Below are 54,227 nucleotides of genomic sequence, written 5' to 3'. Positions count from 1 at the left end.
CCCAGCACGCGGAGCGGCGCTGGGCCCGGTCATCACCCGGGGCACCCCACCGCGAACCTCGACGAGGGTTGCCGGCCAGCAAGCCGGGGCTTGACGCTGGCGCTCGTGACCTGTTCGGGAGCATAGCCGTAGCGTTCGGCCCGGACCAGTGGGTCGCGGGTGACTACGCTGACCGCATGGCCGACACCCCGCCCGGCGGAGCCCTGCCGCCGCCGCCCGCGCCCGCCGCCCCGTCGCCGGGGGCGCCGACGCCCCGGATGCCGCTGCGCCGGCTCGGCTGGCGGCGCTTCCTCGCGCTGGCCGGTGTGGTGCTGCTGATCGCGGCCGGCGCGCTGTTCATGGTCTTCACGCTGGGCGAGAGCCTCGGCGCCGAGGCGCTGCTGGTGGGCCTGGTCGCGGCGATCCTGCCGGTGCCGGTGCTGGTCTCCTGCTTCCTGTGGCTCGACCGCTACGAGCCGGAGCCGCTGAAATACCTGATCTTCTGCTTCGCGTGGGGCGCCTTCGTCTCCACCGCGATCTCGCTGCTGGTCAACGAGACCGGCGCGCGGCTGTTCGACGACCTGGGGCTGCCCGCCGCGCTGACAGCGGTGCTCGTCGCCCCGTTCATCGAGGAGCTGACCAAGGCGGCGGGCCCGCTCCTGGTGCTGATCTTCCGGCGCCGGGAGTTCTCCGGGATCACCGACGGCCTGGTCTACTGCGGGCTCTCCGCGGTCGGCTTCGCCATGGTCGAGAACATCCTCTACCTGGGCGGGTACGGCTACCGCACCGGCGTGGAGCAGTACGGCCCGGCCACCGGCGCGCAGCAGGTGATCGCGATCTTCATCGTCCGGATCCTGCTGTTCGGCTTCGCCCACCCGCTGTTCACCTCGATGACCGGCGTCGGGCTGGGCGTCGCGGCGCGTACCGCCGACCGGCGGGTACGGGTGCTCGCCCCGCTGGCCGGCCTGCTGCTGGCGATGATCCTGCACGGCACCTGGAACCTGCTGCCCTCGCTGGCCCAGGCCACCGGGCAGACGGTGATCGTGCTCTACGGGTACATCGGCGTGATGGTGCCGATCTTCTTCGCCATGGTGGGGCTGGCGATCTGGCTGCGCGCCTGGGAGGGCCGGCTCACCGAGCGCACGCTGCCGGACTACGTGCGGGCGGGCTGGCTCACCCCGCCCGAGGTGGCCGCGCTGGGCAGCCTGGGCCGCCGGCACGCGGCGCGTACGTGGGCCCGGCGGGTCGCCGGTGACGGCGGGGTGAAGGCGATGCGCGGCTACCAGTTCGCCGCGACCCGGCTCGCGCTGCTGCGCGACGGCATGCGCCGGGGACTGGACCGCAAACCCGCCGAGCGGGAACGGACAGCGCGGGAGGAACGGGAACTGCTGGAGGCGATCTCCGCGTACCGGTCGTTCTTCGTCGGCCGGGACCCGCAGGCGCCGGTCGGGGTCTGGGACGGTCAGCGCTACCACCTGCGGTTCCCGGACGGTTCGCAGCGCCCGGTGGAGGCGCCCGACGACCCGGTGGTGCCGATCCCGGTGGTGCTCGCCGCGCCGCCCGCGTACCCGCCGCCCGGCTACGGCCCGGGCGGCTGGCACGGCCCGGGCGCGCCCTGGCGTCCCGGGCGCTGACGGGTCAGCTCATCAGGCCGGTCAGGAAGTCGCCGAGCCCCTGGGCGATGGCCATGAGCGCGGCCCCGATCCCCCTGAACACCTGCGCGGCCCCGTCCGGACGGAACGCCATGAAGTAGATCAGGAACGCGAGGAATCCCCAGGCGAGGATCTTCTTGATCACTACCGGCATGGTGTCCCTCCCCAGGGCGCTCAGGTGCCTGGGCTTCCCGCCGGGAAGCGCCGCAAACGGCGCCGATGCCGGGTCGGAGGGTGGAGAGCCGGATCAGAGGTAGAGACCGGTGGAGCCGGCGGCGGTGCTCTCCACCCGCTCGGCCGCCACGGCGTGCACGTCCCGCTCGCGCAGGAGCACGTACGCCCGCCCGTGCAACTCGACCTCGGAGCGGTCGTCCGGGTCGAAGAGCACCCGGTCGCCGGCCACGATCGAGCGGACGTTCGGCCCGACGCCGACGGCTGTCGCCCAGGCCAGCCGCTTGCCCACGGCGGCGGTCGCGGGGATCACGATGCCGGCGGTGGAGCGGCGCTCGCCCTCGGCGCCCTCGGTGCGTACCAGCACGCGGTCGTGCAGCAGGCGGATCGGCAGCCCGGCGTCGAGACTCTGGTCGGCGGTCACGCGAAGACGCTACCGCGTGCCCGGCTGTCGATTCCGCCGTGGTTCGCAGGAGCGCCGGGCGGGCAATGTGTGGCCGAGCCGCCCTAGGGTGGGGCGAGCAGACGTATCCTGTGCCCCCTGCGACGTGGTGGGGCCGACTTTGCCGGAGGTGCGCTTGAGCCGCTTCGAGCGGATGCGCGGACGGCTCCGCCGCGCGTACGAGTCGGGCCGGGAGGCCGCCCGGACCCGCCGGGCCGACCCGGAAGCGGCGCCGGGGGAGGCAGGAGTGGCCTCGCCCGCGTCACCGGGACCGTCGGCGTCGCCGGAGGCGACTGTGGTGGGCGTCGAGCCGCCGGCCGCGATGCACTCCTCGACTGTGAGCCGGGACGACACCGAGGTGCCGCACGCGCTGCGGATCACCGCCGCTTGGTGCTGGCGGCTGATCGTGATCGGCATCGTGACCTGGGCGCTCATCAAGATCATCGGCACGATCAGCATCGTGATCATCCCGCTGACTGTCGCGCTGCTGCTCTCCGCGCTGCTCGCCCCGGCGGTCGGCTGGCTGCTCCGGGCCCGCCTGCCCCGCTCCCTGGCCACCGGTGTGGTGCTCGTCGGCGGCCTGGCCGCCGTGGTCGGCACGCTGACGCTGGTGGTCAACGAGTTCATCAAGGGCGTACCGGAGCTGAGCGAGAAGTCCTCGCAGGGCATCCGGCAGATCCAGGACTGGTTCAAGACTGGCCCGCTGCACCTGTCCGACAGCCAGCTCGACCGCTACATCAACGAGGCGCAGAACTGGATCAACGGCAACACCGAGCGGTTCACCAGCGGCGCGCTCAGCACCGCCGCCACGCTGGCCGAGGTGCTCACCGGCACCGTGCTCGTGCTGTTCGCCACGTTCTTCTTCCTGCGCGACGGCAACTCCATCTGGCGGTTCCTGGTCCGGCTGCTGCCGGTCGCGGCCCGCTGGAAGGTCGACGACGCCGGTCGCGCGTCCTGGGCGACGCTCGGCGCGTACGTGCGGGCCACCGTGCTGGTCGCCTTCATCGACGCGGTCGGCATCGGCATCTTCCTGGTGCTGTTCGACATCCCGTTCGCGTTCCCGCTGGCCGCGCTGGTTTTCCTGGGCGCGTTCATCCCGATCGTCGGCGCGTTCCTGTCCGGCGTGGTCGCAGTGCTGGTCGCGCTCGTCGACAGCGGCCCGGTGACCGCGTTGATCATCCTCGGCGTGGTGGTCGGGGTGCAGCAGGTAGAGGGCCACGTGCTCCAGCCGCTGATCATGGGCCGGGCGGTGGCCATCCACCCGCTCGCCGTGATCATCGGCATCGCCGCGGGCGTGGTGCTGGCCGGCATCGCCGGCGCGCTGGTCGCGGTGCCGCTGATCGCCGTGCTCAACACCGCGGTCCGGCGGCTCGCCGCGCGTACCGTGCCGGACACCCCACCGGACGCGGTGGTGGTCGCCTCCCAGGCGCCCTGACCCGCACGATCCCCTGACGCCCGTGTCGCCCCGCCCGGGGAGGCGCGGGCGTCAGCTCTTGGCGAGCCGTTCCAGCGCGCCCCGGGCCACCTCGGGCCGGGTGGTGTACCAGAACGGCGGCAGCGAACGGCGCAGGAACGGGCCGTACCCGCGCGCCGTCTCCAGCCGCGAGTCGAGCACCGCCACCACGCCCCGGTCGCCGGTGGCCCGGATCAGCCGGCCGACGCCCTGGGCCAGCCGGACCGCCGCGATCGGCACGCTCACCGCCGCGAAACCCGAGCCGCCACCGGCGTCCACCGCCGCGGCGCGCGCCGCGGCGAGCGGCTCGTCCGGCCGGGGGAACGGCAACCTGTCGATCACCACGAGCTGGCAGGCGTCGCCCGGCACGTCCACCCCCTGCCAGAGCGACATCACCCCGAACAGGCAGCTCTCCCGCACCTCGCGGAACCGGCGCACCAGCAGCGGCAGCGCCTCCTCGCCCTGCAGCAGCACGGGCAGGTCGGTCCGCGCGCGGACCAGCTCCGCCGCCTGCTGCGCGGCCCGTCGCGACGAGAAGAGCCCGAGGGTACGACCACCGAGCGCCCCGACCAGCGCCAGCAGCTCCTCACCGGCCGGCCCGGGCAGCCCGGAGATGCTGGGGCGGGGCAGGTGCGCGGCCACGTACAGGATGCCCTGCCGGGCGTAGTCGAACGGTGAGCCGACGTCCAGCGAACTCCAGCCCGGCCCCTCGGTGGCCGGCACGGTGCCGATCGACGCCCGGCTGCCCTCGGCGGCGGCCACCGGCGGCGTGACCGGGGTGCGGCCCGCGGCGGCAGCGGTGGCGATCGCGGCGGCGGCCGGGGACGGCGGGGCGGGCGGCGGCGCGTCCAGCCCCAGCGCCCGGGCCACCGTGTCGAAGCGGCCGCCCAGCGCCAGCGTCGCCGAGGTGGCGACGACCGTGCGCTCGTCGTACAGGTGGGTGGCGAGCGTGCCCGCGACCGACAGCGGCGCGACCACGAGTGCTCGGCGGCTGCCGTTGTCCGGCTTCTCGACCCAGGCGACGTCGTGGTCGGCCTCCTCCAGCAGCCGCTGCGCGGTGGTGGACAGTTCGTCCAGCACCGCCTTGGCCTGCTGCTTGCGTACCGGGTCGGGGTCGTCGGACTTCACGTCGCCGATCGCCTCCAGCGCGGCCCGGGTCGCCGAGTCCAGCAGCGTGCACGCCTCGCGCAGCGCGGACGGCAGACCGGCGGTGAGCCGCCCGGCCGGCGCCTCGGCCAGCCCCACGGCGAGCGCGTCACCGGCCTCGGTGAGCCGCTCGGCCAGGTCCGGGCGCAGCAGCGGCCGGGCCCGGCGGGTGGACCTGTCGATCAGCTCCGGCACCAGCTCGGCCTGGGCCGCCGAGGAGACCCGGTCGGCCAGCTCGTGCGCCTCGTCCACCACCAGCAGCTTGTGCGGCGGCACGATGTGCCGACCGGCGAGCATGTCGACGGCGAGCAGGCTGTGGTTCGTCACCACGATGTCCGCCTCGCGGGCGCGCGCCCGGGACGCCTCCGCGAAGCACTCCTGACCGAACGGGCAGCGGCTCGCGCCCACGCACTCGCGCGCCGGCATGGAGACGGTGCGCCACACCTGGTCGTCCACGCCCGGATCCAGCTCGTCCCGGTCGCCGGTGGCGGTCTCCTCGGCCCAGTCACGCAGCCGCTGCACCTGCTTGCCCAGGCGGCCCGCCTCGCCGAGCCACTTGGTGCCGCCGTTGCCGGGGCGCGGCGCGTCGAAGAGCGCGTCGTCCGGCTCGTCCTCGACCGAGCTGTCCAACCTCGCCAGGCACAGATAGTGGTGGCGACCCTTCAGCACGGCGAACGTGGGGCGCCGGCCCAGCACCGGCTCGACCGCGTCGGCCAGCCGGGGCAGGTCGTGCTCGACCAGCTGGGACTGCAACGCCAGCGTGGCGGTGGAGACCACCACCGGCCCGTCCACCGTCAGCGCCGGCGCGAGGTAGGCCAGGGACTTGCCGGTGCCGGTGCCAGCCTGCACCAACAGGTGCTCGCCGGAGGCGATGCTGCGCTCGATCGCCTCGGCCATCTGCTGCTGACCGGGCCGGGCCGCGCCGCCGGGAACCGCGCCCACCGCGGCGGTCAGCAGCTCCCCGGCGCCGGCGCGACCACTGCGGCGCTTCTTCGGGACGGCCGGGCCGGTGGCGGTGCGGGACGGGGTCACCGTGCGACCGTACCCGCCGGCACCGACGGGGGTCCGGTCGCTCCGGCGGCGTGGCGGGACGGCGGGTCGCGTCCGGTTACCTCCCGATCGCGTGGCGTGGCCGGAATCGGTTAGGGTGCCAGGCATGCCGAGCGACGTGGTCCGCGTGATCTACCGCAAGTACGACGGCAGCGCCCACCGCGACTACCCGGCCCGCCGCCTCGCCGAGGACGATCTCGGCGTCTGGCTCGGCGTGCCCGCCGGCACCGAATCCGTCTACCACGGCCGCCCGTCCGTCGAGCAGATCCCGTTCGTCCTGCTGGTGCCCCACCACGGCTGGTGGACCGGCATGTTCAACCCGCCGCCGCGCACCAGCGAGGTCTACTGCGACATCGCCACCCCGGCCCGCTGGGAGGGCGCGGAGACGGTCCACCTGATCGACCTCGACCTTGACGTGGTGCGCCGCCGCGAGACCGCAGTGGTCGAGCTGCGCGACGAGGACGAGTTCGCCGAGCACCGGGCCCGCTGGGGCTACCCGGACGACGTGGTCACCGAGGCCGAGGCGGCCGCCCGCTGGCTGCTCGGCGCGCTCGGCGACGGCACCGAGCCGTTCGCCACGTCGTACCGGAAGTGGCTGGCACTGGTGGTCTGAGCCAACTCACCAGCGCGGCGGCCAGGCGGCGTCCGGCCCCAGCGGCGGCAGCTCGCCGACCTTGTCCGGGTTGAGCTGGTTGAACACCCCGGTGACCCGCCCCTCGTGGACGGCGAACGAGGTGACGATCCGCATGGTCCGCCCGTCCCGGTAGGGGACCTCCGACTGCCAGCCCAGCGTGCCGTCCACCACCACCGGCCGGACCCGCATCGCGCCCCACTTGCGGGCCTGGTTGAACAGGCCGAGGAGCAGGCGACCGGCCGCCTCCGCGCCGACCACCGGCTGGCGGGCCGCCGGGAAGTGGCCGCCGGAGTCGCCGATCGCCACCACGTCGGGTGCGAGCACCCGGACCAACTGCTCCAGCTCGCCGGACTCCACGGCGGCGACGAACGCGGTGAGTACCCGTCGCTGCTCGGCGAGGTCGGCGCTGTGCTGCGGCGCGTCCGGCCGGTGCACCGCCCGCCGGGCCCGCGACGCGAGTTGACGCGCCGCCTCCGGCGTGACCGCCAGTACGTCCGCCACGTCGGAGAACGGCACCGCGAACACGTCGTGCAGCACGAACGCCACCCGCTGCTCCGGCGTCAGCCGTTCCAGCACCACCAGCAGCGCGGTGCCGATCTGGTCGGCGCGTACCGCCCGCTCGGCCGGGTCGGGCGCGAACCCGTCCGCCGCCGGCACGGTGGTCACCACCGGCTCGGGGAGCCACTGACCCGGGTACGCCTCCCGGCGCACCCGGGCGGAGCGGAGCACGTCCAGGCAGATCCGCGAGCAGGTGGTGATGAGCCAACCGCGCAGATCGCGTACGCGGGCGCGCTGCTCGGGGTCGCTCAACGCGCCGGAGAAGCGCAGCCAGGTCTCCTGGACGGCGTCCTCGGCCTCGCTGCGGCTGCCGAGCATCCGCCGCGCGACCGCCAGCAGATGCCCCCGCTCCGCTTCGAACTCCCCCGTAAGTTCATCCACCCACCCATTCTCCCGCCCCACCACCCGCCCCGGCACCCCGCCGCCCACCCTCGCCGATCTTGCGCTTGCCGCCCCGGCAAAAGCCGCTTTCCGGATGCACCAGGGGCCGCAACTGCAAGATCAGCGGGGTGGGGCGGGCGGGAAAGGGCTTCGGGGGTGAGGATCGGGGGATGAGTGAGGTGGTGGGGCCCGAGGGCGGGCCGATGCGGGAACTGCTGCGGGTGGGGCCGGGGGCGGTGGATCTGGCGGCGATCGACCCCCGGTCGACGCCCGGGCTGCCGGCGGTGGCCGGGCGCGGGCCCGCGCGCAAGGAGTGGGCACGGGCCCAGGTCGAGCTGGTCGGCGCGGAACTGGGGCGGCAGCAGGAGATGCTGTATGCCTCGGCGCAGGGCGCCTCAGGTCCGGGCAGCGCCACGAGCGCGCCGGCCCAGGCGGGCGCGGGGCTCGGTGAGGGCCGGCCGCGCCGGCTGCTGCTGGTGCTCCAGGCGATGGACTGCGGCGGCAAGGACGGCACGGTGAAGCGGGTGGCGGGCGCAATGAACCCGCTCGGGCTGCACATCCGCTCGTTCGGGCCGCCCACCGAGGAGGAGTTGCGGCACGACTTCCTGTGGCGGGTACGCCGGGCGCTGCCGCCGCCCGGGTACGTGGGCGTGTTCAATCGCTCGCACTACGAGGACGTGCTGATCGCCCGGGTCGAAGGGCTTGTCGACGAGGCGACCTGGCAATCCCGGTACGCGATCATCAACGACTTCGAGCGGGAACTGGCCGAGCAGGCGGTGACCGTGATCAAAGTCATGCTGCACATCTCGTACGCCGAGCAGGGCGAGCGGCTGATGCAGCGGCTGACCGACCCGACGAAGTTCTGGAAGTACAACCCCAGTGACCTGGACACCCGGGCACGATGGGACGACTACCAGGCGGCGTACGCCGAGGTGATCGAGCGGTGCGGCGCCGACGACGCGCCCTGGTTCGTGGTCCCGGCGGACCGCAAGTGGTACCGGGACTGGGCGGTAGCCCACCTGCTGCGCGAGACGTTCGACGAGTTGCATCTGGGGTATCCGCCTGCCGATTTCGACGTTGATCGGGAGCGTGACCGGTTACGGAGCCAACTCGGCGGGTGATCAGGTGAACGGAAGGTGAACGAGCGGTGAATCGGGCTTGACCAGGGGTGGGCCGATCGAAAGCCGCCTGGACGCGATCCCTAGCATGCGCAATGCAGACGCCCGGGCGGCGACGGCCACCCTTCCACCGACACGACGAGGTCCGTGCTGTGAAGTTTTCCTTCCGTCCCACCGAGGGCGCCTTCTACGAGCTCTTCACCAGGGCCGCGCAGAACCTGGTCAAGGGGACCGACCTGCTCAACGAGCTGGGTCTGCCCGGCGCCGACGTGCAGTCGATCAGCGAGCGGCTGACCGACATCGAGCACGACAGCGACCAGATCACGCACGAGCTCTACAAGAAGATCAACTCCACGTTCATCACGCCGTTCGACCGGGAGGACATCTACCGGCTGGGCTCGCTGCTCGACGACGTGATGGACCACCTGGAGGCGGTCGGCAACCTGCTCTACCTGTACGGCCTGACCAAGCTCCCGTCCCTTCCGCGTGAGCTGCACGAGCTGGTCAACGTGCTCGACCTGCAGGCCAAGCTCACCGCCGAGGCGATGCCCCGGCTGAAGTCGATGAAGGATCTTGAGGACTACTGGATCGAGTGCAACCGGCTCGAGAACGACGGCGACCAGGCGTACCGGATGCTGCTGGTACGCCTCTTCTCCGGTGAGTACGACGCGCTCACGGTGCTGAAGATGAAGGAGGTGGCCGACGAGCTGGAGGCCGCCTGCGACGCCTTCGAGCACGTCGCCAACACCGTCGAGACCATCGCGGTCAAGGAGTCCTGATCCAGTGAGTCCCGAACTCATCGCCGTGCTGGCGGTGATCGCGGTCGCCATGGCGTTCGACTACACGAACGGCTTCCACGACGCGGCGAACGCGATCGCCACCAGCATCTCGACCCGGGCGCTGACCCCCCGGATCGCCCTGGCGCTGGCCGCCGTCGGCAACTTCGTCGGCGCGCACTTCGGCGCCGGCGTCGCCAAGACGGTCGGCGACGGCCTGGTCACGTTGCCGACCGGGGTGGAGAGCCTCGGCGTGGTCTTCGCCGGCGTGCTGGGCGCGATCATCTGGAACCTGATCACCTGGTACTTCGGCCTGCCGTCCTCCTCCTCGCACGCCCTCTTCGGCGGCCTGGTCGGCGCGACCCTGTTCGCCGCCGACGGCATCGTCCAGTGGGGCACCATCATCGAGAAGGTCCTCATCCCGATGGTGCTCTCGCCGGTGGTCGGCCTGGTGCTCGGCTTCCTGGTGATGCTGGCGATCATGTGGCTGTTCCGGAAGGGGCAGCCGGGCAAGCTCAGCCGCGGCTTCCGCTGGGCGCAGACCGCGTCTGCCGCCGCCATGTCGGTCGGCCACGGCATGCAGGACGCCGCCAAGACCATGGGCATCATCGTGCTGGCGCTCTACACCGGTGGCTTCCAGGAGAGCAAGACCCACATCCCGGGCTGGGTCTTCTGGACCTCCGCGGCGATGCTGGCCGCCGGCACGTACGCGGGTGGTTGGCGGATCATCCGGACGCTCGGCCGGAAGATCATCGACCTCGGCCCGGCAGAGGGCTTCGCGGCCGAGACCGTCGCCAGCGCGGTGCTCTACTTCAACGCGCTGGTGCTCAAGGCGCCGATCTCCACCACGCACACGATCACCTCGGCGATCATGGGTGTGGGCGCGACGAAACGGCTCTCCGCGGTGCGCTGGAACGTGGCCGGCAACATCGTGATCGCCTGGATCATCACGTTCCCGGCCGCCGCCGCGATCGCCTGCCTCGCGTACCTGCTGGTCCGCCCCCTGTTCTGAGCTCCCGCGCAACGACGTCGAGGGGTTCCCCGCCGTGGCGGGGAACCCCTCACGCGTAGGAGACGCCGATCCGGGCCTTGATGTCGTCGATCAGGCCCATCACCTCGAGCGTGGCGGCGTGCGGCACCAGCGGGCTCTCGGTCAGCCCGGCCGCCAGGCAGCGCTGCACCTCGATCGCCTCGTACTGGTAGCCGCCGCCGGTCAGGTCCGCCGGGATCGTCTCCGGCTCGGCGCCGGCCCGGTGCAGCACGGCGTGCGCGGGCCGGAAGAACAGCTCGGGCAGGTCGATCCGGCCGGTCGTGCCGGTGATCGACGCGGTGATCGCTGTCGCGCCGACCATGCCGCAGCTGAGCGTGGCCACCGCGCCGGAGTCCCAGCCGAGCACCATGCCGGTGTTCTCGTCCACCGCCTCCGGGGTCAGCTTCGCCCACGCCTGCACGTGCTGCGGCACGCCGAGCACCAGGTGGGCCAGGCTCAGCGGGTAGACCCCGAGGTCGAGCAGCGCGCCGCCGCCGAGTGTGCGGGCCCGCATCCGGTGCTCCGGCGGGAACGGGCCGGCCACGCCGAAGTCCGCCCGTACGTGCGTCACCTCGCCGATCGCGCCGTCCCGGATCAGCTCCAGCACGCGCAGGATCAGCGGGTTGGTCCGCATCCACATGGCCTCCATGAGGAACAGGCCCCGGGCACGGGCCGTCTCCACCAGCTCGGTGGTGGTCGGCAGGTCCAGCGTGCAGGGCTTCTCCACCAGCACGGCCTTGCCGCCGGCCAGGCACGCCAGCGCCGCCTCGTGGTGCGCCGCGTGCGGGGTGGCCACATAGATCGCGTCCACGTCCGGGTCCGCGGCCAGTTCCGCCCACGAGGCGTACGCCCGCGGCACGTCGTGCCGGCGCGCGAACAGTTCGGCGCTCTCCCGGGTACGCGAGCCGACCGCGACCAGTTCGGCGTCCGGCACCAGCCGCAGGTCCTCGGCGAAGCGGGCGGCGATGTTTCCGGTGGCCAGGATTCCCCAACGCGTCATGCCCGGCACGCTATCCCTTCCCGCTGCGGGACCGGCAGGGTGATCCACCGGTCGGGACGGCTCAGCGGGGGGTGTCGGCGACGGCCAGGGCGGCCAGTTCGATCGTCGCCCGCCGCGTCGCCAGCGTCGGCCGGTCGGGTTCCAGGTGCGCGTACGCGGCCCATGCCCCGGTCGAGCCGTCGAGCTGTTCCCGCAGGATGTCGGCGTGCCCGGCGTGCCGGTTGGTCTCGGCCAGCACGTGGACCATGACGTTGAACAGCTTGACGTGGGGGCGGGGCCACCACGGCACGTGGCCGGGCGCGTCGATGGGGAGGGCCTCGATGGTCGCGTCCGCGTGCTCCCACGCCCGTCGGTAGCGGCCGATCACCTCCTCGCGGGTCTCGTGCTCGGTCGCCCACATGTCGGCGCCGTCCGGATCCGGATCGTCCCACCGGGGCAGCGGTTCCGGGAACGGCCTGCCGAACACCTCGCCGAAGTACCGGGCCTCTGTGAACGCCAGGTGCTTGACCAGGCCGAGCAGGTTGGTGCCGGACGCGGTCAGGGGGCGGCGCACGTCGTACTCGGACAGCCCGTCGAGCTTCCACAACAGCACCTCGCGGATCTGACGCAGGTCGTTGTGCAGATACTGCTTCGCGAAGTCGTCGATCACAGGTCACCACCCTGCCAGGCGCGGCCGGCGCACGCTGCCCGGTGCGCGCCGGTGGGTGCGCGGCGGTCCTCCAGGCGGCTGAAGTCACTTCGCTAGTGACCACTTAGCGTTAAGGTTGCGGAGCGTAATGGATCCCGTTCGGCTCCTCGCAGAGCCGGGTGCCCAAAAGCCACTAGGCAGACATAAGTCAGCCCGATTTCGGGCTGGGCCAATCGCCTCTCGCCGACTTTGCTCTGCAGCCCCATGCGCACTGGTTACGGAAGGTTGCCGCTGCGGATCTGGCTGCAGAGCAAAGTCGGCGGAGGGGTTCATGGTGGCGGCGGCCGAAAACTACACAACGTGACCGGGTTGGGTTCGCGCGGTGCGGATGCTTGCGTGCGGCGGCGTGCACCGCGCCAGGCGGTGCCAGGCCGCCCCCGGCCCGGCCGCTCGGGCGGGAACTAGGCTCGGCCGCATGACGATCGACGGCTTCGCCGCACCCCCCGCCCTGGTGGAGCACGCCCGCCGGTTCCGGGCCGAGGGCGCCGTACCGGCCGTGCCCCGGGTCGCCGCCACCGTGCTGCTGCTCCGCCCGGCCGGCGACGGGTTCGAGGTCTACATGATCCGCCGGGTGGCGGCGATGACCTTCGGCGGCATGTACGCCTTCCCCGGCGGCGGTGTGGACCGCTCCGACTCGGAGGCGCACCTCGGCTGGGCCGGCCCGGACCCGGCGGCGTGGGGTGTGCGGCTCGGACTCGACCCGGCGGCCGCGCAGGCGGTGGTGTGCGCCGCCGCCCGCGAGGTCTTCGAGGAGGCGGGCGTGCTGCTCGCCGGGCCGGACCCCGACACGGTGGTCGGCGACGTGAGCGGCGACGACTGGGAGGCGGCCCGGCAGGACCTGGAGGGACGGCGGGTCGGCTTCGCGGACCTGCTGGCCGGGCGCGGCCTCACGCTCCGGTCCGACCTGCTGCTGCCGTGGAGCCGGTGGATCACCCCGGAGTTCGAGCCGCGCCGCTTCGACACGTACTTCTTCGTCGCCCTGCTGCCCGAGGGGCAGCGGACCCGGGACGTGTCCGGCGAGGCCGACCACACGCTGTGGCTGCGCCCGGCGGACGCGCTGGCCCGCGCGGAGGCCGGCGAGCTGACCATGCTGCCGCCGACCATGGTCACGCTCGTCGAGGTCGCCGCCGCGGGCGACCTCGACGGCGTGGCGCGGGATGCGGCGGAGCGCGACCCGGGTACGCCGATCCTGCCGTACATCGAGGGGCTGGACGGCGCCGAGCCCAGCTTCCGCCTCAGCCGAAGCGGCCGGTGATGTAGTCCTCGGTCTTCTTCTGGCTCGGGTTGCTGAAGATCTTCTGCGTGTTGTCGTACTCGATCAGGCGGCCCGGGTCGCCGGTCTTCTCGATCGAGAAGAATGCGGTCCGGTCCGACACCCGCGCGGCCTGCTGCATGTTGTGCGTGACGATGATGATGGTGAACTTGTCCTTGAGCTGGAACATCAGGTCCTCGATGGCCAGCGTGGAGATCGGGTCCAGCGCCGAGCAGGGCTCGTCCATCAGCACCACCTGCGGCTCGACCGCGATGGTGCGGGCGATGCAGAGCCGCTGCTGCTGACCGCCGGACAGGCCCGCGCCGGGCTTGGCGAGGCGGTCCTTCACCTCGTCCCACAGGTTCGCCGAGCGGAGCGCCCGCTCGGCGGCCTCCTCCAGGATCGACTTGCGCCGTACGCCGTTGAGCCGCAGGCCCGCCACCACGTTCTCGAAGATGCTCATGGTGGGGAACGGGTTCGGCCGTTGGAAGACCATCCCGATCATCCGGCGGACCGCCGTGACGTCCACGTCGCGGTCGTAGATGTCCTGGTCGTCGATGGTGAGGCTGCCCTCGACCCGGGCGCCGGGCAGCACCTCGTGCATCCGGTTGATCGACCGCAGGAAGGTGGACTTGCCGCAGCCGGACGGGCCGATTAGGGCGGTGACGGTCTTCGGCTCGACGGTCAGGTTGATGTTCTCGATCGCCTTGAACCCGCCGTAGTAGGCGGTCACGTTCGTGGCTTCGATGCGCTTGGCCATGGTGGCGGTACCTCCGGGGTTCATCGGCCGAGCCGGTTGCGGCGGGACAGCAGCTTCGCCGCCACGGTGAGGACGAGGACGAGGGCGACCAGGGTCAGCGCGGCGGTCCACGCCCGTGCCGGCGAGTACCTCGACGCCTCACCGGCCTGCTGGTAGACGAAGAGGGCCAGCGACGACTGGTTGTTCTCGAACGGGTTGAAGTTGATCGCCGCGCCGCCGCCGGCGACGAGCAGCACCGGCGCGGTCTCACCGGCGGCCCGCGCGATGGCGAGCATGACGCCGGTGACGATGCCGGGCAGCGCGGTCGGCAGCACGACCCGCAGGATGGTCTTCCACTTCGGTACGCCCAGGGCGTACGCGCCCTCGCGCAGCGGCGCCGGCACCAGGCGGAGCATCTCCTCGGTGGAGCGGACCACTGTGGGCAGCATCAGCACGCTCAGCGCCAGCGCGGCGGCGAAGCCGGAGAAACCGGGCCGCCCGTCGTTGAACCACGGCGAGACGATCAGCACCCAGAAGGCCAGCACGAACAGGCCGGTGACGATCGACGGGATGCCGGTCATCACGTCCACGAAGAAGCGGATGGTGAACGCGAACCGGCCCCGGCCGTACTCGACGATGTAGATCGCGCAGAGCACGCCCAGCGGCACCGTGATCAGCGTGGCGATGCCCACCTGCTGCAGCGTGCCGACGATCGCGTGGTACGCGCCGCCGTTGGCGTCCCGCGACCCGATGTTGTTCATCGAGGTGCCGAAGAAGTTCGCGTCCAGCCGCTCGGAGCCCTTGCTGACCAGCGTCCAGACCACCGAGGCCAGCGGCAGCACGGCCAGCACGAAGGCGGAGTGGATCAGCGCGCTCCAGGTCCGGTTGCGGGCCGACCGGCGGCCCTCCACCGCGTTCGCCGCGACGAACAGACCGGCCAGGTAGAGCAGCGCGCCGACCACCACGACCAGGACCGGGCCGCCGATGCCGGCGCCGTACACGATGCCCGCCGCGAGCAGCAGCGCCGCGACGGCGATGGCCGGAGCGGCGTACGCGGGAAGTCGCCTCGCCCGCAGCGTGGCCGGCTGGGCCGGCGGGCGCGGGCGGCGGGAGGTGAGGGTGGTGGTCATGCGGCCGACTCCGTGAACTCGCGCCGCCGGTAGATGATCGCCCGGGCGGTGATGTTGACGATCAACGTGATCGCGAACAGCACCAGGCCGGAGGCGATGAGCGCGCCCCGGCCGGTGTCGTTCGCCTCGGCGAACCGGTTGGCGATGTTCGCGGCGATCGAGTTGCCGCCGCTGGCCAGGATGTTGAACGAGATGGCGTACGTGGAGCCGAGCGTGAGCGCCAGCGCGATGGTCTCGCCGAGCGCCCGGCCCAGCCCGAGCATCACCGCGGCGATGACGCCCGGACGCCCGTACGGCAGGACGGCGGTGCGGATCATCTCCCAGCGGGTGGCGCCGAGCGCGAGCGCGGCTTCCTCGTTCGCGGTCGGGGTCTGCCGGAACACCTCGCGGGACAGCGAGGTGATGATCGGCAGCACCATGATCGCCAGCACCACGGAGCCGAGCAGGATCGAGTTCCCGTACGGGCCGTCGCCGAAGATGGGGATCCAGCCGAAGTACCTGTTCAGCCAGGCGGACAGGTCGGCGACCGGCTGGGCGAAGTAGTCCCGGCCCCAGAGGCCGAAGACGACGCTCGGCACGGCGGCCAGCAGGTCGATCAGGAAGCCCAGGGCGTTGCCGAGCCGCCGGGGCGCGTAGTGCGACAGGTACAGGGCGATGCCCAGCGCGACCGGCACCGCCATGAGCAGCGCCAGCAGCGAGCTCAGGACGGTGCCGAAGGCGAGCGCGCCGATGCCGAACTGCGGCGGGTTGTCGTTCGGGAACCAGCCCTCGAACGTCCAGAACGACTCGGTGTTCGCCCGCAACGCCGGGACGGCCTTGGCGACCAGGAAGATCGCGATGGCCGCGATGACCACCAGGACCGTGGTGCCGGCGGCCAGGGTCAGGCCGCGGAACGCCCGTTCCGCGCCGAAGGCGCGGGCCCGGGGGAGGGCGCCGCCGCCGCCGAGGCCACCGTCGGGGCGGCCCGGGTTACCGGGGCGCTCGGCCACACGCGCCGAGGCACCGGCGGGTCCCTCGTGGCTCGTGGCCACGGGAGTCCCGCCGGTGCCGGCGTGGGCCGAGCGCTGAGGGGTGTCACCCATCTGCTCGCTCGCTTCGCGTTGAGGAGGTGTCGGTCGGGAGCGTCAGGAGAGGCTCTTGACCGCGGCCTCGACCTTGGTGCGGACGGTCTCGGGCAGCGGGGCGTAGCCGAGCTCGACCAGCTCCTTCTGCCCCTCGGCGCTGGCGGCGTGGCCGAGCAGGCCCTTGACCAGCGGCAGCTTGTCGGCGGCGAGGCCCTTGCTGCAGACGATCTCGTAGGTCGCCAGGACGATCGGGTACGCCCCGGCCTCCTTGGTGTTGTAGTCGATCGACATCTTCAGGTCGTTGCCCTGACCCTCGAACTTGGCGCCGGCGATGGTCTTGCCGGCCGAGTCACCGGTCAGCTCGACGAACTCGCCGTTACCGTTCTTGACCTTCGCCATCTTCAGGTCGGAGTTCTCGGCGTACGACCACTCGACGTAGCTGATGGTGCCGTCGGTGCTCTTGACCTTGCTGGCCACGCCGTCGGACTTGGCCGCGCCGACGCCGCCCGGGGCCTTCCACGCCTTGGAGTTGCCGAGCGTCCAGTCCGCCTCGGCGGTCTTGGAGAGGTACTTGGTGAAGTTGTCGGTGGTGCCCGACTCGTCGGAGCGGTGCACCGCCTGGATCGCGGTCGACGGGAGCTTGGCGTCCGGGTTGTCGGCCTTGATCGCCGGGTCGTCCCACTTGGTCACCTTGCCGGCGAAGATCTTCGCCAGGGTGGCCGGGCTGAACTGGAGGTTGTCCGCGCCGCTGACGTTGTAGACCACGGCGACCGGGCCGATCACCATCGGCAGGTTGAGCGCCTGGCCGCCGACGCACTTGGCGTCGGCCTGCGGCTGCTCCTCCGGCTTGAGGGGGGAGTCCGAACCGGCGAAGTCTGCGGTACCGGCGATGAAGGCCTGGATGCCGGCGCCCGAGCCGCTCGGCTCGTAGTTGATCGTGGTGCCGGCGCACTTCTGCTGGTACGCCTTGATCCACTCGGCCATGGCGTTCTTCTGGGCCGAGGAGCCCTGCGCGTTCAGCGTGCCCGTCGCGCAGTCCACCGCGGCGGTGGAACCGGAGGCGCCGGCGGGCTCGTTGTTGTCCGAGCCGCAGGCGCTGAGACCGAGAACCGCGGTAAGAGCGAGACAGGCGATGGCGCCGTGCCGCTGGAGCTTCACTTCAGGGGTTTCCCTTCACGTCTTTGGTCAGGTCGCCCGGAGTGCCGGGGGCCGGCGCTGACCGGCTGACACGAAAGGTAGGAGGGCCAGGTGGACGGTTCGCCGGACGCAAGTGAACGCGCGGTGAACACGTTCAGCCGACGAGATGGCCGTACGCTGAGGAAGGGTTGTCCATTTCGTGAACTAGCAGCCTGGTATCGCCTTTATGGCGATTTTCCGGGGCCGCGGAACGCTCAGCCGCGCTGGTAGTTGACGTGCGCGGACCACATGGCGAAGCCCAGCCGCTCGTAGAGCGCGACCGCGGCGGTGTTGCTCTCGTCCACGTAGAGCATCACCCGGTCCAGCCCGCGCTCGTCGCGCAGGTGGGTCAGGCCGGCGGCGGTGAGCACCCGGCCCAGGCCGCCCCGGTGCGCGGACGGGTCGACGCCGAGCACGTAGACCTCGCCGATGCGGGCCGAGCCCGGCCGCTCGTGCACCTTGGTCCAGTGGAAGCCGAGCAGCCGCCCGGTCGTGGAGTCGACGGCGAGCAGGAAGCCGGCCGGATCGAACCACGGCTCGGCGATGCGTACGCGCAGGTCGTCGAGTGTCCACTTGCCCTGCTCGGGGTGCTGGGCGAAGGCCGCGTTGTTCACCGCCAGCCACGCCTCGTCGTCCTCGCCGGGGCGGAACGCGCGCAGCGTCACGCCGTCCGGCACCACCGGCTCGGGCAGTTCGGGGGTCAGCGGACGGCGCATCTGCCAGAGCACCCGCGCCCGGGCGAAGCCCAGGTCGACAGCGAGCGCGGCGGCCGACGGGTGGTCGCCGTGGGCCCAGGCGCGCAGCGGACCGGGCGCGGCGTCCACCACGCCCCGGGCCAGCGCCCGGCCGACGCCGCGCCGCCGGTACGCGGGATGCACGACCAGTTCGGCGCCGACGCCCTCGGCCGGGGCGGTGACGTCGAGATGCGCGTACCCGGTGAGTGTGCCGTCGGCGGTGCGGGCGGTGAGGTGCACGGCGGGCGCCTCGGGGTCGCGCAGCCGCAGCAGCACGTGCTCGTCGAGCGGGTCGGCGCCGTCGGTGTCCCCGGCGGCGCGGGCCAGCGCCAGCACCTCCGCGACCTCGGCCGGCGTCAGCCGGTCCGCCCGGTCGATCCGGTCGGTCGCGGGGCCACTGGTCGGCTCGGGGCTCATCTGAGTCACGGTAGCCGCCGTCCGGCGGCGGTTCGCGCCGGACGAGGGCGGCGGTCGGTGGCGCTCGTCACTGCGGGCCGACGGGCAACGACTCCAGCTCGAACCGCGCCAGTATTTCGGGCAGGAGTTGCTGCAACGCCGCGACCGTGCCGGAACGGTCCCCGCCCGCGTCGTGCATGAGCACGATCGCCCCCGGTCCCATCTGTGTGCGGATTCTCGACTCGATGGTGAGCGCGCCCGGCGCCCTCCAGTCCGACGGGTCCACGCTCCAGTGCAGCGGGGTGAGGCCCAGGTCGGCGCAGGCCGAGATCACCGGGCGCGTCCAGGCCCCGCCCGGCTGGCGGTAGTACGCGATCCGCGCCCCCGGCGCGGCGGCCAGGATCGCGTCGTTCGTGCGCAGGATGTCGGCCCGGATCGTCGCCGGGGACCGCTTGCCCAGGTCGACGTCGTGCTCCCAGGAGTGGTTGCACAGGGTGTGCCCCTCGGCGACTATCGACCGGATCAGATCCGGATGGGCCTCGGCGTTCTCGCCGACGACGCAGAACGTCGCCTTCACGCCGTACTGGGCCAGCAGCGCGAGCACCTGCGGGGTCCAGCGCGGATCGGGGCCGTCGTCGAAGGTCAGCGCGACCCGGGACGAGCCGGTGACGACCAGGCTGCCGTACGGGCCGTCGCCGCCCGGTTCGACCGGGGCGGCGTCCGGCGCGGCGTCGGGGCTCGGCCCGGCGGTGGCCCGGCCGCCGGGGAAGTCCGTGCTGGGCGGCTGGTCGGCGTAGCGCGGTCCGTTGAGCGCGGTGGTGGCGCCGGCGTTCGACGGCGGGTGTTCCGGGACCAGGCTGCGGCCCAGCGCGAACGCCGAGCCGAGCAGGCCCGCGAGCACCACGGTCACGAGCCCGGTGGCGCGCAGCGTCGGGCCCCGCATCAGCGGCACCGGCCGTTCGTCGCCCCCGTGTTCACCGCACGCACCGCCGCCCCCTTTGCCCGGTAAATCCGGCAGTCAGGATATGTCTGACTGATCGGGCAAAAAGGGCGTTCTGCGGAAATGCCCCCTACCGGAGTGGGGCGTGGGCGGTCAGACCGGCAGCGGCGCGGGCTCCGACTCCGGCAGCGAACGCGACGGCGGGACGACGAACTTGTAGCCCACCTGGCGGACCGTGCCGATCATCGACTCGTACTCCGAGCCGAGCTTGGCGCGCAGGCGCCGCACGTGCACGTCGACCGTGCGGGTGCCGCCGAAGTAGTCGTAACCCCAGACCTCCCGCAGCAGCTGGTCCCGGGTGAACACCCGCCCCGGGTGCTGGGCCAGGAACTTCAACAGCTCGAACTCCTTGTACGTGAGGTCGAGCGGGCGGCCCTTCAGCTTGGCGGCGTAGGTGTCCGGGTCGATGTTCAGCTCACCGGCCCGGATCGAGCCGCCGGCGCCGGCGGTCGCGTTGCTCAGCCGGCCGACGGCGAGCCGCAGCCGGGCCTCCACCTCGGCCGGCCCGGCGCCGGCCAGGATCACGTCGTCGACACCCCAGTCCGCGTTGAGCGCGATCAGGCCCGCTTCGGTGACCACCGCGACGAGCGGTACGCCGAGCCCGGTGGCGTGCAGCATCCGGCACGTGGCGCGCGCCTCGCTCAGTTCGGAGCGGGCGTCCACCAGGACGGCGTCCGGCGTGGGGCCGGAGACCAGCGTGCGGACGTCGCGGGGTGCGGTGCGGACCGAGTGCGGCAGCAGGTCGAGTGCCGGCAACACCGCCGACGGCTCACCGGCCCGTGCGGTCACGAGCAGCAGGAGCTCCACGATCACCTCCGTCCCGGCGGCCCTTCGGCCGCGCGCGACCAGCGACACGCCCGGGTGAGGGCGGCGCTGTGAACTTGCGTGGGTCCCGGCGTCGCTGACGGGCGGGTAACGGCCTGAGCGTAACCGATGGACCCGCCGTCACCTCCGGGGTGCTTTCCCGTTTGCCCCTTCTGCCCTTGATCGCGGTGCAGGTTTTAACGTCACCGAAACCGGGACCTCCGCCGAGCCGCCCGGGTCTGGCACGATCGGGGCGTGTTTCCCTCCACCTCGCGCGACACCGGTCGTGAACCGTGGGCCGACGACCCGTCCGCCGGGCCCTCCGGCCCCGCCCGTGGCTACCCGCCCGCCCCGCGTACCGGCCCCGCCGACGAGGAGGGCGACCGGCCGGAGCGGAAGGGACCGCGTCGGCTACGGAAGGGCGGACCCGGCCGGCGGGCCGACGACGAGTCCGACGAGGCGCCCGAGGAGGAGATGCCACCGGTCCCGGTCCGCCGGCCGCTGGCGCTCACCGTCGCCGGCTTCGCCGCGCTGCTCGGCGTCGGCCTGGTGCTCGGCGCGCAGACCTCCGGCCCCGGGCACCGGCTGCCGTTCGCGGCCATCATCTTCGGCGTCCAGATGCTCTTCGTGCTCGCCTGGACGATGGCCATGCGACCGCCCGCCCTGCTGGTCGTCGCCCTGGTCAGCGCCGGCACGGCCGTGATCGCCGACGTCGCGGCGGTCCAGTCGGACATCGCCGGCCTGGCCCCGCTCGGCTACGCCGCGGCCGCCGGGCTGCTGCTCGCCGTGCTGGGGCAGCTCGTCCGGCGGGTGGACCGGGTCCGGGTGACCGACTCGCTCGGCGGCACCCTGCTCATCGTGGTGGGCGTGGTCGCCTTCGGCACGCTCGTCGTGCTCAGCCGGATTCCCAAGGGCACCCAGGCGATCACGGTCTGCCTCACCGCCGCGGGGGTGGCGTTGCTGGTGGCGCGGCTCACCGACGCGGTGGCGCCGTGGCCGCGGCTCGCCCCGCAGGTGCCGCGCGGCGCGGCCGGCGTGGTCGCGGGCGCGATGCTCGGCACCCTCACCAGCGCCCTGCTCGGCAGCTACCTGGTCGGTTTCACCCCGACCAGCGCCGCCCTGGTCGGCGTGGTCAGCGCCGCCACCGCCGTCCTGGCCGACCTCGCCGTGGGGTACGCCGAGGCGGGCCGCCTGATGGCCGGTGAACCGCCGACGATGTGGGTGGCCCGGCACATGCAGGGGCCGCTGGGCGGATTCGCGCTGGCCGCGCCGGCCGCGTACGCGATGTGCGTGCTGTTCCTCTGACGCGGTTGGGGAAGATTCGCCTCGGGTAAGTACGGTTGCGCCGCGAGACGCGGTGACGGCGGCGAGGACGGGAGGCGGCGTGGCAGAGGCGTATCCGGCGGAGGGCCGACCGCGGCGACGCGGCCGGAAGGTGCTGATCGGCTTCGTCGTCCTGCTGCTGGTGCTGGTCGGGCTGCTCGTCGTCGCCGACCGGGTCGCCGCCGGGGTCGCCGAGCGGGCGATCGCCGACCAGGTGCGGCAGGAGATCGCCAAGCAGGACGCGCAGTCCGCCGCGCCGCAGGTCGAGGTGGGTGGCTTCCCGTTCCTCACCCAGGTGCTCGACGGCCGGTACGAGCGCATCTCGATCCAGCTCACCGACGTGCGGGGCGCCGTCCAGGGCGACGCGGTCGAGGTGCCGAAGCTGGACGTGGACGCGCGCAACGTGACCGCGTCGCTGGACACGCTGCGCTCCGGCCGGGGCGACGTGGTGGCCGAGAGCGTGGACGGGCGGGGCACCGTCACCTACGAGAGCCTGGCCAAGCTGCTGGACCGCCCCGGGCTGACGCTCGGCGAGCGCAACGGCAAGCTCGCCGTCACCGCCCCGGTCGACATCCTCGGCGTCAAGCTCACCGTCAACGGCACCGCCGACGTCACGGTGGCCGGTGGCAAGGTGGCGCTGCGCTTCAACGACCTCACCGCCGACGGCCTGCCGAACGTGCCGCTGGCCCGGGCCGCGCTCACCCGGTACGCGCAGGGCATCTCGATCGACGTGCCGCTGCCGGAGCTGCCGTTCCAGCTCAACCTGCGCAAGGTGGAGCCGAAGCCGGAGGGCCTGGTGGTCACGGCGGACGCGGCGAACGTGCCCATCAACTCCGCCGGCTGAAAGCCGTACACGGCCGGTCCGGGGAGCGGGCCGGCCGTCCCGGATGCTGGTCGGCCTGGTGGCAGCTGTGGCATGGGCTGGTAATCTCCCTGCCCATGGGGACCCACCTCACCAAACGGCGCGCGGTCGACCTGTGCCGCGTGGCCACCTGCCTGTGTCGCCCCGTCATCTGACGGCGGGGCTGTCTCCGGCCGCCTGAACGGCGGCCACCCAGGGTCCACGAACCTTTCCCGGTTCCCCTCAACGCCCGGCAGCGGCGCCGTCGCACGTACCCGTGATCCGTTCCTAGCTCTGGGTCCCGCGCGTGGTGCGACAACAATCGACATCGATCTCCGCGCGCAGGCTCACCAACCATCCTCACCAGGGAGTGATCTGATGAGTCGCGACACCGCACTCGTTTCGGCCGAGTGGGCCGAGAAGAACCTCGGCGCCCCGGGCGTCGTCTTCGTCGAGGTCGACGAGGACACCTCGGCCTACGACACCGGGCACATCGCCGGCGCCGTCAAGCTCGACTGGCGTACCGACCTGCAGGACCAGGTCCGCCGGGACTTCGTCAACAAGAGCCAGTTCGAGGCGCTGCTGTCGGACCGGGGCATCGCCAACGACGACACCGTGATCCTGTACGGCGGCAACAACAACTGGTTCGCCGCGTACGCGTACTGGTACTTCAAGCTCTACGGCCACGGCGACGTCAAGCTGCTCGACGGCGGCCGCAAGAAGTGGGAGCTGGACGCCCGTCCGCTCGTCACCGACGTGGTGGAGCGGCCGAAGACGCAGTACGTCGCGCAGGAGCCGGACACCTCGATCCGCGCGTTCCGCGACGAGGTGGTAGCCGCGATCGGCACCAAGAACCTGGTCGACGTGCGCAGCCCCGACGAGTTCGCCGGCCGCCTGCTCGCCCCCGCCCACCTGCCGCAGGAGCAGGCGCAGCGGGCCGGCCACATCCCGACCGCGATCAGCGTGCCGTGGTCCAAGGCGGCGAACGAGGACGGCACGTTCAAGTCCGACGACGAGCTGCGCAAGATCTACGCCGACGCCGGGCTGGACGACAGCAAGGAGACGATCGCGTACTGCCGGATCGGCGAGCGCTCCTCGCACAGCTGGTTCGTGCTCCAGGAGCTGCTCGGGCACCGCAACGTGAAGAACTACGACGGTTCCTGGACCGAGTACGGCTCGCTCGTCGGCGTGCCGGTGGCGCTCGGTGACGAGCCGGGGGAGGCCTGATGACCGCCACCTCCGCCACCTCCGCCACCTCCGCCGCCTCGACGGCTGCCGCCGGCTGCGCCGCGCCGGACCAGGCCGCCCCCCTCCCGGCCAGCCTGGACCTGGAGAAGGAAACCGTCATCACCGGCCGTGTGCTGTCCGAGTCCGGCGAGGTCGTGCCGGGCGCGTACGTGCGGCTGCTCGACTCCACCGGTGAGTTCACCGCCGAGGTGGTGACGTCGCCGGCCGGGCAGTTCCGGTTCTTCGCCGCGCCGGGCTCGTGGACGCTGCGGGCGCTGTCCCGCCAGGGCAACGGCGACACCGCCGTCGCCGCGGCTCGCGGGATCAACGAGGTGACCGTCTCGGTCGCCGCCTGACCCACGCTCTGATCGTGGCCCGCCACCCCAGCCGGGTGGCGGGCCACGAGCCGTTCCGGTGACTGTGCGGCTTGCCCGTGGCTGGCAGGCTGGACGGCGGCGCGCCCCGGACGCGCCGGAGGGGGATCAGGTGCCCGACGACGCCGCCGCCCACGCAGTTCGCTATCTGATCGACTTCATCGACGGCAACCGGGGTGAGGAGATCGCCCGCGAACTCCAGCGCACCGCCGGGTCCGGCCGCGCGCGCCCGTTCGACGTCTCGGTCGCCAGCCTCGACACGGACCTGTCGTTCCTCACGAAGCGGGCCACGCTCGTCACCGGCAAGCTGGTCCTCTCCCAGCCCGGCGGCAAGCACTGCTACCTGGCCAACCGGGAGACCTGCAAGTGGTGCGGCAAGGACCCGGAGCACTGCGACCCGCGCTGCCGGTACGAGGACATCCGAATCGACCAGCTCTACGCCGAATGCGACGACCTGGACCGCCTCGGCGCGTACCTGCGGGACTGCGCGCCGCTGCTGGAGCTGGGGCAGCTCGTCTACTTCCCGCAGACCTTCCGCCGCACCCACCTGGAGTCGCGCGCGCCGGACTCCCAGTCGACCTCCTCGCCGTTCGACACGATGGGCCGGATCGAGCTGGGCGACAACCCGGACCGCACACTCGACCTGATCGTCAAGGGGCACCGGGTCGTCGACGTGCCGAGCGGGGATCCGGTGAAGGCGCGGCTGGTGACCCCACTGCTCCAGCTCGACCTGCCGATGCTGGAGGGCACCTCGCTGCGGGACTACTGCGCCATCCTGACCCAGGAGAGCGACGCGCTCGCCGCGACCCAGGCGTACCTGCGCGGTCGGATGCTGGACGTCGACACGGATCCGGACAAGGCGCTGGTGCAGCTCGCGAAGCTCGACGCGGAGATCCAGGAGGGGGTGCGGGCGGCTCGCTCCGAGGTCGCCCGGGTGGCCCGGCGCTCGGCGGTGCAGGCCGCGGGCGCCGCGGTGGCGACCGTCGCCGCGACGCTGGTGGCGGTCGAGGGCACCCACCTGGCGCCGGTGCTCGGCATGCTGGGCGCGGGCGGGTTCTTCTCCGCGGTGCTCGCCGCCGACCAGTACGCCGACCGTCGCGGCGAGCTGCGGCAGCGCCCCTTCTACCTGCTGTGGCTGCTGTCCCGCCGGTCCGTCCCGGCCTGACCGGGCGTGCCGAGGCGCGGCCGGGTGCCTCGCCGGCACGTGACACCATGGCCGGGTGACTGCCGTCGAGACGGGCTACGCCCCGCCCAACCCTGGAGATCAGCCGGGTGCCGGCCGGCGTCGGCTGCGCTGGCTGACGGCCGCCACTGTGGCGTGGGCCGTGCTGCTGGCCGGGCTGACCTGGTGGTCGGTGCGGACCGACCCGCCGACGGTCAAGGAGCAGCGCTCACTGGACCAGGCCGGTCCGGTGGTGGACCGGGCGATCGGCGAGCTGACCGGCGCGGTCGGCGCCGACGGCGTACCCGCGCTCGTACCGGACCGCCTGGAACGCGGTTGCCGGATCACGCCGATGGACTCCGGCGCGTCGCTCGAGCGCGGCGTCGAGGTGGCGATCGGCGGCGACGACGTACGCGAAGTGCTGCGACGCGTGGCCGACCGGCTGCCGCAGGCGTGGCGGGCGGGCGTGTCGACGTTCGACGGCGAGCCGCTGCTGCGCGCCGACGCGGGCGACTTCGTCGCGGTCGAGGGCCGGGCCGACGGCCCGGGCCGGATCCTTCTGACCGCCGCGACCGGCTGCCGGCCGCTGGGTTCCGGCTACCGCGCGCCGACCGCCGACGCCGCTGCCGAAGCCGCCGCGCTGGCGTCGGCGCTGGGCCGGTGGGGCGGCGCGACCGGCGCGGTCCAGGTCCTGACCGCGCCCTGCCCCGGTGGGGGCGCGGCCCGCACCGCCCGGGGTGAGGCCGCCGCGCCGGCGGATCAGCCGCTCGCCGCCGCGTTCGGCGGTGGCGTCGCGCCGGTGGTGGACTCCGCCGACCGGTACGCGCGCCCCGGCGAGCCGGCCGTGCTGGCCGAGCGGGCCGACGAGCGGGTGCGCGTGGCGGTGACCACGCCCTGCCCGGCCTGACTCACCGGCCGGGCAGCCCGAGCGGCGGCGGTGCCGGTTCCTCGTGCGGTTCCCGGCTGCGGCCCAGCGCGTCCACCCGGCCCCAGCGGCCCGGGATGTCGAGCAGTTCCACCCGGCCCATCCCCGGCGGTACGGCCGGGTCGATGATCAGGTGCTCGCCCTGCGGCTCCAGTCCCAGGATCACCCGTAGCAGCAGCAGAGGCGTACCGGCGGACCACGCCTGCGGGCTGCACGCGGTGGGGTACTCCACCGGGTAGTCGGTGAGGCCACGTTCGTAGCCGGCGAACACCTCGGGCAGCCGCCCGTCGAAGAAGTGCGACGCGCTGAGCAGCGCGTCGCAGATCCGGCCGGCCTCCTGCCGGAAGCCGTACCGCCACAGACCCCAGGCGATGATCGAGTTGTCGAACGGCCACACCGTGCCGACGTGGTATCCGACCGGGTTGTACCGGCCCTGGTCGTCGGCGAGCGTGCGTACCCCCCAGCCGGAGAACAGGCGCGGGCCGAGCAGATGGGCGGCGACCGCGGGGGCCCGGGACTCGTCCACGATGCCGCTCCACAGCAGGTGGCCGATGTTCGAGGAGAGCGCGTCCACCTGCCGCCCGCGCGGATCGAGCGCCAGCGCGTAGTACTCCCGGTCGGCGATCCAGAAGTCGCGGTTGAACCGTTCCTTCAGCGCCGCCGCCTCCTGCTCCAGCCGGTCCGCGTACGCCGGGTCCTGCCAGTAGGTGCGGGCCAGGCGGGCGCCGCGCATCTTCGCGTCGTACGCGTACCCCTGCAGCTCGCAGGTGGCCCGGGGGAACTCCGGCATCCGCCCGTCGGCGTAGGAGATGGCTTCCGGTGAGTCCTTCCAGCACTGGTTCGGCAGCCCCGTCTCCGGGTTGCGGGACATGTACCAGACGTAGCCGGTGCCGAGCAGGTCCCCGTACGTGTCGAGCCAGGTCAGCGCCGCCCGGGTCTCGTACTCCAGCTTGCGTACCAGATCGGCGTCCCCGGTCCACCGCTCGTACTCGTCGAGCAGGATCACGAACAGCGCCGTCGTGTCGGCCGCGCCGTAGTACGGCGAGTGCGGCTGTTCCTCGAATCCGGCGCTCTCGCCGTAGCGCAGCTCGTGCAGGATCTTGCCCGGCTCCTCGTCGCGGAAGTCGTCGACCCGGCTGCCCTGAAGACCGGCCAGCATGATGATCGTCGGTTTGACCAGGTCGGGGAGGAACGGCAGCACCTGGAGCGAGGTGAAGATGCTGTCGCGGCCGAACAGCGTCATGAACCAGGGCAGGCCGGCCGCGAGCAGCCGGACGCCGAGCGTGATCGACTCGTACCGGAGCGCGGCCAGGTCGTTGAGGCTGCGCCGGTACGCGCTGGCCAGCGGCTCGCAGTCGCAGCCGAGCTTCGGCGCACGGCTGATCAGGGCGCTCTGCTCGGCCTCGATCTCGGCCGCCGTGCGCTGGCCGCCCAGCGGCAGGATGGCCCGGATGTCCTCACCACGCGCGCCGTAGATGATGGTGCTGACGTGCAGCCGGGTGGTCCACTCGCCGTGCGGGCTGATCCGGACCCGGAAGGTCATCCCGTCCGCGTCGACCTCGACCGGCGCGCTGCTGGTCACCAGCGTCTCGCGGCGGAACGCCTCCCGGCGGTAGGTGAGCCGCAGGCCGTTCGGTTCCACCGTCGGCGTGGTGAGTCCCTTCTTGTCGCGCCGGTTCTTGATCTCCAGAAGGTCGGCGAAGTCGGAGCCGATGTCCAGCCGGAGGTGGAACTCCTGTTCCTGCTCGGAGTGGTTGAGCACGGTCAGTTCCTCGTCGAGGCTGCCGCCGATGGCGCGGCTGCGGATCACCGAGACGTTGGCGTCCAGGTAGTGCGTCGGCTCGCCGGGGACCAGGAAGAACCGCGTCTTGTACGACAGCGAGTCGTCGATCGAGAGCGCGTGCAGACGTTGCCCGTCGATGGTGAGGAACCAGGTGGACAGGAACCGGGTGTCGAAGGAGAACAGCCCGGTGGGGAAGTCGTACGACGGTTCGATGTTGCCGCGATCGTCGCTGACCAGGAACGTGTTGCCGTCGAGGATGCTGACCCGGTCCTTCACACCAGCCGCCGGACGTGCTCGCGGGCGGCGTCCCGGGGGTCCCGCACGTCGGGCCGTTGCGGCAGGAATCGGCGGAACGCCAGGAACAGCACGACGTGGCCGCTGAACGTGGCCTCGTTGCGCAGCACCGCCGCCATGCCGGCCGCCCGCCCGGTGACGAGCTTCTCGAACAGCTCGGTGGACAGCGTCAGCACGCCGTCCGCCGGCCGTAGCTCCTCCCGGCTCACCTGTGCCGTGCCGGGGGCCAGCGTCACGTACCAGTGCTCGGTGCGGTTGCCGTCGGCCAGGTCGATCTGGAGTGTCCCGCCGATCGGGCTGTTCAGAACGGCTGCGGCACGCGCCGGCAGCGACGCGAAGAACTCCTGGATGGCCTGACTCACATTCGCATGGTAGGCAGCATCCGGACATGCCGGGTCAGGATCGGCGCACTGGGCAGAATGGACAACCCGGGCCGGTTGTCAGTAGACCAGCGCCTGTGCGCCCTCGGTCATCGCTTCCTCGACGAACACGGCGGCGCCCGCGATGCGTACGCCGGGGATGACGTCGCCGGTGCCGATGTCCCGCCGGGCCGCGCACTGGGTGCAGGCGGTCACCCGGCCGGTGGCCAGGACGACGTGCAGCAGCTCGCCCAGTGGCGCGGAATGCGGCAGCTCGAACGACTCGGCCCGGCCGGGGAGCGCGAACCAGGTCGATTCGCCGGTGAGCCAGAGCGAGACGTCCACCCCGGCCGCGGCGGCGGTGGCGGCGACTGTGAACGCCTGGGCGCAGCGTTCCGGGGAGTCCGCGCCGGCGGTGGCCTTGACGACGAGAGAGCGCGCCATGCCACCCAGCATAGGATGGTCCGGATGGTTACCGAGATCGGGTTCGTCAGCCTGCTGGTCGCCGGCCTGGGCGCGCTCGCCGGTGGCCTGGCCTATCTCGCGGTCCGCATAGCTAGAGGTAAGTGGTGAATCTGTGAGTGAGAATCCGCTTCAGCCGCCGTGGTTGAACGCGCCGCCGGTCGAGGAGTACCCGTACGAGGAGAGCCACGACCTGCGCGTCGGCCCGAAGCTGCACCCGAGCCTGGACGGCCTGCTGCCGTACATCGGGGTGTGGCGCGGCCGGGGCCGGGGTGGGTTCCCGACGATCGAGGACTTCGACTACGCGCAGGAGATCCGGATCAGCCACGACGGCCGGCCGTTCCTGTTCTACGAGTCGCGGGCCTGGATCCTGGACGAGCAGAGCCGTCCGGTCCGGCCGGCCGGCCGCGAGGTGGGCTGGTGGCGTCCGGTGCTCGACGGTGAGCGGGTCACCGACGAGCTGGAGGCGTTGATGACCACGCCGACCGGCGTGATGGAGCTGCACATCGGCAAGCGCAAGGGCACCCAGATCGAGTTCGCCACCGACGCGGTCGTGCGTACCGCGACGGCGAAGGAGGTCACCGCCGGCGCCCGGCTGTTCGGCATCGTCGAGGGCGCTCTGCTGTACGCGCAGGAGATGGCCGCCGTGGGTCAGCCCTTGAGCCCGCACCTCTCCGCCCGCCTCACCCGGGTGGCCGGCTGACCCGTCCCGCTTCCCCGGTTGATCATGAAGTTGACGGGGTCGGCTGCCCGATTTGTCACCGCCAACTTCATGATCAACGGGGGGAGGGCCGGGGGAAGTTCAGGAGGGCCTGGATGCGGGGGGTCAGGGGGGAACTCGGGCGGGGGGTTCCGTTCAGGGTCGTGACCTCCGTGGGGCCGCGTAGTGAGCTGGTCAGCCAGATCGCCTCGGCGGCGTGCAGGTCGGGCACTGTGGGCAGGTGCTCGGCCGGGGTCAGGCCCAGCTCTCCGGCACGGCTCACCAGGTGGTGTGCGGTCACGCCGGGCAGGATTCCGGTCTGCGTCGCCGGCACCGTGCAGAGCGTCCCGCCACGCAGCCACACCACGTTCGCGGTGGGTCCCTCCAGCACGTAGCCGTCGGTCGAGACCCAGAGCACGTCGTCCACGCCCGTCCGCTGCGCCCAGCGCCGGGCGGCGGTGCTGAGCGCGTACGAGGTGGACTTCACGCCGTTCGGCAGCCACCCCAGCTCGGGGCGGGACCGGGCGGCCACCCCGAGCGGCAGCGTGGCCACCGTCACCCCGGTACGCCGAGCCAGCCGGGCGGCGGCGGGCACCTCGCCCAGCGTGGCGTACACCGTGGCCCGCCGGCCGCCCTCCGGCCCCCGGGTGCAGACCAGCCGCAACGCGCCCTCGGTCTCCGGCGGCCAGCCGGCGCGGACCGCGTCCAGCAGCTCGACAAGCGCGTCGTCCGGGGGCAGCGGCAGGTCGATCGCCGCCGCGCCCGCGCGCAGCCGGGCCAGGTGCGGCTCCAGCAGCCAGGGAAGCCCGTCGCGCAGGTGCAGCGTCTCGAACAGGCCGTCGCCGTGCAGCACACCCCGGTCGTCGCCGCGCAGCACCGGCTCACCGGCCGGTACGAGCCCCCGGCCGAGCACCGCCACCCGCGTCGCCTCCACGGGCGCAGCGTAGTGGCGTACCCCGGCGGCGGACGGACCGGCGCGGCGGCCGAACTATGATCGAAGGGTGTCCGAATCCTCCCTCGCGGAAATGCTCCGCGCGCGCGGGCTGCGGCTGACGGCGCAGCGGCAGCTGGTGCTCCAGGCCGTCCTCGACCTCGGGCACGCCACCCCGGAGCAGGTACACACGGCGGTCCGCGAGGTGGCGGCCGGCGTCAACATCACCACCATCTACCGCACCCTGGAACTGCTGGAGCGGCTCGGTCTGGTCACGCACACGCACCTCTCGCACGGCGCGCCCACCTACCACGCGGCCGGCGAGCACCAGCACGTGCACCTGGTGTGCCGGGAGTGCGGGGCGATCGACGAGATCTCACCCGAGATGCTCCGCCCGCTCGCCGACCAGCTGGCCGACCAGCGCGGATTCCAGGTCGACATCGGGCACGTCGCGCTCTTCGGGGTCTGCGGCCGCTGCACACTGAACGGGGAACACGCATGATCGACATCGCCGGAGCGGTGACCACCGACAGCATCGACGACCAGACCCGGGACCAGCCCGAGCCGGCCCACCGGGCGGCCGGTGTCGCGCCGGTGGCCGCGCACTACGGCGACCCGATGCGTGAGCAGCGGCTCCTGGCCACCGGCGTGGGCCTGGTCGACCGCTCGCACCGGGGCGTGGTCGCGGTGCCCGGCGAGGAACGGATCAGCTGGCTGCACACGCTCACCAGCCAGCACCTGGCCGCGCTGGCCCCCTGGCAGGGCACCGAACTGCTGGTGCTCTCCCCGCACGGGCACGTCGAGCAGCACGCGATGGTCGCCGACGACGGCGAGACCACCTGGCTGGACACCGAGCCGGGCATGACCGGCGGCCTGCTGTCGTACCTGGAGAAGATGCGGTTCTTCAGCAAGGTCGACCCGCGCGACGCCACCGCCGAGTTCGCGCTGCTGTCGCTGGTCGGGCCGGAGGCGCCCGGCGCGCTCGACACGCTCGGCGTGACCGGGCTGGCGGCTCCCGACGTAGCGGCGGTGCCGGGTCCGAAGTTCCGTTCCGGCGAGCTGCCCGCGCGGCCCTCCGTGGTGTACGACGTCAAGCCGCTGCCGGTCGGCGGCTGGGCCCGCCGGGTGGCGCTCGGCGTCGACCTGCTGGTGCCCCGCGCCGCCATGGACGGGGTGGTCGCCGAACTGCGCGGCGCCGGGGTGCCGGTCGCCGGGCTGTGGGCGTACGAGGCGGTCCGGGTCGCCGCCAAGCAGGTACGGGCCGGGGTGGACACCGACCACCGGACGATCCCGGCCGAGGTGGACCTGATCGCCCCGGCCGTGCACCTGGACAAGGGTTGCTACCGGGGCCAGGAGACGGTGGCCCGGGTGCACAACCTGGGCAAGCCGCCCCGCCGCTTGGTCCTGCTGCATCTGGACGGCGTGGCGAGCGACCAGCCGCCGGTGGCCGGTACGCCGGTGACGCTCGACGGCCGGACGGTCGGCTTCGTGGGCACCGCCGTGCAGCACTTCGAGCTGGGTCAGGTGGCGCTCGCCGTGCTGAAGCGCAACACGCCCGACGACGCCCGCCTGCTCGTGGGCGAGAGCGCCGCCGCCATCGACGTGTAAGGAAGGGCCCCCTATTAACGCCTCCGGTAGAGGAAGGGTCCCTTCTTAACGGCGCCCGCACCGGAAATCCTCCGGTCGACCCGGCGTCGGGCACCGGTCTAGGATCCGGGGCATGACGACAGGGACGTTGATCACGGTTGCCCCCACCGGCGCGGAGTCGGCGAAGGCTGAGGTGCCGGCGCTGCCGGTGACGCTCGACGAGCTGCTGCTGACCGCCAAGGAGTGCGAGGCGCTCGGCGCCGCCGTGATCCACGTCCACATCCGCGACGACGAGGCGCGGCCCACGCTCGACCAGGGGCGGCTGCGCGACACCGTGGCGGCGCTGCGGGAGAGCACCGACCTGATCGTGCAGCTCTCCTCCGGGGGTGCGGTGACCGACCCGGAGTCCGCCCGGCTGGCGGTGCTCGACGCCGCGCCGGACATGGCCTCCTGCACCATGGGCACCGTCAACTTCGGCGACGACGTGTTCCTCAACCGGTGGGAGTTCATCGTCGACCTGCACACCCGGATGCAGGAACGCGGCGTCGTCCCCGAGTACGAGATCTTCGACCTGGGCCACCTCACCGCCCTGCAGCGGCTGCTCGGCAAGTACGGCCTGCCGCACGGCGGGCACGTGCACGTCGACTTCGTGATGGGGGTGCCGGGTGGCATGCCGGGCACCACGGCGACCCTGGTGGCGGCCCAGCAGATGCTGCGTGACCTGCCCGAGGGCACCACGTTCGCGGCCACCGGCATCGGGCGCAGCACCATCCCGGTGATGCTGGCGTCGCTGTCGACCGGCGGTCACCTGCGGGTCGGCATGGAGGACACGGTCACGTACGCCAAGGGGCGCCCGGTGGAGTCCAACATGCAGCTCGTCGCGCGGGCGGTCGGCTTCGCCCAGCTCGCCCAGCGGCCTCCGCTGACCACCGCCGAGGCCCGTACGCTGCTCGGTCTTCCGGCCACCGGCCGGTAAGCGGCGTACCGGCCGCCGGCCCTGTACGGCCCCGGGCGACGCCGCAGGTCACCCCGCCGTCGGCCGGGCCCGCCCCATCGGTACGGTCCATTACGTGGGAAAGACGTACGAGGGCGGCGCGCCGCTCGCCGAGGTGGTCCGGTCCGGTTTCGTGGAGGGCTTCCACCGGGGTTCCGTGGTGGTGCTCGACGCCGCCGGAGCGCCTGTCGCCGGGGCCGGAGACGTGACCTCGCCGATCTTCCCCCGCTCGTCCAACAAGCCGATGCAGGCGATCGGGATGCTGCGGGCCGGGCTGCCGCTCACCGACCCGGCCGACCTGGCGCTCGTCTCGGCCAGCCACGCCGGTGAGGAGTTCCACATCGAGCGGGTCACCGCGTTGCTGCGCGGCGGCGGCCTCACCGGGGACGCGCTGCACTGCCCGCCGGACCTGCCGGTCGGCGAAGCCGCCCGGGAGGCGGTGCTGCGGGCCGGCGGCGGTCCCGCCCGGGTGCTGATGAACTGCTCCGGCAAGCACGCCGGCATGCTGCGCACCTGCCTGGCCGCCGGCTGGCCGCTGGACGGCTACTGGCGGCCCGAGCACCCGCTCCAGCAGCGCCTGACCGCCACGATCGAGGAGTTCACCGGGGAGCGGGCGGCGGCGGTCGGGGTGGACGGCTGCGGCGCGCCGGTGCTCGCCGTCTCGCTGACCGGGCTGGCGCGGGCGTTCCTGCGGCTGGTCGAGGCCGAGCCGGGCACCGTCGAGCGGACGGTGGCGGACGCGATGCGCACGTACCCGGAGCTGGTCGGCGGTACCCAGGCCGAGGACACGCGGCTGATGCGCGGCGTACCCGGTCTGCTCGCCAAGATCGGCGCGGAGGGTGTGATCGCGGCGGCGGTCCCGGGGGTCGGCGCGGTCGCGCTGAAGATCGACGACGGCGCGGCCAGGGCCCGCACACCCGTCCTGGTGTCGGCCCTGGCGCGCCTGGACGTGCGCGCCCCCATCCTCACCGAGTACGCCGAACCACCCCTGCTCGGCGGCGGCCTCCCGGTAGGAGCCATCCGCCCCACCTGGTAACCCTTCCCCGCCCTCTACCCCCGGCGATCTTGCACTTACTGCCCCGGCGAAATGCGCATTCCAGGCGTGCCGAGGGCTGCAAGTGCAAGATCAACGCGGCGAGGGGAGAGAAGTGGGGCGGTCAGGAGGGGAGGAACGGCAGGAGGGCGGTGTTGGTTTCGGTGGGGCGCTCCAGGGGGAGCAGGTGGGCCGCGTCGGGGACGTCCGGCATGCGTATGCCCCGGGGGGCCTCGTCGGCGATGCGGTCGGCCAGGCGGCGGATGTCGGCCAGGTCGTCGGCGCCCGTGCCGACCAGCACCGGTACGCGCAGCTCGCCCAGCCGGTCGATCGCCGGCGGGTCCAGCTCGTCGACGTCGACCGCGCTCAGCGCCTGCTCGGCGGCGAGCGCCCGGCGGTCCATCTCCTCGGCGAACCGGATCAGCTCCGGGTCGACGTCCTCCGGGCGGCGGGTCGGGCCGACCACCCAGAACCGCACCTCCCCGGCGGCGGTGGCGGCGAAGTCCTCCGGGTCCACGTCGCCGACCAGTTCCTCCCAGAGCTGCTCGGTCTCCTCGGACCACTCGTTGCCGGAGACGGGCGCGCCGAAGAGCGCCAGCGCCGAGACCCGCTGCGGGTGGGCGAGCGCGGTGTCCACCGCGACCCGGCCGCCGAACGAGCAGCCGACGAGCGCGGCCTGCTCGATGCCCAGCGCGTCGAGCAGCCCGATCACGTCGTCGTGGTGGGCGAACGGCGCGGGCGGCAATTCCGACTCGCCGTAGCCGCGCAGGTCCAGCGCGATCACCCGATGCCGCTGGGCGAGTGCCGGGATCTGCCCGCGCCACATCCGCCGGTCGGCGATGCCGGCGTGCAGCAGCACCACGGCGGTGCCGGTGCCGCTCTCGTCGTACGCGAGCTGGGCACCGTTGATATCGATCTTGGTCACGGGGGAGAACCGTACGGAACGGACATGGGCTCCGCAACCCGCCATCGGTGACCCTGCTAACTCTGGCTAGCGTTTTGCTTGCAGCAGTTAGCGGACCGAGCTAGCGTTGAGTCATGGCCACCAGCAAGGACCTTCCCAATGTCGGCGGGTTCATTCGCGACCTGCGGCGCAACGCGAAGATCTCACTGCGCCAGCTCGCCGAGCAGGCGGGTGTCAGCAATCCCTACCTGAGCCAGATCGAGCGAGGGCTGCGCAAGCCGAGCGCCGAGGTGCTCCAGCAGCTCGCGAGCGCGCTGCGCGTCTCCACCCCGGCGATGTACCTGCGGGCCGGGCTGCTGGACGACAAGGAGGGGCAGGGCGTGCTCGCGGCGATCGCCGTCGACCCCGAGCTGACCATGGCCCAGAAGCAGTCGCTCACCCAGATCTACGAGACGTTCCGGCGCGAGAACGCCCGCCTGGCCGAGGCGACCGAGGCCGCCGGGGCGGCGGAGACGGCCGAGAAGGCCGCCGCGACCGAGCCGGCCACCGCGCCGGAGGCCCCGGCGACAGTGGCGGCGGCCGCTACCGGTCCGGTCACGCCGGAGGGCACGCCGACCGAGGCGGTCCTCGAATCGGTAGCCGTCACCGAAGCGGGTGCCGCGCCCGCCCCGACCACCGCGCCCGCCCCGACCACCGCCGCCCCTGAGCAAGCGGCCGCCCGCCGGGCGGCCCGGAAGGCCGCCGGTGCGGCCGAAGAGGAGCAGTCATGACCACCCAGCCGAAGACCAACCGCATCCCCGCACCCCTCTACGCCGCCGCCGGCGCCGGTGAGCTGGCCCTGGAGCAGCTGCGCAAGCTGCCCACCGTGGTCAGCGGCCTCGGCACCCGGGTCGTGACCGACCTCGGCGGCAAGGCCGTCGTCACCGGTTTCGAGCTGCGCCAGAAGGCCACCGAGACGCTGAAGACCGCCAACCAGACCGCGACCGGGTTGCGCGAGCGCGCCGTCGCCACCGACCTCGACCAGCTCCGCGAGGCCGCCAACCTGGAGAAGCTGCGCGAGGCGGCGAACCTGGAGAAGCTGCGCGAGGCGGCGAACCTGGAGAAGCTCCGCGAGGCCGCCACCCGCAACGCCGCTGTCGTGGTGGCCGGCGCGCACGCCGCGCAGGAGCGCGCGCTGGCCGCGTACGCCGAACTGGTCGCCCGTGGTGAGCGTGTCGTCGGCGCCGGCGTGCTGGAGGCCGCCGACACGGTGAACGCCGACATCCAGGCCACCGAGGCCACCGGCACCGACGTGGCCCCGAAGGCCGAGGTCACCCCGAAGGCCGCGGTCGCGACGAAGGCCGAGATGGCCGCGAAGCCGGACACCGCCGCCGCGACGACCGATGTGCCCAGCCCGGCCGAGGTGGCCGAGGCGGTGGCCGCCAAGCCGGCCGCGGTGAAGCGCACCCGCGCCACCAAGGCGACCGCCACCAAGGCCGTCGCCAAGACGACCGCCACCAAGGCCACCAAGCCGGCCACCCCGTCGGCGAAGCTCCCGAAGGCCACGAAGCGGACCCGCCCGGCCGCCGAGTGACCTGATGCTCCACCGGACCCCGGACAACGTCTTGTCGGACGTTTCCGGGGTCTCGGCATAAGCTTGCCCCCATGGCCATCGCCGCGCCGATCTTCGCGTTCGCAGTCCAAGACGTGATCCAGCTGATCCTGCTCGTCTTCGCCCTGGTCGTACAGGGAGTGGCGCTGGTGCACGCGGTCACCCAGCGCGGCGACGGTTTCGCCGCGCTCGGCACGCTGCCCAAGGGCGGCTGGGTCGCCATCCTGGCGGTCTGCCTGCTGCTGACCCTGCTCGGCTTCGGCCCGATCAGCCTGTTCGGACTGATCGGCATCGCCGCCGGTCTGATCTACCTGCTCGACGTGCGGCCCGGCCTGCGGGACCTGCACGACGGCCGAGGGTCCTGGTGAGAGGTTTCCGCTGGCCTCCGCCGCCGGACGGCGGTCCCCGCACCTGGGGGCCCGGCCCCGGCGCGCCCCGAACCGGGCGTCCCGCGCTGCCCGAGCCGGAGACGGAGCTGGTCGCCACCCCGCACGGGGTGAGCCTGGAACGGCTGGTCACCGGCACGGGTGACCCAGTCACCGTGTTCGCGCACGGGCTGGGCAGTGGCATCGCCACCACCCGCCCGTTCGGCAGCGGCGTCGCCGGGCGGCGCGTCTTCTTCCAGTTCCGCGGGCACGGCCGCTCCGACTCCCCGCCCGGCCCGTGGACCTACCTGGACCTCGCCCGTGACCTGCGCGCGATGGCGGACCTGAGCGGCGCGACCCGGGCCTTCGGCGCGAGCCTCGGCGCGGGCGCGCTCTGCCGGCTGCTCGCGGAGAGCCCGGAACGCTTCGAGAGACTCGTCTTCTTCCTGCCCGCCGTGCTGGACACACCGCGCGGCGAGGTGGCCCGCGCCCGGCTCACCGGCCTGCTCGACGCGGTGGCCGAGGGCGACGCCTCGGCGCTGGCCGACGTGGTGTCGCTGGAGTTGCCGCCGTCGGTGCGCAACACCCCGGCCGGCTGGGCCTACCTGCGGCAGCGGCTCGACCAGTTGTTGCGCGACGGGCTCGCGCCGGGGCTGGCCGACCTGCCAGCCCAGGCCCCGCTCGACGACGCCGGGTCGCTCGCCGCGGTCACCGCGCCGGCGCTGGTCATCGCCGCCGCCGACGACGACCTGCACCCGGTCGCCGTCGCCGAACGGCTCGCCGCCGCGCTCCCGAACGCCACACTGCACGTGTACGACAGGCCCGGCGTGCTCTGGACCGAACGCGCCGACCTGCGGGGGCGCGTCTCGGAGTTCCTGAACGGGTAACGTCGCCGTCCATGGGCGTCACACACCACGGCCGTACGCACCGGCTCGACCTCGCCGACCCGACCCTGCGCGAGTGGACCTGCCGGGTGCTGGCGGCCGATCCCGAGCAGGGCATCGTGCTGGACCGGTCCGCGTTCTACCCGGGTGGTGGCGGGCAGCCGCCGGATCACGGGGTGCTGCTGTGGCAGGGCGTACAGACCCGGATCGTCGGCACCCGCAAGGGCGACGACCTGTGGCTGATCCCGGCCGAGGGCGACCCGGTGCCGCCGGTCGGCAGCGAGGTGGTCGGCGCGGTGGAGGACGCCCGCCGGACCATGCTGATGCGTACCCACTCCGGGCTGCACGTGCTCTGCGGCGTGGTGTTCCGTGACTTCGGCGCGCTCGTCACCGGCGGCAACATGGAGCCGGGCGAGGCGAGGATGGACTTCAACCTGCCCGAGGTGCCGCCGGACTTCAAGGCCCGCATCGAGGAGCTGGTGAACGCCGAGGTGGCCGCCGACCGGTCGGTGGCGGTGCGGGTGCTGCCGCGCGCCGAGGCGCTCGCGCTGCCGGACATCATCCGTACCCAGTCGAACCTGATCCCGCCGGAGGAGCAGGAGGTGCGGATCGTGGACATCGTCGGGCTGGACGTGCAGGCCGACGGCGGCACGCACGTCGCCTCCACCGCCCAGATCGGCAAGGTCCAGGTGGTCAAGGTGGAGAGCAAGGGGCGGGCCAACCGCCGGGTACGCGTACGCCTGGCGGACTGACCCGCTCAGCGCGGCAGGTACGCCGCCCGGACGGCGAGCAGCCAGCGTTCCACCGTCTCCTCGTCCGGGCGCTCCGGCAGCGGTGAGCGGATCCGGTCGAACTCCGTCTCGGCGTCCGCCACCAGCGCCTGCGCCTCCTCCAGCGCGCCGCCGGAAACCCGTTCGCCGAACGCGCGGAACCACTCCGGGTCGGCGAGGCGGATCTCCAGTACGCCTGTCGCGTACAGCACCCGGCCCTGGTGCAGCAGCCGGGCCAGGTGCCGGGCGTGCTTCGCCGAGCGCAGCCGCCCACCGGCGTCGGCGGGCCGGCCGGCGAGTCTGCGGAACTGCTGCGCGGCGTACCCGAGGTAGGCGTCACGGACGCGCGGCGCGCTGAGGAACGCCGACCGGATCGCGATCAGCTCCTCACCGAACCCGGTACGGGTCTCGTAGCAGTCGTCGGGCAGCCACATCAGCTCGGTGGCGGTGGGGTTGCCGCTCAGCGCCAGCAGCGCGTACTTGCGGGCCTCGTGCAGCGTGACGTCCGGGTCGGTGGTGACCACCGACTCGCGGGGCGGGCGCAGGCCGTGGAACGCGACTGTGGGCGCGGCGAACACGCCGAGCCGGTCGGTGTCCGAGCCGGGTCCGGCCAGACCGTACGCGACCGAGCCGACGATCCCGGACAGCAGCAGGTGCATACCGGTGATGATCGCCCATCCGGTTCGTTCGGGAAAACCGGACTTCCGTTGTCAGGTATCGCTGACACGGTGATCCCATGAACTCACCACTGACCGGAACTGTCGCGCTCGTCGCGGGCGCTACCCGGGGCGCCGGCCGGCAGATCGCCGTGCAGCTCGGCGCCGCCGGGGCCACCGTCTACGCCACCGGCCGCACCACCCGCGAGCGCCGCTCCGAGATGGACCGGCCGGAGACCATCGAGGAGACCGCCGAGCTGGTCACCGCCGCCGGGGGCACCGGAATCGCCGTCGCTGTCGACCACCTCGACCCCGAGCAGGTACGCGCCCTGGTCGAGCGGATCGACGCCGAGCAGGGCCGCCTCGACGTGCTGGTGAACGACGTCTGGGGCGCCGACCCGCTGATCACCTGGGAGAAGCCGGTCTGGGAGCAGCCGCTCGACGCCGGTTTCCGCACGCTGCGGCTGGCTGTCGACACGCACATCATCACCAGCCACTTCGCGCTGCCGCTGCTGATCCGCAACCCGGGCGGCCTGGTCGTCGAGGTCGGCGACGGCACCAAGGAGCACAACGACAGCGAGTACCGCCTGTCGGTCTTCTACGACCTGGCGAAGGTGTCGGTGAACCGGCTCGGCTTCAGCCAGGCGCACGAGCTGGCCCCGCACGGCTGCACCGCCGTCGCGCTCACGCCGGGCTGGCTGCGCTCGGAGGCGATGCTCGAACACTACGGCGTCACCGAGGCGAACTGGCGTGACGGCGCGAAGACCGAGCCCCACTTCGTCATGTCGGAGACGCCGGCGTTCGTCGGGCGCGCGGTGGCGGCCCTGGCCGCCGACCCGGACCGGGCCCGCTGGAACGGCAAGTCGCTGGACAGCGGCGGTCTGGCCCAGGTGTACGGCTTCACCGACGTCGACGGCAGCCGCCCGCACTGGGCCCGCTACTACGAGGAGGTGGTCAAGCCTGGTAAGCCGGCCGACCCGGACGGCTACCGCTGACCGTCTGACGGCGGATCGGTGTAGAGCGCCGCCGCGCGGCGGGCCGCCTCGGCGAAGCGCGCCCGCAGCCGCGGCGGCGCCAGCACCTCCACCTCCGGGCCGAGCGCTAGCAACTGGGTGTACGCCACATCGACCGACTCGACAGGCAGCCGCAGCACCAGCCGGCCCTGCTCGTCCGGCGGACCGGCCGCGTCGACCGCCTCGGTGTAGACGAACGGCGCGTCCACCAGGTGCCGCAGCGCCCGCAACCCGGCCGGGCCGAGCCGCACGGTGACCCGCTCCCGCAGCAGCTCGCGCAGGAACGCGCCGGCCTGCTCCCGCCAGTACGCCCCGAGGTCGAAGTCCTCGTCCCGGTCGAAGCCGTCGGCGCTCACCTCGGCCGAGACAACCCGGTCCACCCGGTACGTCCGCCAGCCGTCACCGACCCGGCCGACCAGGTACCAGACCCCGTTCTTCAGCACCAGCCCGTACGGCGCCAGCGTGCGGGTCACCTCGCGGTCCCCGCGCCGGTAGCGCAGCTCCACCATCAGGTCCCGCCAGACGGCCCGGGCCAGCTCGGCGAGGGCGGGCGGGGGCGCGGTCTCCCGGAACCAGCCGGGGACGTCCAGGTGGAACCGCTGCCCGGTACGGGCGGGCGCGTCCCGCAGGCTCGGCGGCAGCGCGGCGAGCACCTTCAGCTCGGCGGCGGCCACCGAGTCGGCCAGTCCCATGTCCCCTGCCGGTCCGGGCAGCCCGGCCAGGAACAGCGCCTCGGCCTCGTCCCGGCTCAACCCGGTCAGCCGGGTCCGGTAGCCGCCCAGCAGCCGGTAGCCGCCGGCCCGGCCCCGGTCCGCGTACACCGGGACACCGGCGGCGGAGAGCGCCAGCACGTCCCGGTAGACGGTCCGCTCGGACACCTCCAGCTCGCGGGCCAGCTCGGCAGCGGTCATCGTCTCCCGCGACTGGAGCAGCAGCACAAGCGAGATCAGCCGGGACGCACGCACCGGCCCATTGTGGTGCACCGGCAGATTAGGCTGTGCCGTCGTGAACGCCTCCCGTACGATCGCGCCGGTCACCGGCGCGGCCACCCGCTTCCTCGGCGGCGCCGGGCTGCTGCTGCGCGGCTTCGGCATGTACGTCCGCAGCCCGAAGCTGATGCTGCTCGGCGTGATCCCGGCGCTGATCACCGGCGCGCTCTACGTGGCGTTGTTCGCCACGCTGCTCTACTTCGTCGGCGACCTGGCGGGCTGGCTCACCCCGTTCGCCGACGACTGGTCGTCGCCCTGGCGCAATCTGCTGCGGGTCGCCGCCGGGCTGGCGGTGGTCGGGGTCGCCGGGCTGGTCGGGGTGCTCACGTTCACCGCCGTCACGCTCGTCATCGGCGACCCGTTCTACGAGGCGATCTCGGAGCGGGTCGAGGACCGGCTCGGCGGCACCCCCGGCGCCGTGGACGTGCCGTTCTGGTCCTCGCTGCGACGCAGCCTCGCCGACTCGTTGCGCCTGGTGGCGCTGTCCGCGCTGATCGGCGTACCCCTGTTCGCCGCCGGTTTCATCCCGGTGGTGGGACAGACGGTGGTCCCGGTGGTCGGCGCCCTGGTGGGTGGCTGGTTCCTGGCGCTGGAGCTGGTCGGCGCGCCGTTCTACCGGCGCGGGATGCGGCTGCCGGACCGGCGGTCACGGCTGCGCGCCGACCGCCCGACGGCGCTCGGCTTCGGGGTGGCGGTCTTCCTGTGCTTCCTGATCCCGCTCGGCGCGGTGCTGGTCATGCCGGCCGCCGTGGCCGGGGCCGCGCTGCTGGCCCGCCGGTCGCTGGGCCAGCCGATCGAGGAGAGCTGAGATGGACACCGTCCTGATCGAGGGGGACATCACCGCGCAGCAGGTCGACGCGATAGTCAACGCCGCCAACTCGTCGCTGCTCGGCGGCGGGGGCGTGGACGGCGCGATCCACCGGCGCGGCGGCCCGGCGATCCTGGAGGAGTGCCGGGCGCTGCGCGCCTCCCGCTACGGGCGCGGGCTGCCCACCGGCCAGGCCGTAGCCACCACCGCCGGCAACCTGCCCGCGCGTTGGGTGGTGCACACGGTCGGCCCGGTCTTCTCGCCGGGCGAGGACCGCTCGGCGCTGCTGCGCGACTGCTACGCCAACAGCCTGCGCATCGCCGACGGGCTCGGCGCGACGAGTGTCGCGTTCCCGCTGATCTCCGCCGGGATCTACGGCTGGCCGGTCGACGACGCGGTGGCGCAGGCGCTCACCGTGCTGCACGCGGCCACCCCGGCGCACGTCACCGAGGCGCGGCTGGTGCTGTTCGGCGCGGACACGTACGCCACAGCGGTGCGGGTCGCCGCCGGGCTCAGCTGAGCGCGCGCCGGCACGACCACTGGCTGTCCACCGGCCGGTAGCCGAGCCGTTCGTTCACCGCCAGCATCGGCGCGTTCGCCTCGTCGTTTGAGGTGTACGCGGTCCGTACCCCGCGAGCGGCGGCGGCGTGCAGCGCGGCCTGCTTGGTCAGCCGGGCCAAGCCCTGGCCCCGGTAGGCGGGCAGCGTGCCGGTGAAGTCCGACCACATCCGGTCGCCGTCCCGCTTGACCAGGCTCAGCGCGACCAGTTCCCCGTTCACCTCGGCGAGCGTGCTGGCCGCCCGGTCCAGCCCGGGGTTGTCCCAGCACTCGTGGCGCCACAGGTCGAAGCCGAGCGAGTCCGTCGGCACGTCCCCCGGCTCGTCCCGGGACGCCTCGGCGTCGACCCGGTGCACCAGTCGCGGGTCGAGCCCGGCGGCGGACACCAGCCGTACGCCCGGCGGCGCCTGCGGCATCGGCGGGGGCGTGCTCAGGTCCAGTGCCGAGTAGCGCACCTCCCGGCTGGGCGTGAAGCCGTGCCGCTGCGCGAACGGCAGCGACTCGGTATGCGCGTAGGTGAGCACCTCGGTGGACCCGAGCGTCAGCAGGTGCCCGAGCGCGGTGTCGAACAGCGCCGCGCCGGTGCCGTGGCGGCGATGCGCCGGGTGTACGTGCAGCAGGGAGATCATCCCCACGCCGGGCGTCGAGGTCTGCGTGTTGCGGTACGCCGACGCCCAGCCGACGACGTCGCCGTCCGCCTCGGCGACCCAGGCCGCCCAGTCCTCGCCGGGCGGTGGTTCGGCGATCATGCGGCGGGTCGACTCGACGCCGCGCACCAGATACGGATAGACGAGCGCGCGTAACGCCACCACGGCGGGCGCGTCGTCGGGACGGGCGGGACGGATCTCGGCTGCGTTCATCCGGCGGACCCTAGACCCGCCGCCACCCGCGCCGCGACCGGTTAACGCGGGGCGGGCTGTTAAGAAGGGCCCCCTCCTCTACCGGAGGCGTTAAGAGGGGGCCCTTCCTTACGCGGACTCGCGCAGCACCAGCTCGGTGGGCAGCACCAGCGCCTGCTCGACCTGCTCGCCCGCCGCTATGCGCAGCAACTGCCGGGTCATCGACCGGCCCAGCTCCACTATCGGCTGCCGCACGGTGCTCAGCGGCGGCTCGGTGTACGCGGCCGTCTCGATGTCGTCGAACCCGATCACCGCCACGTCCTCGGGCACCCGCCGCCCGGCCTCCCGCAGCGTCCGCAGGGCGGCGTGCGCCATCAGGTCGGAGGCGGCGAAGACGGCGTCCAGTTCCGGGTCGGCGGCGAGCAGCTCGCGCATCGCGGCGGTGCCCGACTCCCGGGTGAAGTCGCCGTACGCGACCAGCTCCGGCAGCCCGGCCTCGGTGATCGCGCTGCGGTAGCCGATCAGCCGCTCGATTCCGGCGACCATGTCCTGCGGCCCGGCGATGGTGGCGATCCGACGGCGTCCGCTCGCGATCAGGTGCTGGACCGCCGTGCTCACGCCGCCTTCGTGGTCGACGTCCACGTACGGCACGTCGGCGCCGTCCAGCGGCCGTCCGCTGCACACCACCGGGATGCCGAGGCGGGCCAGCCGGCCGGGCAGCGGGTCCTCGCCGTGCAGCGAGGCGAACAGCACCCCGTCGACGTGCCGCCCGGTGGTGTACCGCTCGACCCGTTCGTGTCCGGCCGGTGAGCCGGCGAGCATCAGCACGAGCTGCTTGTCCGCCGCCTCCAGCTCCTGCGCCGCGCCCCTGATGATGCCCGGGAACACCTGGTCGTCGGAGAAGACCCGGGTGGCCGCCTCGGGCAGCACCAGCGCCACCGAGTCGGTCCGCTGGGTGACCAGGCTGCGGGCGGCGAGGTTCGGGACGTACCCGAGTTCCTCGACCGCCCGGCGTACCGCCTGCCGGATCGGCTCGGCCACAGTGGTCGAGCCGTTCACCACCCGGGAGACGGTGGCCCGGGACACGCCGGCCAGCCGGGCCACCGCCTCCAGGGTCGGTCGCTGTGCCGTCGTCATCCCCGTAACCACCACCTCGTCACAGCCCGTTCCGGGCGATCACCTCCTGGTACCAGCGGGCGCTGTGCTTTGGTGTGCGCCGCTGGGTCAGGTAGTCGACGTGGACGATCCCGAATCGCTTCCGGTAACCCTCGGCCCATTCGAAGTTGTCCAGCACCGACCATACGAGATAACCGCGCAGGTCCACGCCGCGGGCGATGGCTTCGTGCGCGGCGCGCAGGTGCCCGTTGAGGTAGGCGACCCGGTCGGTGTCCGCCACCCCGCCCTGCTCGTCGAGGTCGGTGTCCGGAAACGCCCCGCCGTTCTCGGTGATCATCAGGGGCAGCCCGGGGTGGTCGGCGGCCACCCGTTCCAGCAGCCGGGTCAGCCCGGCCGGCTCGATCGACCAGCCCATGTCGGTGAGCGGCCCGGCCGGCGGCAGGAACTCGACGGTCCCGGCGGTGCCCGGGTACGCGTCGCCGCCCGCGCCGCCCGCCCGCCCGGCCACGTAGGTGGGCGCGTAGTAGTTCAGGCCGAGCAGGTCCAGCGGCGCGGCGATCAGCTTCTCGTCCCCGTCCCTGATGAAGTCCGGCGCGACGATCCGGTTGACGTGGGCCAGCACGTCCGCCGGGTAGCCGCCGCCGGTGAGCGGGTCCAGGAAGATCCGGTTGTGCAGGCCGTCGACCAGCCGTACCGCCTCGGCGTCAGCGGCGCTCGCGGCGTCCGCCGGCTGCACGTCGGCCAGGTTGAGCGTGATCCCCAGCGTCTCCACGCCGGCCGCGCGCAGCGCCCGCGCCGCCAGGCCGTGGCCGAGCAGCAGATGGTGTACGGCCCGGAACGCGTCACCGGCGTTCCGCCGCCCCGGCGCGTGCACCCCGGAGCCGTACCCGAGGTAGGCCGAGCACCACGGCTCGTTGAGCGTGGTCCAGGTGCGGACCCGGTCGCCGAGGCGGCCGTGCACGGCGAGCGCGTACTCGGCGAAGTGCTCGGCGGTCTCCCGGACGGTCCAGCCGCCCCGGTCCTCCAGCGCCTGCGGCAGGTCCCAGTGGTAGAGCGTGACGATCGGGTCGAGGCCGGCGTCCAGCAGCGCGTCGGTCAGCCGGTCGTAGAAGTCGAGCCCGCGCGGCTCGACCGGGCCGGTGCCGTCCGGCCGCACCCGGGGCCAGGACACCGAGAACCGGTACGCCCGCAGCCCCAGCTCGGCCATCAGCGCGACGTCCTCGGCGTACCGGTGGTAGTGGTCGCAGGCCACGTCGCCGGTGTGGCCGGCGAACACCGCGCCCGGCGTACGGCTGAAGGTGTCCCAGATCGACGGACCGCGACCGTCCTCGCGGGCGGCGCCCTCGATCTGGTACGCGGCGGTGGCCCCGCCCCAGACGAAGCCCTCCGGGAATCGGACGTTGCTCATGCCTTGACCGCACCTTCCATGATGCCGCCGATGATCTGGCGGCCGAAGACGATGAACACCAGCAGCAGCGGCAGCGTGGCGATGGCCGTGCCGGTGAACACCTGCGACATGTCCTGGTAGTACCCGTCGGAGAGGGCCCGCAGCGACAGCTGCACCGTCGGGTTCTCCGGGTCGTTCAGTACCGCGTACGGCCACAGGAAGTCGTTCCAGGTGGTCATGAACGTGAGCAGGCCGAGCACGGCGGCGGCCGGGCGCAGCGCGGGCAGCACCACGTTCCAGTAGATCCGGGCGGTGTTGCAGCCGTCCATCCGGGCCGCCTCGATCAGTTCGGTGCTGACCGCCTGGCCCGCGTACTGGCGCATCATGAACACGCCGAAGCCGGTGACCAGCGCCGGCACGATCACGGCGGGCAGCCGGTCGTTCCAGTTCAGCTTCGTCATGAGCAGGTAGAGCGGGATCACGCCGAGCTGCGTCGGGACCATCATGGTGGCGACGATGACCAGCAGCAGCGCGTTGCGCCCGCGGAAGCGCAGCTTGGCGAAGGCGAACCCGGCCAGCGTGGAGAAGAACACCACCGAGATCGTGACGGTGGTGGCCACGATCGCCGAGTTGATCAGGCCGGTCAGGAAGTACGCGTCGGTGTTGTCGAACAGCCGGGCGATGTTGGCGCCGAGGTTGCCGCCGGGGGTGAGCGGCGGCGGCACCTGGCCCATCGTGTCGCTGGTGCGGCTGGCCACCACGAACATCCAGTAGATCGGGAAGATCGACAGGACGGCCGAGAGCGTCAGCGCCAGGTAGGTGAGCCGGCTTGCCGACCAGAGGCGGGTCATCGGGAGACCTCCTTGCGGGAGCCGCCGCCGAGCCGGCGCAGGAGCAGGACGTTGATCGCCGCGACCACAGCGATGAGCGCGAACAGCAGCCAGGCGACCGCCGACCCGTAGCCGAAGTTGTAGTGCGGCGCGAAGGCGTTCTCGAACATGTACATGGTCACCGTCTGCGACTCCCGCAGCGGTCCGCCGCGGATCGCGTTGGTGCCGGAGTTGAACATCCGCGGCTCGGTGAAGAGCTGGAGGCCGCCGATGGTGGAGATGATGACCGCGAAGATGATCGTGGGCTTGAGCAGCGGCACCGTGATGGACCAGAACTGGCGGGCCCGGCCGGCCCCGTCGATCGCGGCCGACTCGTACAGGTCGCGGGGGATGGCCTGCATGGCGGCCAGGAAGATCAGCGCGTTGTAGCCGGTCCAGCGCCAGTCGACCATGGTGGAGATGGCGACCCAGGCGGCGAACCGGTTCGCCTTCCAGTCGATCGCGCTGATCCCGACGTGGTCGAGCAGCCAGTTGATCATGCCGAACTCGCGGCCGAACAGCACCGCGAACACGATCGCCACGGCGGCGGTCGAGGTGACGTTCGGGATCAGCACCGCCATCCGCCAGGTGGTACGGGCGCGCAACTGCCGGTTGAGCAGGTTGGCCAGCCAGAGCGCGGCGAGCAGCTGCGGGACCGTGGAGATCACGAAGATGCCCAGCGTGTTGACCACCGAGTGCCAGAAGTCCGAGTCGGCGAGCAGCTGGGTGTAGTTGTCGAAGCCGATGTACGGGTGTTCGGCGCCGAGCAGGTCCCAGTCGTGCAGCGAGACCCAGAACGTGTACGCCAGCGGGTACGCCCCGAAGACGCCGAACAGCAGGAAGAACGGGGCGATGAACAGGTACGGCGAGTACTTCGTGTCGAGTCGGCTGAGCCGGTTGCCCAGGCCGGGACGGGTGGGGCGGGATGCCGGTGCGACCGGCGGGCGGGCGTCGAGCTGGACGGCCATGACCCGGGACTCCTTTCCGCCGTGCGGGCGGCCCCCGTGGCCGGGTGGCCGCCCGCACGCGCTGCTCGGGTTACTTGGCGGCGGCCTTCTCGGCGTTGGCGACCGCGTCGGTCCAGCCCTGTTCCGGGGAGCGCTTGCCCAGCTCGACGCTGCGGACGGCGTTCTCGACCTCGGTGCGTACGGCCTGGTTCTTCGGTCCCATGTAGACCGGCTTCAGGCTCTTGGCGCCCTCGGCGAAGATCTTCCCGACCGGCGCCTCGGAGAAGTAGGCGTTCTTCGAGTCGAGGATCGCCGGGTCCTCCAGCGCCTGCGGCGAAGAGGGCAGGGGACCCTTCGCCTTGAACGCGCCGATCTGACCCTTGGCGCTGGTCAGGAACTTGGCCAGCTCGATCGCCTCGGCCTGGTGCTTGCTCTGCTTCGGCACCGCGAGGAACGAGCCGCCCCAGTTGCCGCCGTTGCCGGGGATCTGGGCGATGTCCCACTTGCCCTTGGCGGCCGCGCCCGCGTTGCCCTCGATCACGCCGGTCATCCAGGCCGGGCAGGCGATGGTGGCGAACTTCGACTGCTTGAACGCCGACACCCACTCCTCGGACCACGAGCCGTACTTGCCGGACAGCCCCGAGTCGATGATGTCCATCGTGGTGTCGTACGCCTGCTTCACCGCCGGGTTGCTGCCGACGACCAGGTTGTTGCTGGTGTCGTAGTAGCTGTAGCCGCTGCTGTTGCCGGCGGTCTGGAGCAGGATCGTGTTGAAGGTGTTGGTCGCGGCGTCCAGGAACGACGCGCCCGTCTTCTTCGCGGTGAACTGCTCGCCGACCTTGATGTAGTCCTGCCAGGTGGGCCAGAGCTTGGACACGGCCTCCCGGTCGGTGGGCAGGCCGGCCTTGGCGAACAGGTCGGTGCGGTAGCACATCGCCATGCCGCCGACGTCAGTGCCGAGGCCGATGAGCTGCTTGCCGTCGGCGGTGAGCCCCTGGTTCCACTTCCAGTCGAGGAAGTTGCCCTTCAGGTCGGCCGCGCCGTGGTCGAGCAGGTTGACGAAGTTCTGCGGGTTGGCCTTGTACTCGACGAGCAGGCCCTCCTCGATGGCGACCACGTCACCGGCGCCCTTGCCCGCGGCGAGCCACTGGGTGAGCTTCGGGGAGTACTCGTCGAGGTTGCCGCCGGTGCCGCGCTCGACGATCTTCACGCCGGGGTGGCTGGCCATGTACTCCTGGTAGAGATCGGCGTAACCGAACTGGCCGAAGACGTCGACGGTGAGCGTTATCGGCCCGTCGGCGGCGGCATCGTCGCCGCCGCCGCAGGCGGTGGTGCCGAGCAGCGCGGTGGCGGCGACCACTGCAACCGCCGCCAGGCGGCGGCGCGTGAAGGTGAGCATGCTGTCCTGACCTCTCGGGTCGTCGAAACGGGTGGTGGAAGGCGGTTCCGGAACTTAGAGAGCGCTCTCACGACAGCGTGGTGGAGGGTCACGGACCTTGTCAAGAGAGCGCTCTCAGAGCTGTCCGAAAAGAAACGGAGAGGGGCGGCCGCCGCCCCTCTCCGTCCGGTGCCCGTCGTCAGCCGACCCGCAGGCCCCCCAGCAGGGCCGGGTCGCCCGCCACGTCCAGCGCGTCGAAGCTGATCCGGCCCATCAGCGCCAGCAGCAGATCGCTCGCCGTGCCGGCCACCTGTGCCCGGGCCCGGTGGTCGTCGTGGTCCAGGATCGTCGCGGTGTCCAGCAGCGCGACCCCCTCACCCCGCAACCGCAGGTACCACTCCTGGGCCGCGTCGGTCGCGGTCAGCTGCACCACGCCGCGCCACTGCCCGGGCTGCACCCGCCGGCCCGCCGGCAGCCAGGTGTCCAGCACCTCGCTCACCCCGTCGGCCGCGAGCTTCGCCTCGATCGGATCACCCGCACCGATCGCGAGCTGGGCGTCCCAGCGGTGCACGGCCGTCTCGTGCGCCATCCGACGCGGCCAGAAGGCCGCCTTCTTCGGCTGCGGCGCGAAGTTCCAGGCCGGCGCCTCCGGATCCGCCGCCTCCAGCAGCGCGGTGATCCGCTCGTACTCCCGCACGTACCACTGGGCCGGCGTCAGGCCCGCCGGCGGCTCCGGGTCGTGCCGCTCCGGGCGGGTGGTGCCACCGGCGGTCAGCACGGTGCCCGCCCAGACGTACACGCGGGTCAGGTGATGGGCGAGATCGGTGACCGTCCAGCCGGGACAGGACAGCACGGGTGTCTCGGGCGGCGCCTCCGAAACCGCCGCGGCGAAGGCGGGACCCTCCGTGCGCAGCGCGCCGATCCAGAAGTCCTTCGTGTGGTGCAGTCTGCTCATCGCCATCCTCCCGGGGGTGACCGGGCCACCAGTGGGTGCGCCGGCTACCCCTCAGCCTAGGGTGAAAGGCGTGTCAGACGTCTACGCCGAACCGGCTACTGCCGGTGAACCGACCGATCCGGCCACCCTGGCGCGCTACACCACGCTCCGGCTCGGCGGACCCGCCGGGCGGCTGGAGATCGCCGAGGATGCCGCCCAGATCGTGCGAAAAGTGCAGGAAGCGGAGGCCCGCGAGCAGGCCGTGCTGGTGCTGGCGGGCGGCAGCAACGTCGTGATCGGCGATCAGGGCTTCCCCGGCACCGTCGTGCTCGTCCGCTCGCGCGGGTTCCAGGCCGTGGCCGAGGAGGGCGACACCGTCACGGTACGTGTCGAAGCCGGCGAGCCGTGGGACGACTTCGTCGCCGCCACCGTCGAGCGCGGCTGGTCCGGGCTGGAGTGCCTCTCCGGCATCCCCGGCTCGGCCGGCGCGACACCGATCCAGAACGTCGGCGCGTACGGCCAGGAGGTCGCCGAGACCATCGTCGCCGTCGAGGCGTACGACCGGACCGAACGCCGGGTGACGCGGATCGCGGCGGCCGACTGCGGGTTCGTCTACCGGGGGAGCATCTTCAAGTACAGCGACCGCTGGGTGGTGCTCTCGGTCGACTTCCGGCTCACCCGGTCCCCGCGCTCCGGCCCGGTCCGCTACGCCGAACTGGCCCGGGCGCTCGGCGTCGAGGTCGGCGACCGGGTGCCGCTGGCCGACGCCCGGTCCACCGTGCGGAAGCTGCGCGCCGGCAAGGGCATGGTGCTGGACGCGGCCGACCCGGACACCTGGTCGGTCGGCTCGTTCTTCACCAACCCGGTGCTGCCGGGCGAGGTGTTCGAGCAGGTACGGGAACGCGCCGCCGAGGTGGGTGAGCCGCCGCACTGGCCGGGCGCCGACGGCACGGTGAAGGTCAGCGCCGCGTGGCTGATCGACAAGGCGGGGTTCGGCAAGGGGTACGCGGGCCCGGAGGGCGTCGCCATCTCCAGCAAGCACACGCTCGCGCTCACCAACCACTCCGGCAGCGCCAGCACGGCCGCGCTGGTGGCGCTGGCCCGCGAGATCCGAGACGGCGTCCAGTCCCGCTTCGGCGTAACCCTCCACCCCGAGCCGGTCCTGATCAACTGCACCATCTGACCCGCGCCCCCGCCCCCTCCCCCTCCCACCCCCGCGATCTTGCACTTCCGGCCCTCGGTCCGAGCGTTTTGACCCGTATTGCCGGGGCAGCAAGTGCAAGATCAACACTTGTCTCGAAGGGTTCCGCCGAGGGTTTCAGGGGAGGGGTGACGTCTCCCTTGATCTTGGAGTTGTGATGCCTCGTGAACTGGGCCAAACGGGGCAAGGTGGGCGCCACAAGTCCAAGATCGGCGGGGCGGTGGGCGGTGGGCGGGGGCGGGCGGGTCAGCGGGGGGAGATGGCGGGCCAGGGGAGCGTGAGGTTGCCGTGGCGCCACGTACGAGGGCTGTCCCGGATCGGCCAGCCGGACTCCTTCACCGCCTCGACCGTCCGCAGCCAGCGCTGCCGGGGGCCGAACGGGGCGTAGCCGGCGGCCGCGCGCCACGCCTGCTCCAGCGCCTCGATCAGGTCGTGGATGCGTTCGCCCGGCACGTTGCGGTGGATCAGCGCCTTCGGCAGCCGCTCGGCGAGCGTGGCCGGGCTCTCCAGCGTGGTCAGCTTCGCCGACAACGTGAGCGTGAGAGGGCCGGTGGCGTCCAGCAGCACCCAGGAGCCGAGCCGCCCCAGCTCGTCGCAGGTGCCCTCGACCAGCAGCCCGCCCGGCGCGAGCCGCCCGACGACTGTGTGCCAGGCGTCGGCCACCTCGCTCTCGTCGTACTGGCGGAGCACGTTGAACGCCCGCACCAGCGCGGGACGCAGTCCGGCCAGCTCGAAGCCGCCCCTGGCGAACGTCAGCCCGGGCGGGTCGGCGGCGGGCAGGGCGGCGGCGACGCGTACCGGATCGATCTCCAGGCCGACCACCCGCACGTCGGCGCGGACCCCGGCCGCGAGACGGGCCCGCAGCTCGACCGGGGTGACCGGGGTGGCGCCGTAGCCGAGGTCGACCACGAGCGGGTCGGCGGCGGCACGCAGCGCGTCGCCGCAGGTCTCGACGATCCAGTTGTCCACCCGCCGGAGCCGGTTGGGGTTGGTGGTGCCCCGGGTGGCCACGCCGAGCGGACGCTCCATCAGGACTCCCGGTGCACCTTGTGCTGCGCGGCCTGGGCCAGCGGGCGGACCACGAGCCGGTCGATGTTGACGTGGTGCGGGCGGGTCGCGCACCAGGCCACGCAGTCGGCCACGTCGTCGGCCACCAGCGGTTCGGCGACACCGGCGTAGACCGCCTCGGCCCGGTCGGCGTCACCGCCGAAGCGGACCAGGCCGAACTCCTCGGTCTTCACCATGCCGGGGTCGATCTCGATCACCCGGACCGGTCGGCCGCACAGTTCGAGCCGCAGCGTGCCGGCGACCGCGGTCTGCGCGTGCTTCGCGGCCGTGTAGCCGCCGCCGCCCTCGTAGACGACGTGCCCGGCGGTGGAGCTGACGATCACGACGGTGCCGGCCCCGGAGCGCTCCAGCGCCGGGAGCAGCGCCTTGGTGACGCGCAGCGTGCCGAGCACGTTGACGTCGTACATCCATTGCCAGTCGCCCACGTCGGCCGTCTCGACCGGGTCCAGGCCGCGCGCGCCGCCGGCGTTGTTCACCAGCAGCGTGACCGGCCCGGGCGCGGCCTCGGCCGCGGCGGCCAGCCCGGCGACCGACTCGTCCGAGGTCACGTCGCAGGCCACCGCGCTCGCCGCGCCGTCGGCCGCCTCGATCTCGGCGACCAGCGCGGCGAGCCGGTCGGTACGCCGGGCGGCGGCGAGCACGTGGAATCCCTCGGTGGCGAGCCGGCGGGCGGTGGCCGCGCCGATCCCGCTGGACGCCCCGGTGACGATGGCGACTGAAGTCATCCGGACATTGTCCACCGCCGCCCGGCTGCGCGCGGTGATGAGGTCCGTCACGCCGGGGACCCGGCGAAGGGCATTTCCGAACCCCGATGGGGAAGATGAGATCCGGCACACGGGTTGACCGAGAAGCGCCGGTCGTGCGGGACGGCATCAACCGTGACAGAGGGAGCGGACGTGGCGGATTTGCACACCGGTGTCGGTCGTCAGCGAGGTGCCCTGCCGTGGCCGCGGCCGCGCCGTATCGCCACGCTCTCGGTGCACACGTCGCCGCTGCACCAGCCCGGCACCGGTGACGCGGGGGGCATGAACGTCTACATCCTGGAGGTGGCCCGGCGGCTGGCCGAGGCCGACGTCGAGGTGGAGATCTTCACCCGGGCCACCGCCGGTGACCTGCCCCCGGTGGTCGAGGTGGCGCCCGGCGTGTCCGTCCGGCACGTCACCGCCGGGCCGCTGGAGGGGCTGACCAAGGAGGAACTGCCGGGCCAGCTCTGCGCCTTCACGGCCGGGGTGCTGCGCGCCGAGGCGGCCCGCCCGCCGGGCCACTACGACCTGATCCACTCGCACTACTGGCTCTCCGGTCAGGTCGGCTGGCTGGCCAAGGAGCGCTGGGGCGTACCGCTGGTGCACACCGCGCACACGCTGGCGAAGGTCAAGAACGCCCGCCTCGCCGCCGGGGACCGCCCCGAGCCGAAGGCCCGCGTGATCGGCGAGGAGCAGGTGGTCACCGAGGCGGACCGGCTGGTCGCCAACACCCGGGTCGAGGCCCGTGACCTGCTCGACCGGTACGCGGCCGACCCGGACCGGGTGGCGATCGTGGAACCCGGCGTCGACCTGGAGCGGTTCCGTCCCGCCGTCGGTGA

At 72.7% G+C, this 54,227-nt stretch carries 59 protein-coding genes and 1 riboswitch (2 of these 60 only partly in view); of the genes, 30 read left to right on the top strand and 29 right to left on the bottom strand.

Features of this window, described 5'->3' with window-relative positions; all coding sequences use genetic code 11:
• A riboswitch (SAM riboswitch) is annotated at window positions 1–111 on the bottom strand; it reaches 12 nt to the left of the window's first position.
• Window positions 112–176: 65 nt separating this feature from the next.
• Window positions 177–1,613, top strand: coding sequence for a PrsW family intramembrane metalloprotease (locus KBX43_RS21970; RefSeq protein ID WP_210886906.1), 1,437 nt, complete (start codon window positions 177–179; stop codon window positions 1,611–1,613).
• A 4-nt stretch (window positions 1,614–1,617) separates the two neighbouring features.
• On the opposite strand, the gene KBX43_RS21965 is transcribed toward KBX43_RS21970, so the two are convergent.
• A complete protein-coding gene (locus KBX43_RS21965; RefSeq protein ID WP_166457585.1) occupies window positions 1,618–1,785 on the bottom strand; it encodes a hypothetical protein in 168 nt (55 codons plus the stop codon).
• Between the two features lie 93 nt (window positions 1,786–1,878).
• Window positions 1,879–2,226, bottom strand: coding sequence for a co-chaperone GroES (locus KBX43_RS21960; protein ID WP_043327996.1), 348 nt, complete (start codon window positions 2,224–2,226; stop codon window positions 1,879–1,881).
• A gap of 154 nt (window positions 2,227–2,380) precedes the next feature.
• Between KBX43_RS21960 and KBX43_RS21955 the strand changes: the two genes are divergently transcribed.
• The gene (locus KBX43_RS21955; protein WP_231915501.1) at window positions 2,381–3,679 is read left to right on the top strand and encodes an AI-2E family transporter; all 1,299 of its coding nucleotides are present in this window, start codon (window positions 2,381–2,383) and stop codon (window positions 3,677–3,679) included.
• A gap of 51 nt (window positions 3,680–3,730) precedes the next feature.
• Here the strand turns inward: KBX43_RS21955 and KBX43_RS21950 are convergent, their stop codons facing one another.
• Window positions 3,731–5,875 (bottom strand): ATP-dependent DNA helicase, encoded by a 2,145-nt coding sequence (locus KBX43_RS21950; RefSeq protein ID WP_210886903.1) that lies wholly within the window; start codon window positions 5,873–5,875, stop codon window positions 3,731–3,733.
• Window positions 5,876–5,999: 124 nt separating this feature from the next.
• Between KBX43_RS21950 and KBX43_RS21945 the strand changes: the two genes are divergently transcribed.
• On the top strand, window positions 6,000–6,506 hold the full coding sequence (locus KBX43_RS21945) for a DUF402 domain-containing protein (protein ID WP_043327997.1): 507 nt from the start codon (window positions 6,000–6,002) through the stop codon (window positions 6,504–6,506).
• Window positions 6,507–6,512: 6 nt separating this feature from the next.
• Here the strand turns inward: KBX43_RS21945 and sigJ are convergent, their stop codons facing one another.
• A complete protein-coding gene (gene sigJ / locus KBX43_RS21940; RefSeq protein ID WP_043327998.1) occupies window positions 6,513–7,466 on the bottom strand; it encodes an RNA polymerase sigma factor SigJ in 954 nt (317 codons plus the stop codon).
• Between the two features lie 170 nt (window positions 7,467–7,636).
• Here sigJ and KBX43_RS21935 point away from each other — a divergent pair, with 170 nt between their 5' ends.
• The 3 genes from KBX43_RS21935 (at window position 7,637) to KBX43_RS21925 (ending at window position 10,372) form a co-directional block, all read left to right on the top strand.
• Window positions 7,637–8,587: a PPK2 family polyphosphate kinase gene (locus tag KBX43_RS21935; RefSeq protein ID WP_210886900.1), complete on the top strand. Its 951-nt coding sequence runs from the start codon at window positions 7,637–7,639 to the stop codon at window positions 8,585–8,587.
• A 149-nt stretch (window positions 8,588–8,736) separates the two neighbouring features.
• Window positions 8,737–9,363, top strand: coding sequence for a DUF47 domain-containing protein (locus KBX43_RS21930; protein ID WP_030504473.1), 627 nt, complete (start codon window positions 8,737–8,739; stop codon window positions 9,361–9,363).
• A gap of 4 nt (window positions 9,364–9,367) precedes the next feature.
• Window positions 9,368–10,372: an inorganic phosphate transporter gene (locus KBX43_RS21925; protein WP_030504472.1), complete on the top strand. Its 1,005-nt coding sequence runs from the start codon at window positions 9,368–9,370 to the stop codon at window positions 10,370–10,372.
• Window positions 10,373–10,421: 49 nt separating this feature from the next.
• Here the strand turns inward: KBX43_RS21925 and KBX43_RS21920 are convergent, their stop codons facing one another.
• Together KBX43_RS21920 and KBX43_RS21915 are read right to left on the bottom strand one after the other, a co-directional pair.
• Complete coding sequence (locus KBX43_RS21920) at window positions 10,422–11,390, bottom strand: Gfo/Idh/MocA family protein (RefSeq protein WP_043330895.1); 969 nt, start codon at window positions 11,388–11,390, stop codon at window positions 10,422–10,424.
• 61 nt (window positions 11,391–11,451) lie between these two features.
• Window positions 11,452–12,039 (bottom strand): DinB family protein, encoded by a 588-nt coding sequence (locus KBX43_RS21915; protein WP_113973530.1) that lies wholly within the window; start codon window positions 12,037–12,039, stop codon window positions 11,452–11,454.
• A 454-nt stretch (window positions 12,040–12,493) separates the two neighbouring features.
• On the opposite strand from KBX43_RS21915, the gene KBX43_RS21910 reads away from it, so the two are divergent.
• Complete coding sequence (locus KBX43_RS21910) at window positions 12,494–13,333, top strand: NUDIX domain-containing protein (protein WP_210886897.1); 840 nt, start codon at window positions 12,494–12,496, stop codon at window positions 13,331–13,333.
• On the opposite strand, the gene pstB is transcribed toward KBX43_RS21910, so the two are convergent.
• The 7 genes from pstB to KBX43_RS21875 all read right to left on the bottom strand — a co-directional run bounded on the left by pstB (window position 13,314) and on the right by KBX43_RS21875 (window position 20,382).
• A complete protein-coding gene (gene pstB, locus KBX43_RS21905) occupies window positions 13,314–14,090 on the bottom strand; it encodes a phosphate ABC transporter ATP-binding protein PstB (protein WP_013288829.1) in 777 nt (258 codons plus the stop codon). The two genes, KBX43_RS21910 and pstB, sit on opposite strands and share 20 nt — an antisense overlap.
• Before the next feature lie 20 nt (window positions 14,091–14,110).
• A complete protein-coding gene (pstA, locus tag KBX43_RS21900) occupies window positions 14,111–15,199 on the bottom strand; it encodes a phosphate ABC transporter permease PstA (RefSeq protein ID WP_043328005.1) in 1,089 nt (362 codons plus the stop codon).
• The gene (gene pstC / locus KBX43_RS21895) at window positions 15,196–16,281 is read right to left on the bottom strand and encodes a phosphate ABC transporter permease subunit PstC (RefSeq protein ID WP_043328007.1); all 1,086 of its coding nucleotides are present in this window, start codon (window positions 16,279–16,281) and stop codon (window positions 15,196–15,198) included. Before pstC ends, pstA begins: the two co-directional genes overlap by 4 nt.
• Before the next feature lie 42 nt (window positions 16,282–16,323).
• Entirely contained in the window at window positions 16,324–17,421 is a 1,098-nt protein-coding gene (pstS, locus tag KBX43_RS21890; RefSeq protein ID WP_043328009.1) for a phosphate ABC transporter substrate-binding protein PstS, read from the bottom strand.
• A 233-nt stretch (window positions 17,422–17,654) separates the two neighbouring features.
• Window positions 17,655–18,590 carry a mycothiol synthase gene (gene mshD, locus KBX43_RS21885; protein ID WP_210868939.1) on the bottom strand — a complete coding sequence of 312 codons (936 nt, stop codon included), beginning with the start codon at window positions 18,588–18,590 and terminating at the stop codon, window positions 17,655–17,657.
• A gap of 67 nt (window positions 18,591–18,657) precedes the next feature.
• On the bottom strand, window positions 18,658–19,512 hold the full coding sequence (locus tag KBX43_RS21880; protein WP_043330897.1) for a polysaccharide deacetylase family protein: 855 nt from the start codon (window positions 19,510–19,512) through the stop codon (window positions 18,658–18,660).
• Between the two features lie 150 nt (window positions 19,513–19,662).
• Window positions 19,663–20,382 (bottom strand): response regulator transcription factor, encoded by a 720-nt coding sequence (locus KBX43_RS21875; protein WP_176722767.1) that lies wholly within the window; start codon window positions 20,380–20,382, stop codon window positions 19,663–19,665.
• Between the two features lie 246 nt (window positions 20,383–20,628).
• Here KBX43_RS21875 and KBX43_RS21870 point away from each other — a divergent pair, with 246 nt between their 5' ends.
• The 7 genes from KBX43_RS21870 to KBX43_RS21845 all read left to right on the top strand — a co-directional run bounded on the left by KBX43_RS21870 (window position 20,629) and on the right by KBX43_RS21845 (window position 26,207).
• Window positions 20,629–21,678, top strand: a complete 1,050-nt coding sequence (locus tag KBX43_RS21870) for a hypothetical protein (protein ID WP_064446713.1) — start codon at window positions 20,629–20,631, stop codon at window positions 21,676–21,678.
• A gap of 79 nt (window positions 21,679–21,757) precedes the next feature.
• A complete protein-coding gene (locus KBX43_RS21865) occupies window positions 21,758–22,540 on the top strand; it encodes a DUF2993 domain-containing protein (RefSeq protein ID WP_030504460.1) in 783 nt (260 codons plus the stop codon).
• Window positions 22,541–22,635: 95 nt separating this feature from the next.
• Entirely contained in the window at window positions 22,636–22,713 is a 78-nt protein-coding gene (locus tag KBX43_RS32250) for an Ms5788A family Cys-rich leader peptide (protein WP_310503780.1), read from the top strand.
• Between the two features lie 202 nt (window positions 22,714–22,915).
• The gene (locus tag KBX43_RS21860; protein ID WP_030504459.1) at window positions 22,916–23,764 is read left to right on the top strand and encodes a sulfurtransferase; all 849 of its coding nucleotides are present in this window, start codon (window positions 22,916–22,918) and stop codon (window positions 23,762–23,764) included.
• Entirely contained in the window at window positions 23,764–24,120 is a 357-nt protein-coding gene (locus tag KBX43_RS21855) for a DUF1416 domain-containing protein (RefSeq protein ID WP_210886896.1), read from the top strand. Before KBX43_RS21860 ends, KBX43_RS21855 begins: the two co-directional genes overlap by 1 nt.
• A 130-nt stretch (window positions 24,121–24,250) precedes the next feature.
• A complete protein-coding gene (locus tag KBX43_RS21850) occupies window positions 24,251–25,303 on the top strand; it encodes a hypothetical protein (protein ID WP_113973526.1) in 1,053 nt (350 codons plus the stop codon).
• A 55-nt stretch (window positions 25,304–25,358) separates the two neighbouring features.
• A complete protein-coding gene (locus tag KBX43_RS21845) occupies window positions 25,359–26,207 on the top strand; it encodes a hypothetical protein (RefSeq protein ID WP_140946206.1) in 849 nt (282 codons plus the stop codon).
• Window position 26,208: 1 nt separating this feature from the next.
• Here the strand turns inward: KBX43_RS21845 and KBX43_RS21840 are convergent, their stop codons facing one another.
• From KBX43_RS21840 to KBX43_RS21830, 3 genes are all read right to left on the bottom strand, one after another.
• A complete protein-coding gene (locus tag KBX43_RS21840) occupies window positions 26,209–28,284 on the bottom strand; it encodes a glycogen debranching N-terminal domain-containing protein (RefSeq protein ID WP_043328017.1) in 2,076 nt (691 codons plus the stop codon).
• On the bottom strand, window positions 28,281–28,664 hold the full coding sequence (locus tag KBX43_RS21835; protein WP_043328019.1) for an SCP2 sterol-binding domain-containing protein: 384 nt from the start codon (window positions 28,662–28,664) through the stop codon (window positions 28,281–28,283). The genes KBX43_RS21840 and KBX43_RS21835 overlap by 4 nt, the downstream gene beginning before the upstream one ends.
• Before the next feature lie 78 nt (window positions 28,665–28,742).
• Window positions 28,743–29,117: a DsrE family protein gene (locus KBX43_RS21830; protein ID WP_043328020.1), complete on the bottom strand. Its 375-nt coding sequence runs from the start codon at window positions 29,115–29,117 to the stop codon at window positions 28,743–28,745.
• A gap of 12 nt (window positions 29,118–29,129) precedes the next feature.
• Here KBX43_RS21830 and mtfM point away from each other — a divergent pair, with 12 nt between their 5' ends.
• Both mtfM and KBX43_RS21825 read left to right on the top strand, forming a co-directional pair.
• Window positions 29,130–29,234: a small membrane protein MtfM gene (gene mtfM, locus KBX43_RS31945; protein ID WP_043330899.1), complete on the top strand. Its 105-nt coding sequence runs from the start codon at window positions 29,130–29,132 to the stop codon at window positions 29,232–29,234.
• Between the two features lie 4 nt (window positions 29,235–29,238).
• Window positions 29,239–29,826 (top strand): FABP family protein, encoded by a 588-nt coding sequence (locus KBX43_RS21825; protein ID WP_030504451.1) that lies wholly within the window; start codon window positions 29,239–29,241, stop codon window positions 29,824–29,826.
• Between the two features lie 73 nt (window positions 29,827–29,899).
• Here KBX43_RS21825 and KBX43_RS21820 read toward each other — a convergent pair whose 3' ends face one another.
• Window positions 29,900–30,757, bottom strand: coding sequence for an aminotransferase class IV (locus KBX43_RS21820; RefSeq protein WP_210886892.1), 858 nt, complete (start codon window positions 30,755–30,757; stop codon window positions 29,900–29,902).
• A 91-nt stretch (window positions 30,758–30,848) separates the two neighbouring features.
• Here KBX43_RS21820 and KBX43_RS21815 point away from each other — a divergent pair, with 91 nt between their 5' ends.
• From KBX43_RS21815 to KBX43_RS21800, 4 genes are all read left to right on the top strand, one after another.
• Window positions 30,849–31,256, top strand: a complete 408-nt coding sequence (locus KBX43_RS21815) for a Fur family transcriptional regulator (RefSeq protein ID WP_082930986.1) — start codon at window positions 30,849–30,851, stop codon at window positions 31,254–31,256.
• Window positions 31,253–32,362: a folate-binding protein YgfZ gene (locus KBX43_RS21810; protein WP_187694629.1), complete on the top strand. Its 1,110-nt coding sequence runs from the start codon at window positions 31,253–31,255 to the stop codon at window positions 32,360–32,362. The genes KBX43_RS21815 and KBX43_RS21810 overlap by 4 nt, the downstream gene beginning before the upstream one ends.
• A 112-nt stretch (window positions 32,363–32,474) precedes the next feature.
• The gene (locus KBX43_RS21805) at window positions 32,475–33,317 is read left to right on the top strand and encodes a 3-keto-5-aminohexanoate cleavage protein (protein WP_210886889.1); all 843 of its coding nucleotides are present in this window, start codon (window positions 32,475–32,477) and stop codon (window positions 33,315–33,317) included.
• Window positions 33,318–33,411: 94 nt separating this feature from the next.
• On the top strand, window positions 33,412–34,371 hold the full coding sequence (locus KBX43_RS21800) for an asparaginase (protein ID WP_307851566.1): 960 nt from the start codon (window positions 33,412–33,414) through the stop codon (window positions 34,369–34,371).
• Window positions 34,372–34,492: 121 nt separating this feature from the next.
• On the opposite strand, the gene KBX43_RS21795 is transcribed toward KBX43_RS21800, so the two are convergent.
• The gene (locus KBX43_RS21795) at window positions 34,493–35,293 is read right to left on the bottom strand and encodes an alpha/beta hydrolase (RefSeq protein ID WP_307851565.1); all 801 of its coding nucleotides are present in this window, start codon (window positions 35,291–35,293) and stop codon (window positions 34,493–34,495) included.
• Window positions 35,294–35,406: 113 nt separating this feature from the next.
• Between KBX43_RS21795 and KBX43_RS21790 the strand changes: the two genes are divergently transcribed.
• From KBX43_RS21790 to KBX43_RS21770, 5 genes are all read left to right on the top strand, one after another.
• Window positions 35,407–36,042: a helix-turn-helix domain-containing protein gene (locus tag KBX43_RS21790; protein WP_210870712.1), complete on the top strand. Its 636-nt coding sequence runs from the start codon at window positions 35,407–35,409 to the stop codon at window positions 36,040–36,042.
• On the top strand, window positions 36,039–36,845 hold the full coding sequence (locus KBX43_RS21785) for a hypothetical protein (RefSeq protein ID WP_210870716.1): 807 nt from the start codon (window positions 36,039–36,041) through the stop codon (window positions 36,843–36,845). The genes KBX43_RS21790 and KBX43_RS21785 overlap by 4 nt, the downstream gene beginning before the upstream one ends.
• 71 nt (window positions 36,846–36,916) lie before the next feature.
• Window positions 36,917–37,231, top strand: a complete 315-nt coding sequence (locus tag KBX43_RS21780) for a DUF2516 family protein (RefSeq protein WP_013288803.1) — start codon at window positions 36,917–36,919, stop codon at window positions 37,229–37,231.
• The gene (locus tag KBX43_RS21775) at window positions 37,228–38,115 is read left to right on the top strand and encodes an alpha/beta fold hydrolase (protein ID WP_043328034.1); all 888 of its coding nucleotides are present in this window, start codon (window positions 37,228–37,230) and stop codon (window positions 38,113–38,115) included. The genes KBX43_RS21780 and KBX43_RS21775 overlap by 4 nt, the downstream gene beginning before the upstream one ends.
• An 11-nt stretch (window positions 38,116–38,126) precedes the next feature.
• On the top strand, window positions 38,127–38,864 hold the full coding sequence (locus KBX43_RS21770; protein ID WP_043328035.1) for an alanyl-tRNA editing protein: 738 nt from the start codon (window positions 38,127–38,129) through the stop codon (window positions 38,862–38,864).
• A 5-nt stretch (window positions 38,865–38,869) separates the two neighbouring features.
• On the opposite strand, the gene KBX43_RS21765 is transcribed toward KBX43_RS21770, so the two are convergent.
• On the bottom strand, window positions 38,870–39,541 hold the full coding sequence (locus KBX43_RS21765; RefSeq protein ID WP_210886886.1) for a DNA polymerase beta superfamily protein: 672 nt from the start codon (window positions 39,539–39,541) through the stop codon (window positions 38,870–38,872).
• A 77-nt stretch (window positions 39,542–39,618) separates the two neighbouring features.
• Here KBX43_RS21765 and KBX43_RS21760 point away from each other — a divergent pair, with 77 nt between their 5' ends.
• Window positions 39,619–40,533 carry an SDR family oxidoreductase gene (locus KBX43_RS21760; RefSeq protein WP_064446698.1) on the top strand — a complete coding sequence of 305 codons (915 nt, stop codon included), beginning with the start codon at window positions 39,619–39,621 and terminating at the stop codon, window positions 40,531–40,533.
• On the opposite strand, the gene KBX43_RS21755 is transcribed toward KBX43_RS21760, so the two are convergent.
• Window positions 40,524–41,516 carry a YafY family protein gene (locus tag KBX43_RS21755; RefSeq protein ID WP_209963430.1) on the bottom strand — a complete coding sequence of 331 codons (993 nt, stop codon included), beginning with the start codon at window positions 41,514–41,516 and terminating at the stop codon, window positions 40,524–40,526. The genes KBX43_RS21760 and KBX43_RS21755 overlap by 10 nt on opposite strands.
• Before the next feature lie 40 nt (window positions 41,517–41,556).
• Between KBX43_RS21755 and KBX43_RS21750 the strand changes: the two genes are divergently transcribed.
• Window positions 41,557–42,348, top strand: a complete 792-nt coding sequence (locus KBX43_RS21750; RefSeq protein ID WP_210886883.1) for an EI24 domain-containing protein — start codon at window positions 41,557–41,559, stop codon at window positions 42,346–42,348.
• A 1-nt stretch (window position 42,349) separates the two neighbouring features.
• Entirely contained in the window at window positions 42,350–42,868 is a 519-nt protein-coding gene (locus KBX43_RS21745; protein WP_166457601.1) for an O-acetyl-ADP-ribose deacetylase, read from the top strand.
• Here KBX43_RS21745 and KBX43_RS21740 read toward each other — a convergent pair.
• From KBX43_RS21740 to KBX43_RS21710, 7 genes are all read right to left on the bottom strand, one after another.
• Window positions 42,861–43,766, bottom strand: coding sequence for a GNAT family N-acetyltransferase (locus KBX43_RS21740; RefSeq protein WP_210886880.1), 906 nt, complete (start codon window positions 43,764–43,766; stop codon window positions 42,861–42,863). The two genes, KBX43_RS21745 and KBX43_RS21740, sit on opposite strands and share 8 nt — an antisense overlap.
• A gap of 108 nt (window positions 43,767–43,874) precedes the next feature.
• Window positions 43,875–44,882: a LacI family DNA-binding transcriptional regulator gene (locus tag KBX43_RS21735; protein ID WP_210886878.1), complete on the bottom strand. Its 1,008-nt coding sequence runs from the start codon at window positions 44,880–44,882 to the stop codon at window positions 43,875–43,877.
• A 19-nt stretch (window positions 44,883–44,901) separates the two neighbouring features.
• Window positions 44,902–46,269 (bottom strand): GH1 family beta-glucosidase, encoded by a 1,368-nt coding sequence (locus tag KBX43_RS21730; protein ID WP_210886875.1) that lies wholly within the window; start codon window positions 46,267–46,269, stop codon window positions 44,902–44,904.
• Window positions 46,266–47,099, bottom strand: a complete 834-nt coding sequence (locus tag KBX43_RS21725) for a carbohydrate ABC transporter permease (RefSeq protein ID WP_030504579.1) — start codon at window positions 47,097–47,099, stop codon at window positions 46,266–46,268. Before KBX43_RS21725 ends, KBX43_RS21730 begins: the two co-directional genes overlap by 4 nt.
• Window positions 47,096–48,085: a carbohydrate ABC transporter permease gene (locus tag KBX43_RS21720; RefSeq protein ID WP_210886871.1), complete on the bottom strand. Its 990-nt coding sequence runs from the start codon at window positions 48,083–48,085 to the stop codon at window positions 47,096–47,098. The genes KBX43_RS21725 and KBX43_RS21720 overlap by 4 nt, the downstream gene beginning before the upstream one ends.
• Before the next feature lie 70 nt (window positions 48,086–48,155).
• Window positions 48,156–49,463, bottom strand: coding sequence for an ABC transporter substrate-binding protein (locus tag KBX43_RS21715; RefSeq protein WP_187694661.1), 1,308 nt, complete (start codon window positions 49,461–49,463; stop codon window positions 48,156–48,158).
• A 178-nt stretch (window positions 49,464–49,641) separates the two neighbouring features.
• Window positions 49,642–50,397, bottom strand: coding sequence for a maleylpyruvate isomerase family mycothiol-dependent enzyme (locus KBX43_RS21710; RefSeq protein WP_209963417.1), 756 nt, complete (start codon window positions 50,395–50,397; stop codon window positions 49,642–49,644).
• Between the two features lie 70 nt (window positions 50,398–50,467).
• Here KBX43_RS21710 and KBX43_RS21705 point away from each other — a divergent pair, with 70 nt between their 5' ends.
• Window positions 50,468–51,559: a UDP-N-acetylmuramate dehydrogenase gene (locus tag KBX43_RS21705; protein ID WP_113973511.1), complete on the top strand. Its 1,092-nt coding sequence runs from the start codon at window positions 50,468–50,470 to the stop codon at window positions 51,557–51,559.
• A gap of 264 nt (window positions 51,560–51,823) precedes the next feature.
• On the opposite strand, the gene KBX43_RS21700 is transcribed toward KBX43_RS21705, so the two are convergent.
• Window positions 51,824–52,606: a class I SAM-dependent methyltransferase gene (locus KBX43_RS21700; protein ID WP_210886868.1), complete on the bottom strand. Its 783-nt coding sequence runs from the start codon at window positions 52,604–52,606 to the stop codon at window positions 51,824–51,826.
• The gene (locus tag KBX43_RS21695; protein WP_210886866.1) at window positions 52,606–53,370 is read right to left on the bottom strand and encodes an SDR family NAD(P)-dependent oxidoreductase; all 765 of its coding nucleotides are present in this window, start codon (window positions 53,368–53,370) and stop codon (window positions 52,606–52,608) included. The genes KBX43_RS21700 and KBX43_RS21695 overlap by 1 nt, the downstream gene beginning before the upstream one ends.
• A 171-nt stretch (window positions 53,371–53,541) precedes the next feature.
• On the opposite strand from KBX43_RS21695, the gene mshA reads away from it, so the two are divergent.
• On the top strand, window positions 53,542–54,227 hold the 5' portion of the coding sequence (gene mshA, locus KBX43_RS21690; RefSeq protein WP_043328056.1) for a D-inositol-3-phosphate glycosyltransferase. 676 nt of this gene lie beyond the right edge of the window; only the first 686 of its 1,362 coding nucleotides appear in the window; its start codon is at window positions 53,542–53,544; the stop codon falls past the right edge of the window.

Origin of the sequence: Micromonospora sp. C41 (assembly GCF_018070485.1) — a bacterium.
Classification (GTDB): Bacteria; Actinomycetota; Actinomycetes; order Mycobacteriales; family Micromonosporaceae; genus Micromonospora; species Micromonospora chalcea.
This window is presented reverse-complemented; position numbering and strand designations above follow the sequence as displayed.

What these genes read in the sequence shown, in the direction of transcription:
- KBX43_RS21765 (WP_210886886.1), bottom strand. Translation starts at nt 39,541, where the DNA reads ATGCACCTGCTGCTGTCCGGGATCGTCGGCTCGGTCGCGTACGGTCTG.
- KBX43_RS21700 (WP_210886868.1), bottom strand. Translation starts at nt 52,606, where the DNA reads ATGGAGCGTCCGCTCGGCGTGGCCACCCGGGGCACCACCAACCCCAAC.
- KBX43_RS21830 (WP_043328020.1), bottom strand. Translation starts at nt 29,117, where the DNA reads ATGCTGGGTGGCATGGCGCGCTCTCTCGTCGTCAAGGCCACCGCCGGC.
- KBX43_RS21730 (WP_210886875.1), bottom strand. Translation starts at nt 46,269, where the DNA reads ATGAGCAACGTCCGATTCCCGGAGGGCTTCGTCTGGGGCGGGGCCACC.
- pstC (WP_043328007.1), bottom strand. Translation starts at nt 16,281, where the DNA reads ATGGGTGACACCCCTCAGCGCTCGGCCCACGCCGGCACCGGCGGGACT.
- KBX43_RS21970 (WP_210886906.1), top strand. Translation starts at nt 177, where the DNA reads ATGGCCGACACCCCGCCCGGCGGAGCCCTGCCGCCGCCGCCCGCGCCC.
- KBX43_RS21945 (WP_043327997.1), top strand. Translation starts at nt 6,000, where the DNA reads ATGCCGAGCGACGTGGTCCGCGTGATCTACCGCAAGTACGACGGCAGC.
- KBX43_RS32250 (WP_310503780.1), top strand. Translation starts at nt 22,636, where the DNA reads ATGGGGACCCACCTCACCAAACGGCGCGCGGTCGACCTGTGCCGCGTG.
- KBX43_RS21810 (WP_187694629.1), top strand. Translation starts at nt 31,253, where the DNA reads ATGATCGACATCGCCGGAGCGGTGACCACCGACAGCATCGACGACCAG.
- KBX43_RS21790 (WP_210870712.1), top strand. Translation starts at nt 35,407, where the DNA reads ATGGCCACCAGCAAGGACCTTCCCAATGTCGGCGGGTTCATTCGCGAC.
- KBX43_RS21805 (WP_210886889.1), top strand. Translation starts at nt 32,475, where the DNA reads ATGACGACAGGGACGTTGATCACGGTTGCCCCCACCGGCGCGGAGTCG.
- KBX43_RS21815 (WP_082930986.1), top strand. Translation starts at nt 30,849, where the DNA reads ATGCTCCGCGCGCGCGGGCTGCGGCTGACGGCGCAGCGGCAGCTGGTG.
- mshD (WP_210868939.1), bottom strand. Translation starts at nt 18,590, where the DNA reads ATGAGCCCCGAGCCGACCAGTGGCCCCGCGACCGACCGGATCGACCGG.
- KBX43_RS21760 (WP_064446698.1), top strand. Translation starts at nt 39,619, where the DNA reads ATGAACTCACCACTGACCGGAACTGTCGCGCTCGTCGCGGGCGCTACC.
- KBX43_RS21780 (WP_013288803.1), top strand. Translation starts at nt 36,917, where the DNA reads ATGGCCATCGCCGCGCCGATCTTCGCGTTCGCAGTCCAAGACGTGATC.
- KBX43_RS21740 (WP_210886880.1), bottom strand. Translation starts at nt 43,766, where the DNA reads ATGAACGCAGCCGAGATCCGTCCCGCCCGTCCCGACGACGCGCCCGCC.
- KBX43_RS21855 (WP_210886896.1), top strand. Translation starts at nt 23,764, where the DNA reads ATGACCGCCACCTCCGCCACCTCCGCCACCTCCGCCGCCTCGACGGCT.
- KBX43_RS21910 (WP_210886897.1), top strand. Translation starts at nt 12,494, where the DNA reads ATGACGATCGACGGCTTCGCCGCACCCCCCGCCCTGGTGGAGCACGCC.
- KBX43_RS21860 (WP_030504459.1), top strand. Translation starts at nt 22,916, where the DNA reads ATGAGTCGCGACACCGCACTCGTTTCGGCCGAGTGGGCCGAGAAGAAC.
- KBX43_RS21725 (WP_030504579.1), bottom strand. Translation starts at nt 47,099, where the DNA reads ATGACCCGCCTCTGGTCGGCAAGCCGGCTCACCTACCTGGCGCTGACG.
- KBX43_RS21735 (WP_210886878.1), bottom strand. Translation starts at nt 44,882, where the DNA reads ATGACGACGGCACAGCGACCGACCCTGGAGGCGGTGGCCCGGCTGGCC.
- pstB (WP_013288829.1), bottom strand. Translation starts at nt 14,090, where the DNA reads ATGGCCAAGCGCATCGAAGCCACGAACGTGACCGCCTACTACGGCGGG.
- pstA (WP_043328005.1), bottom strand. Translation starts at nt 15,199, where the DNA reads ATGACCACCACCCTCACCTCCCGCCGCCCGCGCCCGCCGGCCCAGCCG.
- KBX43_RS21710 (WP_209963417.1), bottom strand. Translation starts at nt 50,397, where the DNA reads ATGAGCAGACTGCACCACACGAAGGACTTCTGGATCGGCGCGCTGCGC.
- KBX43_RS21880 (WP_043330897.1), bottom strand. Translation starts at nt 19,512, where the DNA reads ATGCGGGGCCCGACGCTGCGCGCCACCGGGCTCGTGACCGTGGTGCTC.
- KBX43_RS21770 (WP_043328035.1), top strand. Translation starts at nt 38,127, where the DNA reads ATGGGCGTCACACACCACGGCCGTACGCACCGGCTCGACCTCGCCGAC.
- mtfM (WP_043330899.1), top strand. Translation starts at nt 29,130, where the DNA reads ATGGTTACCGAGATCGGGTTCGTCAGCCTGCTGGTCGCCGGCCTGGGC.
- KBX43_RS21745 (WP_166457601.1), top strand. Translation starts at nt 42,350, where the DNA reads ATGGACACCGTCCTGATCGAGGGGGACATCACCGCGCAGCAGGTCGAC.
- KBX43_RS21720 (WP_210886871.1), bottom strand. Translation starts at nt 48,085, where the DNA reads ATGGCCGTCCAGCTCGACGCCCGCCCGCCGGTCGCACCGGCATCCCGC.
- KBX43_RS21920 (WP_043330895.1), bottom strand. Translation starts at nt 11,390, where the DNA reads ATGACGCGTTGGGGAATCCTGGCCACCGGAAACATCGCCGCCCGCTTC.
- KBX43_RS21715 (WP_187694661.1), bottom strand. Translation starts at nt 49,463, where the DNA reads ATGCTCACCTTCACGCGCCGCCGCCTGGCGGCGGTTGCAGTGGTCGCC.
- KBX43_RS21965 (WP_166457585.1), bottom strand. Translation starts at nt 1,785, where the DNA reads ATGCCGGTAGTGATCAAGAAGATCCTCGCCTGGGGATTCCTCGCGTTC.
- KBX43_RS21935 (WP_210886900.1), top strand. Translation starts at nt 7,637, where the DNA reads ATGAGTGAGGTGGTGGGGCCCGAGGGCGGGCCGATGCGGGAACTGCTG.
- KBX43_RS21695 (WP_210886866.1), bottom strand. Translation starts at nt 53,370, where the DNA reads ATGACTTCAGTCGCCATCGTCACCGGGGCGTCCAGCGGGATCGGCGCG.
- KBX43_RS21785 (WP_210870716.1), top strand. Translation starts at nt 36,039, where the DNA reads ATGACCACCCAGCCGAAGACCAACCGCATCCCCGCACCCCTCTACGCC.